Raw genomic sequence first — 57,165 nt, 5'->3', positions numbered from 1 at the left:
CTGGATTGCAGCCCGTGCTTTGATCGTACCTGCCGTTTCGGTCACTACAACTGCATGCGCCAATTGCTGCCGCAACCAGTGAACGAAGCCTTGCAGCGGTTGCAGGGCTCTGCGGTCGAGGTCCGATAGTTTGCGCGTACTGGTAATCAAGACCTCATCCCTGGGCGACGTGATCCACGCCTTGCCGGCGCTGACCGATGCCGCGCGAGCGATCCCCGGCATTCAGTTCGACTGGGTGGTGGAAGAAGGCTTTGCCGAGATTCCCACCTGGCACCCGGCGGTGGACAAAGTGATTCCGGTGGCGATTCGCCGCTGGCGCAAAAACCTCTGGCAAACCCTCAAGAGTGGCGAATGGCGGCGTTTCAAGCAGCGCATCCAGTCGACCAAATACGACTTGGTGATCGACGCCCAGGGCCTGCTCAAAAGCGCTTGGCTGACCCGCTATGTGCGGGCTCCCGTCGCCGGCTTCGACAAAAACTCTGCCCGTGAACCGTTCGCGGCGCGCTTCTACTCTCGGCGCCTGGCCGTGGCCCGTGGGCAACACGCGGTGGAGCGTCTGCGCCAGTTGTTCGCCGTGGCGCTCGGCTATGACCTGCCCAAGGGGCTGGGCGACTACGGGTTGAGCGTCGACAAGTTGCTCGGCCTACCGCCGAAAAAGCCTTTTGTATTGCTGCTGCACGGTACCACCTGGGACACCAAGCACTGGCCCGAAGCCTATTGGCGTGAGCTGGCCGAACGCATGGGGCGACTGGGCGTGGACGTGAAGCTGCCCTGGGGCAATGCCGATGAAAAGGCTCGCGCCGAACGCCTGGCCCAGGGTCTGCAAAACGCCGAGGTGCTGCCCAAATTGAACCTGGCCGGTGTCGCCCGTGTATTGGCCGGCGCCCGTGCCTGTGTGGCGGTGGACACCGGCCTCGGTCACCTGGCCGCCGCGCTGGATGTGCCGACCATTTCTCTGTTCGGGCCGACCAACCCCGGCCTGACCGGCGCCTACGGCAAGGGTCAGATTCACCTGGCCAGTGATTTCCCCTGCGCGCCGTGCCTGCAAAAGCAATGTACCTATCAACCGACGGCCGACGACCTGCGTCGGTTCGACATCAAGCGCGAGTCGCCCCTGTGCTTCACGCGCCTGAACCCTGAGCGTGTGGCCAGCCGACTGAGCACGTTGTTATTGGCTGAGGAGCTGCACTGATGCAACTGGCTTTTGTTCTGTACAAGTACTTCCCCTTCGGTGGCCTGCAGCGCGACTTCATGCGCATCGCCCTGGAGTGCCAGCAGCGCGGCCATCAGATTCGTGTCTATACGCTGATCTGGGAAGGCGACATCCCGCCCGGCTTCGAAGTGCTGGTGGCACCGGTCAAGGCGTTCTTCAACCATCGGCGCAACGAGAAGCTCAGCGCCTGGATGGCCGCCGACCTGGCCAAGCGCCCGGTGGACCGCCTGGTCGGGTTCAACAAAATGCCCGACCTGGATGTGTACTACGCCGCCGACGGCTGCTTTGAAGACAAGGCGCAAAACCTGCGCCACTCGCTGTACCGCTACTTCGGTCGCTATAAGCATTTTGCCGAGTACGAGCGCGCCGTGTTCGCCAAGGATGCCAAGACCGAAGTCCTGATGATTTCCGAAGTGCAGCAGCCGCTGTTCATCAAGCATTACGACACGCCGCTGGAACGCTTCCATCTGCTGCCGCCGGGCATCGCCCAGGACCGTCGTGCGCCGCCGAATGCCGCCGAAATTCGCGAGGGCTTCCGCAAGGAATTCAACCTGGGCGACGACGACCTGTTGCTGGTGCAAATCGGCTCGGGCTTCAAGACCAAAGGCGTCGACCGCAGCCTCAAGGCCGTGGCTGCCCTGCCGTCTGAGCTGAGAAAACGCACACGGCTGTTTGTAATCGGCCAGGACGACCCCAAAGTATTCCAACTGCAAAGCGCGACGCTGGGGCTGGGGGACAACGTGCAGTTCCTCAAGGGCCGCAGCGATATCCCGCGTTTCCTGTTGGGCGCCGACGTGTTGATCCACCCGGCGTACAACGAAAACACTGGCACCGTCTTGCTCGAAGCCCTGGTGGCCGGGTTGCCGGTGCTGGTCTCGGCCGTGTGTGGGTATGCCCACTACATCGCTGAAGCCGACAGTGGCCTGGTGCTGGATGAGCCGTTCGAGCAGAGCCAGCTCAACCAGTACCTGACGCACATGCTCACCGACACTGCACAGCGCGCGGCCTGGAGCCGCAATGGGTTGGTCTTTGCCGAGACGGCCGACCTCTACAGCATGCCGCAGCACGCGGCGGATGTGATTCTGGCGGAGCCAAAACGATGAAGTTGATTCTTGCCGAACCGTTCAAGACGTTGTGGGCCGGGCTTGATGCCTTCGCCGAAGTCGAGAAACTGCAAGGTGAAGTATTCCGTGAACTGGCGGCACGTCGCACTCTGCGCACAGAGGTCGATGGCCGTCCGTATTTCGTGAAGATCCACCGTGGTATCGGTTGGGGCGAAATCTTCAAGAACCTGATCACCGCCAAGTTGCCAGTGCTGGGCGCCGGCCTTGAGTGGTCGGCGATTCATCGTTTGCAGGAACTCGGTGTGCCGACCATGACCGGTGTGGCCTTTGGCGAAAAAGGCAGCAACCCGGCGGACCAGCACTCGTTCATCATCACCGAAGAACTGGCGCCGACCCTCAGCCTTGAAGACGTCACCCTAAACTGGGTCGCCGAGCCGCCCGCCCCTGCATTGCGTCACGCCCTCACGGCCGAGTTGGCGCGCATGGTCGGCGACATGCACCGCGGTGGCGTCAATCATCGCGATTGCTACCTGTGCCACTTCTTGCTGGACACCTCGAAACCCATCGACGCGAACAGCATCAAGCTGTCGGTGATCGACCTGCACCGCGCCCAACTGCGTGCCCATCTGCCGCTGCGCTGGCGCGACAAGGACCTGTCTGCGCTGTACTACTCGGCACTGGACATCGGCCTGACCCGTCGCGACAAGCTGCGCTTCCTCAAGGGCTATTTCCGCCAGCCGTTGCGCCAGATCCTGGCCGAGCAATCGGCGTCGTTGAGCCTCATGCAGCGCAAGGCCGACAAGCTGTATGCGCGCAAGCTGCGTTACGGGGATGCGATCTGATGGCGGGTTGGAACCTGGAACCTGCCTACGCCCACCTGGCGGATGATTTTGGAAGCCTCGAAGCGGTATTCGCCCTGCAAGGCGAGCGGCTGACCCGCGACCCGTTGTCGGAAGTGATCCGGGTGGAGCGGGGCGGGGTCAATTACTACGTCAAGCGCTACACCGGTGCCGGCAAGGGGCTGCGGCGTTACCTGGGCAAGCCGCGGGTCAAGTCCGAATGGCAGAACCTCAAGCGTTTCGCCAAGTGGGGCATTCCCACCGCTGACGTCGTGGCCTGGGGCCTGGAGCGCAAGGGCCTGGCCTACGAGCGAGGGGCGATGATCACCCGCGAGTTGCCGAAAACCGAAGACCTTTCGGTGCTGGCCGAGCGTAACGATGCGCGCCTGCGCGATCCCAAGTGGGTTGACGCGGTGAGCCGCCAGCTCGCCGAATACACGCGCACGATGCACGATCACCGCTTTACCCATAACGATTTGAAGTGGCGCAACCTGCTGATCGACGACCAGTCCACGCTGTACCTGATCGACTGCCCGAACGGTGATTTCTGGCGCGGGTTCTGGCTCAAGTACCGTATCACCAAGGACCTGGCCTGCCTGGACAAGGTGGCCAAGTATCATCTGTCCGCCACCCAGCGCCTGCGCTTCTACATGCAATACCGTCAGCGCCGGCACCTGAGTGCATCGGACAAACAGCGTATTCGCCACGTGGTGAAGTTTTTCGAGGGGCGCGAATGAGTGATTTCCTGGCGGCTGAAGACCGTGCGCTGCTGGAGCGCAACGGCCTGGCGACGTTCGACGCCCTGTGGGCCAAGCAGTTGGACGCGGTGGATGAGCCCAATACCAGCCGTGGTGGCTGGAGCAGTGTGTTTCGCCTGGAGCTCGACGGCCACGGCTACTACCTCAAGCGCCAGAGCAACTACCTGACGCGCAGCTTGCACCGCCCTTTTGGCGAGCCGAGCTTTTCCCGTGAATTTCGCAATATCAGCCGTTATCGCACGCTTGGCATCCCCGCGTTGCAGGCGGCGTTCTACGGCGAGCGCAAAGTCGGTGGTGAACACCGTGCGATGCTGCTCACCCGCGCGCTGGACGGCTGGAATGACCTGGACTCCTTGCTGGAGCACTGGCCTCAACTGAGCGAAGCCCAGCACCGTGCGATCCTGCTGGCCTGCGGCCAACTTGCACGCCGACTGCACAGTGTTGGCCAGGTGCATGGCTGTTTTTATCCCAAGCATATTTTCTTGCAGGCGACCGGTGACGGTTATGCCGCGCAGTTGATCGACCTGGAGAAAACCCGCCCGTTGTTGTTCGGTTGGCGTGACCGGGTCAAGGACCTCGAACCCCTGTTGCGCCGTGCGCCGCAGTGGACGGACGCCCAGGTGCGTCAGCTGTTGGCTGCTTACCTCGATCAGCCTGAAGACAGCACGCTGGTCGGCAGTTGGCTGCAGCGCCTGACGGCCCGGCGTAGCCACAAGGAGAAACGCTGATGCGCCTGTCCGAGCTGAAAAGCGCCGGCCGTACGCCGAGCCTGCCCATTACCCTCGACCTGGCGGATGCCGCCGGCCCTGGTCAACTGCAGCTGTTGAGTTTGCTGCGGGTGTTGCCGGGCGAGCGCTATGTTGGCGCGGCCGTATGGCGCGGGCGTCCGGTACTCGCCAAGTTGTTGGTGGGCAGCAAGGCGGCGCGGCACTTTCAGCGTGAACTCAGCGGCGTGCGCCTGCTGGCCGAGCAAGGCCTGACCACACCGTTGTTGCTGGCCGATGGCTTGCAGGAAGGCGAGGGCGGTTGGCTGCTGTTCGAATTTATCGAGGGCGCCGAAAGCCTGGCGGATGCCTGGCAGGCTGTCGAAGGTTTGCCGCCGTTGGCTGACGAGCAAACCGCCGTACTCGCCGAAGCGCTGGGTGCGATCGCCCAGATGCACACCAAGGGGCTGTGGCAGGAAGACCTGCACCTGGACAACCTGCTGCGCCAGGACGGCAAACTGTACCTGATCGACGGTGCCGGGATTCGCGCCGAAGAGGCCGGCAAGCCGCTGTCGCGCAACCGTGTACTGGAGAACCTCGGCGTGTTTTTCGCCCAGTTGCCAAAAAATCTCGAGCCGTTTACCGAAGAACTGCTGGTGTACTACCTGCTCAGCAACAGCGAGCACGCACTGCCGCTGGAAGCCTTGGAGAAACAGGTGCGCAAGGTCAGCGCCTGGCGCCTCAAGGATTTCCTGAGCAAGGTCGGCCGCGACTGCACGCTGTTTAGCGTGGTGCGCGGCGCGTTTGCCTTGCGCGCGATCCGTCGCGAAGAGGAGCCGGCGATGCTGCCGGTGCTGGAGCAGGCCGATACGCTGCTGGACCAAGGGCATTTGTACAAGACCGGTGGCGCCGCCAGCGTCGCCAAGGTCGAAGTGGCCGGTCGGCAGTTGGTGATCAAACGCTACAACATCAAGGGTTTCGCCCATTGGCTCAAGCGTTTCTGGCGCCCGAGCCGAGCCTGGCATTCCTGGCGCGAAGGCAACCGCCTGGCGTTCCTCGGCATCGCCACCCCCAAGCCGCTAGCCGTACTGGAAACGCGTTTTTTCTGGTTGCGCAGCCGCGCCTACCTGATCACCGAATACCTGCCGGGACCGGACATCATCGAACGCTTCGCGCCGTACGTTGAAAGCGGCGATGCACCGGAAAACGAACTGCAGGCGCTGGATCACCTGTTCGCCGAACTGATCCGCGAGCGCATCAGCCATGGCGACTTCAAGGGGCATAATCTGTTCTGGGACGAGAACCGCTGGTCCCTGATCGACCTTGATGCGATGTGCCAACACACCTCCGCCGCCAGCTTCGCCACGGCATACGCCAAGGACCGCGCACGTTTCATGCGTAACTGGCCTGAAGGCAGCGCGCTCTACCAACTGATCGATCAGCGGCTGCCCAAATTGTAGGCGCCGGCTTGTCGGCGATGGCGTTTCTCCTGGCGCTGCAAGGCTCAAGGGCCTCATCGCTGGCAAGTCAGCGCCTACAGGTGTTGCGTGGGCAACACTGATTGGGCAGTTGTGTTCAAGAACGACAGCACGCTTTCGCCGTGGATTTTTATCTCACTGATTTAACTCACTAAAAATCCTGGCACGGGCTCTGCAATGCCATCGAGTGAACCCTTTCACCGGTGGCTCAGGAGCCGTGTATGCCTTCCCGTCTTTCCTCGCTTTCCCGTTTGATCTGCCTGGGTGCCGCCCTGTTGCTGAGCGGCGTGGCCCATGCCGCTGATGGTGACGATGCCGTGCCGTCCCTGGCCGGCAAGCGCATCGCTGTGAGCATGACCGGCACCAGTCACTATTTCGATATCAAGGCGTTCCAGGCGCAGGTCGATGAGATCAAGCGACTGGGCGGTACGCCGATCACCCTCGATGCCGGGCGCAATGACAAGAACCTGGTGACCCAGCTGCAAACCGTGGTCACCCAGAAGCCTGACGCGGTGATCCAGACCCTCGGCACCCTCAGCGTGATCGACCCCTGGCTCAAGCGCATCAGCAAGGCCGGCATCCCGTTGTTCACCATCGATGCGCCATCGCAATACAGCCTCAACAACACCACCTCCGACAACGTCGCCACCGGCAAGGCCCTCGCCGATCAGTTGATCAAGGACGCCGGTGGCAAAGGCAAGATCCTGGTGTTCAACGGCTTCTATGGCGTGCCGGTGTGTGCGATCCGCTATGACCAGCTGAAGCTGGCGCTCAAGGACTACCCGCAGCTGGAAATCATCCAGCCCGAGCTGCGCGACGTGATCCCCAACACCGTACAGGACGCCTATTCCCAGGTATCGGCGTTGCTCAACAAGTACCCGGCGGGCAGTGTCTCGGCGATATGGTCGGCGTGGGATATTCCGCAACTGGGCGCGAGCAAGGCGTTGATCGATGCCAAGCGCACCGAAATCAAGACCTACGGCGTCGACGGCACACCCGAAGTGCTGGCGCTGCTCGGCCAGGCGAACTCGCCGGTCGGTGCCGTGGTGGCGCAACAACCGGCGCTGATCGGCAAGACCGCCGTGCAAAACGTGGCGCGCTACCTGGCGGGGCAGCGTGACTTGCCCAAGGAAACCCATGTGGCGACCTTGCTGACCACCGCCGGCAACCTGGCGCAGGTCCAGCAACTGCGAGGTGATTGATGGCGGCGTTGCACCTGCAGAACCTGCGCAAGCGCTTTGGTGCCACGCTGGCGCTGGACGATGCGAGCCTCAAGGTAGCGCGCGGCACCATCCACGGCCTGGTGGGCGAGAACGGTGCCGGCAAATCGACTTTGATCAAGGTGCTGGCCGGTATCCACAAGGCCGATGCCGGGCAGGTGAGTATCGACGGTCAAGCGTATGCCGCGTTGTCGCCGCGCCAGGTGGATGCGTTGGGTGTGCAGTTCATCCATCAGGAGCGCCTGTTGCCCACGAGTTTTACCGTGGGCGAGGCGCTGTTTTTCGGTCATGAACTGCGCCGTGGTCCGTTTGTGGATCGGCGTCGACAGCAGCGTGAAGCGCAGCGGTTGCTCGCCGAGTATTTTGATCTGCAACTGCCGGCCGGCGCGCTGGTGGGCGAGCTGAACAGCGCCGAGCGCCAAGTGTTGCAGATCACCCGGGCGTTGATTCGCCAGCCCAAGATCCTGGTGTTCGACGAGCCCAGCGTAGCGCTGGTCAAGCGCGAGGTCGACCAGTTGCTGCGCATCGTCAAGCGCCTGCGCGACCAGGGCCTGTCGATCTTGTACATCTCCCATTACCTGCAGGAAATCGACAGTCTGTGTGACGAGGTCACCGTGCTGCGTAATGGTCGGGATGTGGCGGTGGTGGAGCCTCGGCATACGTCCAGCGCAGAGATTGCGCGGCTGATGGTCAACCGCGAGGTGCAGGAGATGTACCCCAAGGCCAAAGTCGAGCTGGGCGAGCCGTTGTTGCAAGTGCGCGGGTTGAGCCTGGCGCGGCGCTACCGGCAGATTGACCTTGAGGTGCGACGCGGTGAAATCGTCGGGCTGACAGGGCTGGTGGGCTCGGGCGCCAAAGAACTGTTCAAGACCCTGTTCGGCGTCGAGCAGGCCGACAGTGGCAGCATTCATCTGCAAGGGCGTTTGCTGCGCCTGCGCACGCCGGGCCAGGCGATTGCCGCGGGCATTGCACTGGTGCCCGAAGAACGCCGTAGCCAGGGGATTGCGCCGGTCCTGTCGGTGTTGGAGAACCTCACGCTGGCGGGGCTTGGCCGGTTCAGTCGCTGGGGTTTGTTGAGCCGCGCGAGGGAGCAGGCGGAAAGTGTGCGGCTGATCGATGAGCTGGCGATCAAGGCGCCGGGACCGCAGGCGGCTGTCAGCCAGCTCAGTGGCGGCAACCAGCAGAAGGTTGCGTTGGGTAAATGGTTGAGCCGTCGCTCGGCGGTGTACCTGCTGGATGAGCCCTGTGTGGGGGTGGACGTGGGAGCCAAGGTCGAAATCTATCGCCTGATCGGCCGGCTGGTGGAGCAGGGGGCGGCGGTGGTGGTGTTGTCCTCGGATCTGCCTGAGTTGCTGGGGATCAGCGATCGGATCCTGGTGCTGCATCGCGGTGAGATTGCCGGTGAGTTCAGTGCGGGAGAGGCCGATAGTGATCAGTTGCTGGCATGTGCCACTGGCGCTGTGTCGGCCGTTGCCGCGCCGGTACGTGAGGTCGAGCATGCTTGAGGTCATATTGCGGCGAGGTTCGGTGGGCGTGTTTCTGGCGATTTTGCTGGGGTTTGCCGTGGCGGCGCCGAACTTCTTGTCGGTGGGCAACCTGGCCAATGTGTTCAGTCAGTCGGCGATTCTTGGTGTACTGGCGTTCGGGCTGACCTGCGTGATTATCGGCGGAGGTTCGAATGTGGTCTCCGGTGGGCTCGACCTGTCGCTGGCGGCCAACCTGGGGTTGTGCGCGGCGGTGTTCAGCCGCCTCAACAATGCTGGCCTGGAGCTTTGGCTGACGGTGCTGCTGACCCTGGGCTGCGGCCTGGCGGTCGGCCTGCTCAATGGGCTGGCCGTGGTGGTGCTGCGTTTGCCGCCGTTGTTGGCGACGCTGGCGAGCATGAACGTGCTGGCCGGGCTGGAACTGGTGCTGACCGAAAACACGGTGGTGTCCACCGACTCTCCGCTGCTGGATCTGCTCAGTGGCGGCACGTGGCTGGGGGTGCCAGCCCTGGCGTGGGTGCTGTTGGTAATGGCGGCGCTGCTGACCTTGCTGATCCAGCATTCGCCCTACGGCTTGCGCCTGCACGCCGTCGGCGAATACCCCCAGGCGGCCGAGGCGGCGGGTATTCGCGTGCCGGGCTATGTGTTGTCGAGTTACCTGTTGTCGGGCCTGTCTGCCGCGGTGGCGGCGTTGTGTTCCGCGGCGTTTTTCAGCGGCAGTACCACCGGCTCGGGCGACATGCTGTTGTCGGTGGTCGCGATTGCCTTTCTCGGCGTGGTGTTTTCCCGCCGGCTGGTGGCGAGCATTCCGGGTACGTTGCTGGCGGCGCTGTTGATCGGGTTCCTGATCAATGGCTTTCAGTTGCTTAACGTGTCGAGCTTCTGGGTCAATGGTGTGCAGGGTGTGCTGATCTTGCTGGTGGTCGCGGCGTCGAGTGCGCTAAACAAAGGCGCGACGGCATGAACCTGCGCACATTGTTACCACTGACATTACCCCTGGTATTCGCACTGATCGTCGTGGTGTTTGCGCTGCAGGCACCGGGCTTTCTCAGCGCCGGCAACCTGCAGAGCCTGGTGTTGAACAACTTCGTGTTACTGGCGATTGTCGCTGTCGGCATGACTTACGCCGTGGCGGCCGGCGGTATCGACCTGTCGGTGGGCACGGCGCTGGACTTCGCCAGTTTCAGCTTCGTGGTGCTGCTCAATGGTGGGCATGGCTGGGCGTTTGCCGCGACGGGCGCGTTGCTCGCTGCACTGCTGGTGGGGCTGGTGAATGCCGGGTTGATCGCCGGGCTGCGGATCAGCCCGTTCCTTGCAACGCTGGGCACGTTGTTCATCGGCACCAGCGCCCAGCAATTGCTCTCGGACGGCGGCCAGCCCATCTATATCGCCCAGGGTTTGAAGCCTGAACTGACAGGCCTGACGCCGTTGCTGATCGTGTTGGGGCTGGCGTTGTTCTACGGTTTGGCGCTGGCGCGCGGTCGCCTGGGGCGAGAACTGCTCGCTCAGGGCTCTCAGCCGTTGCTGGCATATTACTCGGGGCTGTCGGTACGGCGCATTGTCACCGTCGTGGCGCTGGCGACCGCGTTGGCGTGTGGCGTGGCCGGGGTGCTGCTCAGTTCGACGGTCAGTGCTTATGTGCCGCTGTCCGGCAACGCGTTTTTGCTCAACGCGATTGGTGCGGTGTTCATTGGCACCACGTTGAGCCGGCAGGGCCGGGCGAATATTCCCGGGACCCTGCTGGGCGTGCTGTTCATCAACGTGATCGCCAACGGCCTGCTGTTGATCGGCTGGAACTTCTACTGGCAGCAGGTGGCGACGGGCGTGCTGATTTTTGTGGTGTTGACGTTCAGCTTCGCCAGTCGGCGGATCCAGGAAACCCGCTGATCAGAACTGATACTCGGCACCGGCGCCCGCATACCACGAGCGGCCTGGCGCCGCTTCGTAATAGCGGCCATTGCCGTCGCCGACGATTACCGAGCCGACATACTGGCGGTCGAGCAGGTTATCCAGGCGCAAGGTCTGGTGGAACGTCCGGTGCTCGACCTTCTGCTCGAAGCGGGCGCGCCAGTTGAACACGCTGTAGCCCGGCGCGGCGGGTTGGCTGTTGGTGTCTTCGACATAGACCTTGCTGCGGTACATGCCTTCGATGGCGGTGCTGACCCAGTCCCTTGGCTTCCAGTTCAGTTCGGCGAACAGCGTGGTCTGCGGCACGCCGGGCAGGTAGTTGCCTTTGTCGACGGCAGTGCTGCCGCCGCTGATGAAGTCGCTGTCGTAGGTGGCTTGCAAGCGGGTGTAGGCGAGGTGGGTGCTCCACTGTTCGCTGAGTTGGCTTTCGATGCCCAGCTCGAAGCCGCGGCGCAGGGTGCGGCCGGCATTCTGGTAACTGGTGCGGCCACCCAGGGATTGAGACACCACCAATTCATCCTCGGTGGTGATCTGGAAGACGGCGGCGTTGATCCGCGTGTTGTTGAGCTGGGCCTTCAATCCCACCTCGTACTGGGTGCTTTGCGACGGTTTCAGACCGAAGTTGAACCCTTCGACGCTGCCCGGCGCATAGGCCAATTCGGCCTGGGTCGGCGTTTCGAAGCCTTTGCCGGCGCTGACGTAACCGTGCAACTGCGGGGTGAAGGCGTACATCACGCTCATCGACGGGGTGTTTTTTTGATAGGTCTTGTTGCCGCTGGAATCGCCGTTGCCGAGGAATTGGTCGTCAACGTCCAGCTCCATGGTGCTGTGCCGGACGCCGGCTTGCAGGGTCCAGCGGTCGAGGGCCCAGTTGGCCTGAATGTAGGGATCCAGGCTGCGGGCGGTGTCGATTTCATCGCGACGCAGCTCACCCTTTACCCCCAGGGTGCTGCCACTGTAGTTCTGGTATCCGTGGCGACTGTCCTCGCTCTGGTCGAAGTCCAGGCCAGTGATGATCATCAAATCGCCCGGTGCACTGTCGATGGGCTGCATCCAGCGCACGCTGCCGCCGTAGAACTTGCGGTCGAATTGCACCACGCCGCCGCCGCGTTCGTTGGGGGGCGTGCCTTTGGGAATCGACAAGTACTGAATCACACTCCGCCGCCCCGTATACGCATTCACCTGCAGCGTTGCATCGCCGATGTAGCGCTCGTAATTCATCCCCAGTTGCTGATGATCGATACTTTTTCGCGTGTTGTACGTCAGCGCGTTGGCGCTCACCGAGCGCGGATCGGCCTTGTACGCCGCCCATGTCTGCCCCAGCGGGTCCTGTGTACCGTTCTGCTCCAGGCTGCTGTAGATCAGCGCCAGTTTGCTGTCGTCATCGGGCTCGACGTTGAGCTTGGCAAACGTCTGGTCGCGGCGGGCGCTGCTGTGGTCGCGGTAGCCGTTGGTGTCCATGCGCGAGGCATCCAGCACGAAGCCTGCGCCGTTGGCCGCGCCTTCGGCGCTCAGGTGGTTTTTGTTCAGGCCGTCGCTGCCCACCAGGGTCTCTGCACCGATGCGCGGCGGGCCTTCGCCGTCGCGGGAGAACATCTGGATCACGCCGCCGGCGTTGCTGCCATACAGGGTGGCGGCAGGACCGCGCAGCACTTCGATGCGTTCGGCGGTGTCGAGGTTGAAGGTGGCTGCCTGGCCCTGGCCGTCCGGAGTGCTGGCGGGAATGCCATCGGCAATCAGCTTGATGCCGCGCACGCCAAAGGTCGAGCGGGCGCCGAAGCCGCGGGAGGAAATCTGCAGGTCCTGTGCATAGTTCTGACGGTTCTGCACCACCAGGCCCGGCACGCGGGACAGGGCCTCGGAGGCGTTGATGCCCAATTGGCCGTCGCTGATCTGTTCACGGCTGATGCCGTCCACCGAGTACGGCAAGTCGAAGGTTGGGCTGGCGCTGCGTGAGCCGGTCACCACGCTCGGGTCGAGCACCAGCGGCGCGTCGTCGGCGTGGGCAGTATTGCTCAAGGCGAGCAGGCCGGGTAGCAGCAGGGTGAAGCGAGTGATGATCTTCATGGGGTCAGCCGAAATCTATGGCGCTTAGGACGTAAACGCGCAAAGGGGCGCGAGTTTAGTGGTTCGGATAGATTTTTCCATTTCGGATGTTTCCCACATGACACGTCGGTGTACCTGTGCTGAACCGACGAACGGGCGGGTGCTAGCGTGGTGAACCTTCCTGAGGACTTGCCATGGACATTAAAAAACTTGCCTCGCTGGGTGTCATTGCGTTAGCCATCAGTGGTTGTGGCACGCTCAACACGGTGCTTCGCGAGGACGTCGCCGCTACGCGTGAACTGCGCAAGCAAAAGACCTATTGCCAGTCCATTCCGCGTGTCTACAGCGGGCTGGCGTTTGATTTCTGTTTGTTGAATGCGCCGCCCGATTACACCGGTGTGCTGGTGCCGTTGGTGCTGGTGGACCTCGCCATGTCCGGCGCGGCCGACACCGTGGTGCTGCCCTATACCCTTTACCGCCAGGGCAAAGACGGCAATCTTGGTGTCTATTGGCGGCCCGGTCGCTCATGAGTCTGCACGAGTATCGCCTGTCATGCCGTGCCTGAGGCTCACCCTTTTGGGGCTTCGCGCCTTATTCAACGGTCTTTAGGTAAAATGTCCTGCTGGCAGCTCGTCATCATTTTCACTAGATCATCCCTACGCTTGTTTACGCTATAATCCCGCCCTTTAGCTGTTTCCTGCCCAGGCGGGAGGCACACTTTTTTCAGGCGCAACCCGCCTGCATGCAGACTAAAAGAGGCTAGACCCCTGTGGCATTGACGATTCTTGGCCTGTCCGGCGCCCTTAGCCATGATCCTTCCGCAGCCTTGTATATCGACGGCAAGCTGATCGCGGCCGCCGAAGAAGAGCGCTTCGTACGCGACAAACATGCAAAGAACCGCATGCCTTACGAGTCGGCGAAGTTCTGCCTGGAGCAGGCTGGCATCAAGCCTTCCGACGTTGACGTGGTCGCGATCCCGTTCGCCCCGATCAGCCTGTTCGGCGAGGCGCGCTGGCACTACGCCAAGCGTTACTGGTACGCCCCGGACCGCGCGCTCGACGCGATCCTGATGGGCAACCGTCGCTACAAGCGCTATCGCAACAAGATCGTCTGGTGCCTGGAGCAACTGGGCTTCGATCCAAAGAAAATCAAGATCGAGCCGGTTGAACACCACCTGGCCCACGCCTCCAGCGCCTACCACTGCTCAGGCTTCCAGGAAAAAACCGCGATCCTCGGTATCGACGGTAAAGGTGAATACGCCACCACGTTCTTCGGCTACGGCGAAAACGGCAAGATCCACAAGATCAAGGAATTTTTTGACCCGGACTCCCTCGGCGGCCTGTACGGCGCGATCACCGAGTTCCTCGGTTTCGAGATGCTCGACGGTGAGTTCAAGGTCATGGGCATGGCGCCGTACGGCGACGCCAGCAAGTACGATTTCTCGCGTCTGGCCTCGTTTGAAAACGGCGAACTGGTGATCAACACCGACTACGCCAACGTCATCGGCCTGCGCCGTTATAAAGAGAAGGGCAAGGGTTTCTACTTTTCGCCAAAACTGATCGAGTGGCTGGGTCCCAAGCGCGAAGGCGATATCGCCGACGAGCCGTATATCCACTACGCGGCCAGCATGCAGGCGCTGTTCGAGAAACTGGCCCTGCAGATGATCGACCACTACCTGGGCGATATCCTGAAAGACACCGGCAAGCTGGCTTTCGCCGGCGGCTGTGCGCTGAACGTCAAGCTGAACCAGAAGATCATCGCCCGTGACGACGTGAAAGAGCTGTTCGTACAGCCAGCGTCCGGCGATGCCGGCACGGCGGTGGGCGCGGCAGCCTATGTGTCCCACGCCCGTGGTGTCCCGGTCGAGAAGATGGAACACGTCTACCTCGGCCCGTCCTACAGCAACGAAGACGTGATTGCCGCGTGCGCCAAGCACGAGAGCAAGCCGAACTGGCGCAAGATCGAAAACATGCCTCAGCGCATCGCCAGGATCATGGTCGACGGCAACCCGGTGGCCTGGTTCCAGGGCCGCATGGAGTTCGGCCCGCGCGCCCTGGGCGGTCGTTCGATCATCGGTTGCCCAAGTGCGACCGGCGTGGCTGATCGCATCAACCACCAGATCAAGTTCCGCGAGCGCTGGAGGCCTTTCTGCCCGTCGATGCTCGACACCGTGGCCCCGCAGATGATCAAGGTCGACCACCCGGCGCCGTTCATGACCTTCACCTTTGAAGTGGCCGAAGAGTGGAAAACCCGCGTGCCGGAAGTGGTCCATGAGGACGGCACCTCCCGTGCCCAGGTGCTCAAGCGCGAGTACAACCCGCGCTACTACGACATGATGAAAGAGCTGGAAGTGCTGACCGGCAACGGCGTGTCGCTGAACACCTCGCTCAACCGTCGTGGCGAAGCGATGATCTGCTCGCCGACCGACGCGCTGAACATGTTCTTCGGCTCCGACCTGCAGTACCTGATCATGGAAGACATCCTGGTCGTCAAGGACGGCGTGGACCCTTATGACGCTGTGGTCTAAATGCTGAACCGCTTCCAGGCTTGGCGTGAGCGTGGCTGGACGCCTGTCGAGGCCGAGGTTTACGCCCAGGCCTGGCAGCGGTTTGGCGGCAGCGTGGCGACCCATCCGCAGGTTATCGAGCGGCTGGCGGGCCTGGCGCAGATTCCCGTGCGTTACCTGGGCTGGGAACAGGACGGCGAACTCAAAGGGGCGATTGCCACCTGGGGGCGCGACCTGGCCTTGTCCAAGGACGTGCTCAAGCGCCGCGGCAAGAAAGGCCTGTTTGACCTGGGCAATGCCGAGATCATCCTGCCGATCGCTGCCGATGCGCAGTTGCCGGTGCGCCATCGCGGGCGCTACCTGTCAGCGCTGAACGAGGGCCGCGTCAGCACCCTAAAGCCCCAGGCCGAGCAACTGGCCATGGCGCGTACCCCCGAAGACCTGTCGAAGAAGTTTCGCTACAACCAGCGCCGCGAACTGCGCCTGCTGGAAGAGGCGGGCGGCGTGGTGCGGGCGGTGAGCGAGTTTTCCAGCAACGAACTGGCGGCGGTCTACTGCGATCTGTTCCAGCGCCGATGGGGCTTTCCAGCCACGGGCGCCGAACGCCTGGCCGAGGTGCTGGCGCTGCTCAAGGAGTTCCTGATCGGCTCGGTGCTGTTTCTCAATGATGCGCCGATTGCCGTACAGCTTGTGTACCGCGTCGAGGCGCCGCAGTGGATCAGCATTGAGTACGTCAATGGCGGTGTCGATCCTGAAACCCGCGCGTTCAGCCCCGGCAGTGTGCTGAGCTTCCTCAACACCCAAAGCGCCTGGGAACAGGCACGTGCCGTGGATAAACCGCTGCGCTTTTCCTTCGGGCGTGCCGACCGCGAGTACAAGGAACGCTGGTGCAACCCGGTGCCGGTGTTCAGCGTATGAGCCGCAAACAGCAACTGCTCAAGCGCCACCGGCGCAATAAACGCATTGCGCTGCTGATCGGGCTGCTGCTGTTGATCGCGGCCGGAGTATTGGTGGCCTGGTGGCTGCCGCTGATCCTCGCGGTCGTGCTGTGGGTGGCCCATGAAGCCTGGTTTGCCGACCACCTGTTTTATTCGCCCAAGGATGACTACCAGTACCGCTTTGCGCCGAGTGGCCAACAGGTCGGGTTGCGTCTGGACGGCGACAGGTTGCTGGCAGAGACGCCGCTTGAGCTGGTTGGCGATGAAACGCTGATCGTCGAAGTACAGCTCAAAAGCAACCTGTGGGGTCGTTTCCTGGATCCTGCGGTTGAGTTTCTGGACGACCGCCAGGCGTTCGAGCGCGGTGTGGCCGGCAAGCGTTACCTGAACCTCACTGGCTCGGCGACGGCATTGGCCGCGGGTGAGCTGCGCCTGCGCGGGCGTTTTTGCCGAGTGATCGGCCAGCCTGTCTTGTGGGTATTTCGTCAGCCCGACGCTGCGCGCCAGCGCGTGATGGTGATCGCGCCCCATGCCGACGATGCCGAATTGGCCGCCTTCGGCCTGTACGGCCAGGCGGATGAAAGCTGGGTCGTGACCCTGACCGCGGGTGAGATCGAGGCCGAGCACTATCAGCAGATGGGCCTGCCCAAGGCCGAAGCGGCGCGGATCAAAGGGCGCCTGCGCGCCTGGGACAGTATTGCCGTGCCGCGCTGGGCCGGCGTGCCCGAGGCGCGCTGCGTGCAGTTGGGGTATTTCTGCCTGCAACTGCCGGCCATGCTTGACGCCCCCGATCAGCCCCAGGCATCGCGCGAAGCGCAGTTGGACGATACGCGGCTGTTTCGCCAGTTCAATGCCTTGGCGTTGCCGGGGGATGTGGACGGTGCGCCGACCTGGAGCAACCTGATCGCCGACCTGCGGGCGGTGTTGCTCAAGGCGCGTCCCGAAGTGATTGTGTTGCCGACGCCAGTGCTCGACCCCCACCCTGACCATATCTGCGCCCACACCGCGGTGGTGCAGGCTTTGCAGGGACTGGAGTGGCAACCGACCACGTTGCTTGGCTATGCCAACCATCTGCATGATAACGACCGGTGGCCCATGGGTGATTCAGGTGCCGGCATCGCTTTGCCGCCGCAGTTCGATGCCACCCAGGTACTTGAGCCCTATTGCCGGGTGCTGAGCCTGAGCCAGCAGCGGGACAAGGCCATGGCGCTGGGCATGATGCATGACCTGCAGCCCCGCGCACCGTTCAAGCGCCGGGTGCGTCGCCTGTTGCAGCAATGGCTGGCTGGTCGTAGCCCATCGCCGTATGGCGAGAACGAATTTTTCCGCAAGGCCGTGCGCCGTCACGAGCTGCTTTGGGTGCTGAAGCAGGACTGAAATTGACTTTTTTCGTCGGGCTGCCCGCGTGTAGCAGCCCGATTGCCTCATGGAGTGATATGAAGCCTCGTTTCAAGGTTTTGCAGTTGCAGCCTGACTACAACGTCAAGCTCAATGATTTCGCCGATCTCGGCGAGCAGATCGTCAAGGCGTTGCCGACGGAGCGATTCGAGGTGACGTCCGCCTTCCTGAGCGGTCGACCGCAGCCGGGCCAGCCGTTGAGCGTGGCGGATCATTCCAAGTATTTCGAGTTTCCCGAGAAGGCCCTCAAAGGCATCCGCCTGGGCGCCATGTGGGAAATCTACAAGTACTGCCGTGCGCAGAAATTCGATGTGGTCATCTGTAACCGCTTCAAGTCGGTGAACATGATGCTGTCGCTCAACCGTTGGTTGAAGATCCCGCTGTGCATCGGTATCTCCCACGGTTTCGGCGAGTACGAGCGCGCCTATCGCCGACGCCAGGCGCGCCGCCTGGTCAGCCCGGCCTGGCGCTTTGTCGGGGTATCGGAGGCAGTCAGGGATTACCTGATCGGCCTCAACTGCGGCTTTACCCGCGAGAACACCACCTTTGTCACCAACGCCATCGATATTCCCCAGGCCGAGGCCTTGCAACTGCCGCGCGAGCATGCGCGCCAGGCGCTGGGGCTGTCGCTTGACGCGCGGATCATCGGCGCACTGGGGCGACTGGTGCCGATCAAGGGCCATACACATCTGCTGCAAGCGTTTGCCCGCCTCAAGGACAAATACCCCAACGCCCAGGTCGGCATCATTGGCTCCGGCCGGGCCGAAGCCGACTTGCGCGCGGACATCGAGCGCCTCGGCCTCACCGGCCGTGCGCACCTGCTGGGCTTTCGCGAGGATGGCCTCAAATATGTACGCGCCTTCGATATCTGGACCATGCCTTCCTTGCTTGAGGGCCTGGGCCTGGCCCTGCTCGAAGGCATGAGTGGACGCCTGCCGGTGATTGCCTCCAACGGGCCGGCCATGCTGCCGCTGGTGGAAGGCGCAGGCGGCTTGTCCCACGAGCCGGGCAATGTCGAGCAACTGACAGCGGCCTTGGACACTTATCTGGCCATGAGCGACGAACAATTGCGTGCCAAGGGTGAACAGGTATTTCGTTACCTCGAAGAAAACCACGCCTTGGCCGAGTTCCAGCAGAAGTACCTGAACCTCATCGAAACCGGTTTGAAAGAAGTAGGTAGAGCATGACAGCGCAACAACCCCTGGTCTCGGTAATTATCGCGTCCTACAACCACGGCCGGTATATCGAAGAGAGCATCCTCAGCGTGCTCGGCCAGACGTACCCGAATATCGAACTGCTGGTGGTGGATGACGGCTCCAAGGATGACAGCGTCGAGCGCATCCGGCGCCTGCAGGCCGAGCACGGCTTTGATTTCCAGGTACAGCAGAACCAGGGCCTGACCGCCACGCTCAACGGTGCCATCGCCCGCGCCAAGGGCAGCCTGATCGCCCCGTTCGGCTCCGATGACATCATGCTGCCGGACCGTATCGCCACCCAGGTGGCCTATATGGCGGACAAGCCGAAGGTGGGCATGTGCGCTGGCAACATCGAGCTGATCGATGGCGACGGCAACCTGCACCCGGAGAAAAAGCAACGCCGCGACGTACCGTTTCGCAGCCTGGATTTCGACGACATGTTCATGGACCGCAAGCCCTTCCCGCCGGCGCCGACCATGTTGATTCGCCGCGAAGTGCTGGAAGAAGTCGGTGGCTTCGACCCACTGATCCCTCTGGAAGACCTGCTGATCCAATTGAAGATCACCGCCGCGGGCTACACCATTGACGCACTTGGCGTGGTGATGGCGCAGTATCGGCAGCACGCAAGCAATACCTACAAGAACCACCGCTACATGATCCAGAACATTCTCAAGACCTATGCCCATTTCAGCGAGCACCCGGCCTATGACGCGGTGCGCTACAACTTCCTGAACTCGATGTTCCTGAAGACGGCCGATCGTGACCGGCCACTGGCGCGAGAGATCCTCAAGCAGATCCCGCTGAAGTTCTGGGGGCGCAAGACGTTGCGTGGCTTGGTGCGGTTGTACCTGGCGCCCCTCAGGAAGTGAGGCGGCGGGGGATATGAAAAAGGCGACTATCAGCAGTGATAGTCGCCTTTTTTATCAGGTGGCGGGGCTGGCCAGCGCCAGCACTTGCTCGCGGATTTTCGCCGTGGCGCCTTGGCTGGCAATGGACGCATAACCTTTTGCCAACTGTTCGAAGTGTGTCTCGAACAGCCAGGCGCGGTCCTGCGGGTAACGCTGCATATGGCGCAGGTTGCGCTGGCGCAATGCGTTGCGCAGCGGCGACGGGAAGATGCGCAGGTCGGCGATATCGATCAGGCCAAACTCACCGTCATCCATCAACAGCACATTACCCAGGTGCAGCGAACGGAAGTACACACCACGCTCATGCAGCTTGGCCAGGAACTGGCCGAAACGTTCGATCAGCGATTCACGCAGGCTGTTATCCAGGCTTTGCAGGGCTTGGCGCAGGGTCAGGCCGGACAGTGGCGCGTAGCTGACGGCACTGCTGGCGTCGCGCAGGCCATAGAGGCCTAGAATCTGCGGCGTGGGGATGCCCAGGGTGCGCAATTGCTCGGCGTTGCTGGCAAACCGCTCGGAGTAGGGGTTGAAGCTGCCCGAGGTGTACCAGCGGCGCGGACGGAAGATCTTCAGGAAGCGGCTGTCGGCCAGGCGCAGGACCTTTGGTCCCAGGCCGTCGGCTTCGATCACATGGGCATTGCTGCACAGTTGGTCGAAAGCCTCGGGCTTGAGTGCTTGCACCGGAATGCGCAACACACTGCGACGGCGTTGGGCGATGCTCAGGCCGGCAATGATCGCCAGCGGGATCCACAGCAGGAACCAGTGCTCCTTGGGGCGCGACAGGATGCCACCGCCTTCGGTCAGCCCGGCGCCGATGCCATAGGCCAGCAGCGACGAAGCCAGGATGAAGAGTGGCTGGGCGCGTTCTTTCAGGCCCTTGTACAGCCCCCAGCCGATCATGAAGATCCACGGGATAAAGCCGATGATGCCGACGTAATACAGCACGCCCAGCGCAAAGCTGTGCGGCTCGCGCAGTTCGTAGCCGTCGGCCAGGGTCAGGTACAGCTCGGAATCGTAGCTGTGGCCGATCCAGGGGTGTTCGGCGATGCGTTGCAGCGACATGCCCCACAGCTCGAAACGGAACGAGCTGCCACGGTTGGTGATCAGTTCGGGGTAGAGCAGCAGGAGCCCCGCGGCACCCACGACCATGCCCGCTATCAGCAGGGCCGAACGGCGGTTGCGGCTGACGAAGGTCATCCAGAGGATGGTCAGGGTCAACGCTACCAGTGGCGTGCGCGAACCGGTGGCCAGCACGGTCAAGGTCATGATTGCCAGGGCTGGAATGCTGAACCACAGCACCTGCAGGCGCTGGGTGGTCATGCAGATGTACAGCCAGTAGACGCAGAAAAAGCCGAAGACGTGGGAGCTCAGCAGCGGGTTGTCGAGGGCGCCACGGCCGCCGATCATGCGCATGCCGGGTTCGAAACCCTTGGCGAATGCCACGAGGTTGCACACGCACACCACCAGGGCAATCACCGCTGCACTGAAGAAGATCGGCTTGAACAGCTCATTGCGGTAATGCAGCAACAACCCGCAGCCAGCAAACAGCATGAAGGTGTGCAGGGGGCGTTTGAACAGGTCGGTGTCCGGGTGATGCTCCGGGCTCCAGAGCAGGCTCGTCAGCGCCCAGGCGGAAAACACCAGGAACGCGATCGCCAGCGGCTCACGCAGCAGTTCCTTGAGTTCCCTGGGGCGCAGGCACAACAGCAATAAGGTGGGGGCGCTGAACAGGGCGTAGTAGAACTTGTGCAGCACATTGCGATTGGTGACGAAGAACAGCGAGCTCAACAGCAACAACAAGCCAATGGGCAGAATCCACAGAACCAGAAAGTCGAAAACGCGATTTGAGCCATAGATCAGGCGCTTGGAGTGCATACAGGAAAGCCATTCCGTGTTGAGAAGCCGACCATCTTAAAGTAGTGGCTATATAATGTCGCCGGTTGGATCCAACCAGGTTGAGGGTCATGCAGGGTGCAAGTACAACAGAGAAGCTGTGCTAAAGTCAGCCTCCTTTTTCAAAACGCCGCGTGATATGACCGACTCCAGTCCGAGCGCAAGCCCTTCGAGCTTGAAAATATACTTCCGCCTGCTCAGTTACGTTAAGCCCTACGCCGGCTTGTTCGCGCTGAGTATCGTCGGATTTCTGATTTTCGCGTCGACCCAGCCGATGCTGGGGTACATCCTCAAGTACTTCGTCGATGGCCTTTCCAACCCTGAAGCCGTGCTGTTCCCCACCGTGCCGTTCCTTCGGGACCTGCAGTTGCTCCAAGCCGTGCCGCTGCTGATCATCCTGATCGCCGCCTGGCAGGGCCTGGGTTCGTTCCTGGGCAACTACCTGCTGGCCAAGGTTTCCCTGGGCCTGGTCCATGACCTGCGCGTGCAGTTGTTCAACAACTTGCTGACGCTGCCCAACCGCTACTTCGACAATCACAACTCCGGGCACCTGATTTCACGCATCACCTTCAACGTGACCATGGTCACGGGGGCGGCGACCGACGCGATCAAGGTGGTGATTCGCGAAGGCATGACGGTGATCTTCCTGTTCGCCTCGCTGCTGTACATGAACTGGCGCCTGACGCTGGTGATGATTGCCATCCTGCCGTTGATCGCCGTGATGGTGAGCACGGCCAGCAAGAAATTCCGCAAGCAGAGCAAGAAGATCCAGGTGGCCATGGGCGACGTGACCCACGTGGCCTCGGAAACCATCCAGGGCTATCGCGTGGTGCGCAGTTTCGGTGGTGAGGTCTACGAGGAAAAACGCTTCCTCAAGGCCAGCCAGAGCAACACCAACAAGCAACTGCGCATGACCCGCACCGGGGCGATCTACACACCGGCGCTGCAACTGGTGATCTACACCGCCATGGCGGTGCTGATGTTTCTGGTCCTCTATCTTCGCGGTGACGCATCGGCCGGTGACATGGTGGCCTACATCACCCTGGCCGGCCTGCTGCCCAAGCCGATTCGCCAGCTCTCGGAAGTCAGCTCGACGATCCAGAAGGGTGTGGCGGGTGCCGAAAGCATTTTCGAACAGCTGGACGAAGAGGTCGAAGTCGACAACGGTACAATCGAGCGCGACAAGGTCAGCGGTCGGCTCGACGTACGCAACCTGAACTTCACCTACCCGGGCACCGAACGCCATGTGCTCAAGGACATCAGCTTCACCGCCGAACCTGGGCAGATGATCGCCCTGGTCGGGCGCTCGGGCAGCGGCAAGTCGACCCTGGCCAGCCTGATCCCGCGTTTCTACCATCACGCAAGCGGCGAAATCCTGCTGGATGGCGTCGAGATCGAAGACTACAAGCTGCTCAACCTGCGCAAGCACATTGCCCAGGTGACCCAGCATGTAACCCTGTTCAGCGACACCGTGACCAACAACATCGCCTACGGCGACCTGGCGGGCGCACCTCGGGCGGACGTTGAAGCGGCCGCGGCGGACGCCAATGCCAAGGACTTCATCGACCAGTTGCCCAAGGGCTTCGACACCCAGGTCGGCGAAAACGGTGTGTTGCTGTCGGGTGGCCAGCGCCAGCGCCTGGCGATTGCCCGTGCGCTGCTGAAGAACGCGCCTTTGTTGATTCTCGACGAGGCCACCTCGGCCCTCGACACCGAATCCGAGCGCCACATTCAGGCAGCGCTGGACAAGGTCATGCAAGGTCGCACCACCCTGGTGATCGCGCACCGTTTATCCACCATCGAGAAGGCTGACCTGATCCTGGTGATGGACGACGGTCGGATTGTCGAGCGTGGCACGCACAGCGAACTGCTGGCACAGAACGGCTATTACGCCCGCCTGCATGCCATGGGCCTGGATGCACCGATTTCCGCCGACATCACCTGAACCTCCCTGTAGGAGCCGGCAAGCCGGCTCCTACATTGCAAAACCCTCCCGCAAACCTCCCGTAACCCTGTGCTAATATCGCGCCCCTGTTCATTTTGTATGTGGGTTGCTCCATGAAGTTGTCCATGCCGCGATTCGATCAAGCCCCTGTCTTGGTGGTCGGCGATGTCATGCTCGACCGTTACTGGCATGGCGGTACCTCACGGATTTCCCCTGAGGCACCGGTACCGGTAGTCAAGGTCGAGCAAATCGAAGACCGTCCAGGTGGCGCTGCCAACGTTGCCCTGAATATTGCCGCCCTCGGCGCCCCGGCCTCCCTGGTGGGTGTGACCGGCGACGACGAAGCCGCCGACAGCCTGGCCAACAGCCTGCGCGGTGCCGGCGTGCGTGCGCTGTTCCAGCGCATTGCCCACCAGCCGACCATCGTCAAGCTGCGGGTGATGAGCCGTCACCAGCAATTGCTGCGTATCGATTTCGAAGAACCCTTCGCCACCGACGCCCTGGCCCTGAGTGGCCAGGTCGACGGGTTGCTCGAAGGCATCAAGGTGCTGGTGTTGTCCGACTACGGCAAAGGCGCCTTGAAGAACCACCAGGCATTGATCCAGGCCGCCAAGGCCAAGGGCATCCCGGTGCTGGCCGATCCCAAGGGCAAGGACTTCTCGATTTATCGCGGAGCCAGCCTGATCACGCCTAATCTCAGCGAGTTCGAAGCCATCGTCGGCGGTTGCGCCGATGAGCACGACCTGGTGACCAAGGGCGCGGCACTGATGGCCGACCTCGACCTGGGCGCCTTGCTGGTGACCCGTGGCGAACACGGCATGACCCTGCTGCGCCCCGGCCACCCGGCGATGCACCTGCCGGCCCGGGCCCGTGAAGTGTTCGACGTCACCGGCGCCGGTGACACCGTGATTTCCACCCTGGCCGCCTCGATTGCGGCGGGCGAAGAGCTGCCTCACGCCGTGGCGCTGGCCAACCTGGCGGCGGGCATCGTGGTGGGCAAGTTGGGTACTGCCGCCATCAGCGCGCCTGAATTGCGCCGTGCGATCCAGCGCTCCGAGGGTTCGGAGCGTGGTGTGCTGACCATCGAGCAACTGCTGCTGGCCATTGACGACGCCCGTGCCCACAACGAAAGCATTGTGTTCACCAACGGTTGCTTCGACATCCTGCACGCCGGTCACGTGACCTACCTGGAGCAGGCGCGAGCCCAAGGCGATCGCCTGATCGTTGCGGTCAACGACGATGCTTCGGTGAGCCGCCTGAAAGGCCCTGGTCGTCCGATCAACAGCGTCGACCGTCGCATGGCGGTGCTGGCTGGCCTGGGCGCGGTGGACTGGGTGATCAGCTTCCCTGAGGCCACCCCGGAAAACCTGCTGGCCCAGGTCAAGCCGGATGTGCTGGTCAAGGGCGGCGACTACTCCGTCGACCAGGTCGTAGGGGCGGATATCGTCAGCGCCTACGGCGGCAAGGTCAAAGTGCTGGGCCTGGTCGAGAACAGCTCGACCACCGCCATTGTCGAGAAGATCCGCAACAATGAGTAACGCTGATAAGTGGGTCCTGATCACCGGCGGCGCCGGTTTTATCGGTTCGCACCTGGTCGATGCGCTGCTTGCCAAAGGCTACGGCGTACGGGTGCTGGATAACCTGTCCACCGGCAAACCCAGCAACTTGCCATTGGACAATCCGCGCGTCGAACTGCTGGAAGCTGATGTGGCCGATGCCGACTTGGTAGCCAGTGCTGCCGTCGGTGCAACGGCGGTGGTGCACCTGGCGGCAGTGGCCTCGGTGCAGGCGTCGGTGGATGACCCGGTCAGCACGCACCAGAGCAATTTCGTCGGCACCTTGAATGTCTGCGAAGCCATGCGCAAGGCCGGTGTCAAGCGTGTGGTGTATGCCTCCAGCGCCGCGGTATACGGCAACAATGGCGAGGGTGCTTCGATTGACGAGGAAACCACCAAGGCGCCGTTGACGCCCTATGCGTCCGACAAGTTGGCCAGTGAGTACTACTTCGACTTCTACCGTCGCCAGCATGGCCTGGAGCCGGTGATTTTCCGCTTCTTCAATATCTTCGGGCCGCGCCAGGATCCGTCATCGCCGTATTCCGGCGTGATCAGTATCTTCAGCGAGCGCGCGCAGCAGGGGGGGCCGATTGCCGTGTTTGGCGATGGCGAGCAAACCCGTGACTTCATGTACGTGGAAGATCTGGTGGACGTGCTGGTGCAGGCCATTGAAGCGCCGGCTGCGCCGCTGGGCGCAATCAATGTCGGCTGGAACCGCACCACGACGCTCAAGGATGTGCTGCAAGCCCTGGAAGAAATCGTCGGCAAGTTGCCGGCCGTGACTTACGGGCCCGCACGCTCTGGGGATATCCGGCATTCGCGGGCGAATAACCAGCGCTTGTTGGCGAGCTTCAAGTTGCCCGAGCCCACACCCCTGAAGGTTGGCCTCGCACGCCTGCTCAACATCTGACCCTGTAGGCGCCGGCTTGCCGGCGATAGCGGCCTGAAGACAGAGGTGATCTTCAGGGCCTCATCGCCGGCAAGCCGGCTCCTACAGGTTGGCCCTTCAAATCAGCGGCTGGCTTTTTTCTTCGGCACGATCTTGCGCAGCACCCGCTGTGCCAGGCGCTTGAGTTTCGACTCTTTCTCAGGCTCTGCCAGGCCTTGCTGGCGTAGCCAATCCTTCCAGCGAATCCGCTCCTCACGCACCAGCCAGCCTTCCTGCTGGGCGAAGCTTTCCGCCAGGTACAAGCCCCGTGTGCTCGCCGGGTACAGCTGGTCTTTCTTGACGGTGTACAGCTCGGCCAGGGGCTGGCCGTCTTTCAGCGGCATCAGGTACAGGTCCGGGCGCTGGCGGTCGAGGCGGGCGACCAGTTGGTCGCCCTCCAGGCGCTCGTCCACATGGAACAGGCTCAGGGATTTGGCTTCCTTGGGCACTTCCAGGCGCAGGTCGTAAATCAATTGCAGCGAGGCGGTGGGCAGGTGCACATAGGCGCGCGGGCGTTCGATCAACTGGGTGGTGGCGCAACGTACCGGGCGGGCGGCGCCGGACAGCGGGCTGAGGCGAAAGGGCAAGGCTTCGCGGTAATGCAGCGCGGCCGAATAGGGCGCCGGCAACCACGTGTCGTTGAAGCGCCCGCCGAGCCAGCCTTCCGGCGTCTCCAGCAGGCATTCTTCGGCAATTTCCTGGATGGCGGTGTGCAGCGGCAGGTTCAGTTCATGGGCGGGCACGTAGCCGGAAATCAGCTTGAGCACCACGTCGCCCCGGTCCTGGCGGCGCTGGCGCACCAGCACCCAGTAATCCTTGTTTTGCCAATGCAGGGTCAGCCGCACAGACACGCCGAGGTTGGCCAGCTCCAGGGCGAAGCGCTCGGGATCGGCCACCTCCACCGGCTTGCGCCGTTGCAGGGTCTGGGCGAAGTTGAGCGGCATGCCGACGCTCTGGTAGCTCAGGCCTTCGGGGGTGGCTTCGACGTGCAGCGGCAGTGTTTTGAAGTTGCTGGGGTTTTTTCTTATGAGCGTTCGCGGCATGTCGGCTCCTTCTTGCGACGGGGTCGGCCGCGTCGGCGGCATCAGAGTTGACGAATGACTTGGGCAGCGGTCGCCACGTTATGGGCCAGGTGCAGCGGATTAATGGTCCCGACAATAGCACTGGCGACGCCCGTTTGCGCAAACAACAACATGAAACTGGCGCGAATTGGATCCACTCCCGGCTCCAGGCATACGTGGCCGCTGGCCAGCGCCTTCTTCACCAGGATGCCCTTGCCGTGGGCCGCCGCATAATCAATGACGGCTTTCTCGGCCTGTTCGTTCAGATTGTAGGTGACCATGGCGCAATCGCCTTGTTCCAGAGCCTTCACGCCGCCTTCGACGGTTTTCCCGGAGAAGCCGAAACCGCGGATCTTGCCTTCCTTTTTCAGTTCCTCCAGGGTCTGGTAGACCTCGCAGTCATTGAGGATATGCAGGTCGTTGCCGTCGGAGTGCACCAGCACCAAGTCGATAAAATCAGTTTCAAGTCTTTTCAAGCTGCGCTCGATAGACATCCGCGTGTGAGCCGCGCTGAAGTCGTGGCTGGACGTGCCATTCTCGAACTCTTCACCGACCTTGCTGACAATCACCCAGTCCTTGCGCTGGTCACGCAACAGCGGCCCCAGGCGTTCCTCGCTCATGCCATAGGCCGGCGCGGTATCGATCAGGTTGATGCCCAGTTCGCGGGCCTGGCGCAACAGCATGCGGGCCTCGTCGTCACCGGGGATCTGGAAGCCGCTGGGGTATTTCACCCCTTGGTCGCGACCCAGCTTGACGGTGCCCAGGCCCAGCGGTGACACCAACAGGCCGGTGCTGCCCAGTGGGCGATGCAGGTCGTGCAGGGTGGGCAGGCTCATGGCAACAGTTGCTCCCAGGCAGGTACGCCGATGGCGGGTTTTGGCAGAGCGGGGAGGGGCTCGCTGGCGCTTGGGCGGATGCCGTCGCGTTCAAGGCTGCTGATGACGCGATCGGCGAAGTCCGGCGCCAGCGCCAGTTTGGTCGGCCAGCCCACCAGCAGGCGGCCGTCTTCGGCGAGGAAGGCATTGTCGGGACGGCTCAGGCCTGATTGCAGTGGCTCGGCACGGTCGACGCGCAGGGTGGTCCATTGGGTCTGGTGCATGTCGATCCACGGCAGCAATTGCGCCAGTTCTTTCTGGGCCGTGGCGATCTGTTCCTGGGGTGTGCGCGCCACGCCATCGGCCTCGGCAATGTCGCCGCCCATGTACCACACCCAGTTGCCATCGGCCGCCGGGTGGGTGGTGACGGTGATGCGCGGCTTGGTGCCGCCGCCCAGGCAGTGCGCATACAGCGGCTTAAGGCCGGGGCCCTTGGCGATGATCATGTGCAATGGACGTTTTTGCATGGCCGGCTGGCTCAGGCCCAGCGCGCTCAGCAGGTCAGCCGTGCCTGCGCCCGCACTCAGCACGATGCGCTGGGCACGGATCTCGCGACCGTCCACCTTCAGGCCCACCAGAGTGTCGCCTTCGCGCAAGGGTTCGATGTGTTGGCCGGCGAGCAACCCGTCGCCGGCCAGTTGCGCCAGGCGAGCGATCAGGCTCGGCACATCGATGACCAACTCGGCCAGGCGATAGACCTTGCCCTTGAAGCGGCGGTCTTGCAGCGCCGGGGGCAGGTCATCGCCCTTGACCTGGTCGACACGCCCGCGCACGGCCTTGCTGGCGAAGAAGCTGGTGAGGTTGCCGGCGATAGTGCCGGGGGACCACAGGTAATGCGCCTCGGACAGCAGGCGCACGCTGGACAGGTCCAGCTCGCCGTTGCCCGCCAGCGCTTCACGCCAGCGGCGCGGCATGTCGGCAATGGCTTCGGAGGCGCCGGTGAGGGCGCCGTGCAGGGCGTATTTCGCACCGCCGTGGATGATCCCCTGGGACTTCACGCTTTGCCCGCCACCCAAGGTGGCGCTTTCCACCACCACCGTGGAAAACCCCTGGCGGCGCAGGCGCGCGTTCAGCCAGAGGCCGGCAACCCCGGCGCCGACAATCAGAACGTCGGTGGAAATAACGGATGGCATGGGCGACCTCAGTGTTCAAGACAAGAGGCGCAGTATACAGGGATCACTATTGGTAGGCGTCCGGCTTGCCGGCGATGGCGCTCGAGAGACCGCCATCGCCGGCAAGCCGGACTCCTGCAGGTGAGGGTGTCAGTGGCCGGCGGTTTTCGAGAACAGCTGAATCACGACGACGCCCAGCACGATCAGGCCCATCCCCAGCATCGCCGGAATATCCAGCTTCTGCCCGTAGATAAACAGCGCCGCGATGCTCACCATCACAATGCCCATCCCGGCCCACACCGCGTAGGCCACGCCCACCGGTACCGTGCGCACTACCAGCGTCAGCATCCAGAAAGCCACGCCGTAGCCGACGATCACCAGCAGCAGTGGGATGGGTGTGCTCCAGCCCTTGATGGCTTTCATGGAAACAGTGGCGATCACTTCCGAGCAGATGGCAATGGCCAGGTAGCAGTAAGCGGCGTTCATGGGTCAATCCTCGGGGTATAGCAATCAGATGAGGCTGGCATTCTAGCGTTCAGTCAGATGGGGTAAAGTCATTACCTATCCGAATTAAAGATGGGTCAAGCCATGAGCGTGCAATGGGATCTGGAACAGATGCGGCTGTTTGTCAGCGTCGCCGAGCAGCGTTCGTTTTCGGCGGTGGCGCGCCAGCAGCGCAAGGCCCAATCGGCAGTCAGCAATGGGATTGCCATGCTGGAGGCGGACCTGGGCGTGAGCCTGTTCGAACGTAGCAGTGGCCGCCAACCGCGCCTCACCGAAGCCGGCAGCGTGTTGCTGGAGGAAGCGCGCGAAGTGCTGCGCCAGTGTGAGCGGCTCAATGGCCGGGCGCTGTCATTGACACGCGGCGAGGAGGCTCGCCTGCGCCTGGCCCAGGACGAGGCGATGTTGTTCCAGCCGGTACTCGATAGCCTTGAGGCGCTGGCCGGGCAATACCCGTTGCTGGAGGTGCAGTTGTCCAGCGCGGCCCAGGGCGATGTGGCGCGTAAGCTGGTGGAGCGCAAGGCTGATCTGGGCCTGCTGTTCTATCACGACCAGATCCCTGAAGCGCTGGAGCGCAGGGTGGTCGGCAGCGTGGAGATGGTCACCGTGTGCGGCGTGAACCACCCGCTGGCCAAGGAGCAATACGTGACGTGCCAGCACTTGGCGCAGTTTCGCCAGTTGCTGATGTCGACCCAGACCAGCGTCTACCCCGGCAGCGAAGCCGCCAGCCCGCTGGTGTGGCGCGCCGACAGTTTCTACGTGTTGGCCGAGTGGTTGATGAGTGGCCTGGGCTGGGCCTGGCTGCCCCGGCATATCGTGCAGTACCCGACGTATCAGCAACAGATGGTGGAACTGGACAGCGAATGGACGCCGCCGGCCCTGGTGGTGGAGCTGGTGTGGCGGCGCGACGAGCATCTGGGGCCGGCCGCACGCTTCCTGGCCAAACGATTTGCCGAGTGCTTGCAGGCGATCGACTGAAAAAGCCGATAAACTCCGCCGCCATGAATAGAACTCTCTACAGCTGTCTGTTTTACCTGGCGCTGCCCTTGGTGGCTTTACGTCTGTGGCTGCGCGCACGCAAGGTGCCGGCCTACGCCAAGCGCGTCAGCGAGCGCTTCTCCTATGGCCTGCCCGTGATGCAGCCGGGCGGGATATGGGTGCATGCCGTGTCGGTGGGCGAGAGCATTGCCGCCGCGCCGATGGTGCGCGGGCTGCTGGCGCGTTATCCGGCGTTGCCGATCACCGTCACCTGCATGACGCCGACCGGTTCCGAGCGCATCCAGGCACTGTTCGCCAATGAGCCGCGTGTGCAGCACTGCTACCTGCCGTATGACTTGCCGTGTGCGGCCAAGCGTTTCCTTGATCGCGTGCAGCCGAAACTGGCGGTGATCATGGAAACCGAGCTGTGGCCCAACCATATCCACGCCTGCGCCCAGCGCGGTATTCCGGTGGCGTTGGCGAATGCGCGGTTGTCGGCGCGCTCGGCCAGGGGCTACGCGCGCTTTGCCAAGCTGACGGCGCCGATGCTGTCGCAAATGAACCTGTTCGCCGTACAGACGCACACCGAAGCCCAGCGCTTCCTGAGCCTCGGTGCTCGGCCGGAAACCGTCGAAGTCACCGGCTCGATCAAGTTCGACCTGACCATCGACCCTCAGTTACCGGTGCGCGCTGCTGCGTTGCGCGAGCAATGGGGCGCCAGCGAGCGTCCGGTGTGGATCGCCGCCAGCACCCATGAAGGTGAAGATGAGGTGGTGCTGGCGGCCCATCGCCGACTGCTCGAAAGCTATCCCAACGCACTGCTGATCCTGGTGCCGCGTCATCAGGAGCGCTTCGGCCCGATGTTCGAACTGTGTGAGCAGCAAGGCTTTGCCACGGTGCGTCGCTCCAGCGGCGAGCCTGTCACCGCGAACACGTCGGTATTGCTCGGCGACACCATGGGCGAGTTGCTGTTTCTCTATGCGCTGGCCGACAGTGCCTTCGTGGGCGGCAGCCTGGTGGCGACCGGTGGGCATAATCCGCTGGAGCCGGCAGCGTTGGCCCTGCCGGTGATCATGGGGCCGCACGTGTTCAACTTTCTCGAAATCACCGCGATGATGCGCGAAGCGGGTGCGTTGCGGGAGGTGGATGACGCTGAAGGCTTGGCCGAAGCCGTGCGGCAGTTGTTCGAACTGCCCCAGGATGCCCGCAAGATGGCGCAGGCAGGGCTCAAGGTGATGCAGGCCAACCAGGGCGCGTTGAAGCGTTTGCTGGACGGCCTCGATCGGCTCATCACCTTGTAGGAGCCGGCTTGCCGGCGATCCAGGCACCGCGGTACATCAGATTCACCGAGGTGATGCAATCGCTGGCAAGCCAGCTCCTACAAGGGGTGTGTCAGTAGCCGGGGCGGGCCTTGAGCTGCTCGGCCGCAGCCTTGGCCAGGTCCGGCGGCAGGAAGTCGCGGTCCGGGTTGTAGTCAGCCTTGAGGTAGCGCGCCAGGTCCTGCAGATCGCCTGGGTTCAGGGTGCCTGCCGCTTGCTTCAAGCGCAGGTTGTCGAGGATGTAGTCGTAGCGGCTGTTGTTGTAGTTGCGCACCGACGCGTAGAGCTGGCGCTGTGAGTCGAGCACGTCGACGATGTTGCGCGTCCCCACCTGGTAACCGATTTCCGTGGCTTCCACCGCGCTCTGGTTGGAGATGATCGACTGGCGGCGCGCCTGCACCTGTTCCACATCGGTATTCACTGCGCGGTGCAGGTTACGGGTGTTTTCCACCACCTGGCGGCGCAGGCCTTCGCGTTGCTGTTCGGTCTGGCCCAGGCGCGAGTAGGATTCACGCACTTGTGAGCTGGTCAGCCCACCGCTGTAGATCGGGATGTTCAGGCGCAGGCCGATGGTGCGTTGTTCTACATCGCCGCGATAGGGCGTGCCAAAGGCATTCGGGTTGCTGAAACCGAGGGCGTCGTTATCGCCTTTCTCATATTGCGCCACAGCGTCGAGCGTCGGAGCATGCCCGGCCTTGCGCTGCTTGAGGGTTTCTTCGGCGGCGGTGACCGCGTAGTTGCTGGCGAGCAGGTTCAGGTTCTGGCGGCCGGCGGTTTCAACCCAGGCCTTGGCGTCGTTCGGCAGCGGCGGTAACACCGGCAGCGTGTGGACAATGCCCTGGATCGAGTTGTACTGGCGGTTGGTCAGGGTGATCAGCGCTTCGAAGGCATCTTCGACCTGGCGCTGGGCCAGGATCCGGTTGGCGCGGGCAGTGTCGTAGCTGGCCTGGGATTGCAGCACGTCGGTCTTGTCCGACAGGCCCACGTCGAAGCGTTCGTTGGACTGGTCCAACTGGCGCTTGAAGGCGTTTTCTTCGGCCTTGGTCGAGGCCAGGTTGTCCTGGGCGCGCAGCACGGCGAAGTAGCTTTCGGCGCTTTGCAGGATCAGGTTCTGTTCGGTGGCCGACAGTTGCAGCGCGGCCTGTTCGTTGGTGGCCTCGGCCGCCTGCAACTGGAACCAGCGATCGGCGCGGAACAGCGGTTGGCTCAGGGTTGCGCGCCAGGAGTGCGCATCGCGGTTGGCGGTGGCGGCCGGCGTATCGATCTGGGTGCGCACGTTGTTGATATCGGCACCCCCCGACAGGTTGGGCAGCAAGCCGGCACGCGCCTGGGGCACCACTTCCTTTTGCGCGCCGTACTGGGCGCGGGCGGCGGCCAGGTCGGCGTTGTTGTCCACCGCTTCCTGGTAGACGCTGACCAAGTCAGTTTTGGCGGACAAGGGCGCTTCAGCTGCCCAGACCATTCCGTTGGTCGCACAAGACACGGCGAGAGCCAGTGAAAGTTTGCGCAGCATGAGGCGATCCCTAGTTTGAATATTACGGTGATAATTTAGCGCCCAAGGCTAAGGCTGGCCATTCCTGGCGTCAAGCATTGTGGCGGCAATCGAGTGTAGTGGTGCTGACTCGGCGCAACAATCCCGCAATCACGCCATTCATCACGCTGAATGCACCGGTATTGGCAATTTGCCCACGGCATGGTCTAGACTGGCCGCGTTCTTGTCGGGGTGCCTTGTTGGAAGGCTGAGATCGGTAAATACCGGATCCCGTTGAACCTGATCAGGTTAGCGCCTGCGTAGGGAACAAGATTTCTCGTCACCCGGCGAGTCCTCTTGTGCTTCGTCCGGGATGTTGTTCGACAATCGAACAGCCCTCGTGCGCCAAGCACAGCACTGGTTTCAGTGCGTCCGTCCGTCACAGGTTCGCTCCGACAAAAATCCACCGCCTGGATAGTTGGAGAGCCCGTGATGAGCACAGAAATAAAAAGTACAAAACTGAAAAACACCGTGCACCTGAGTGAATCGGCCAAGGTCGACTCCGGCTCCGTACAGCCGTTTACCCGTTCGCAGAAGATCTACGTACAAGGCAGCCGTCCGGACATTCGTGTACCGATGCGACAAATCAGCCTGGACGTCACGCCTACCGAATTCGGCGGTGAAATCAACGCTCCAGTGGTGGTGTACGACACCTCCGGTCCCTACACCGACCCCAATGTCATTATCGACGTGCGCAAAGGCCTGGCCGACGTGCGCTCGCCGTGGATTGAAGAGCGCGGTGACACCGAACGCCTGGCCTGCCTGAGCTCCAGCTACGGCCAGGAACGTCTCGACAACCCGGATCTCGCCTACCTGCGCTTTGCGCACTTGCAAAATCCGCGTCGCGCCAAGGCCGGGCGCAATGTCAGCCAGATGCACTATGCGCGCCAAGGCATCATCACGCCCGAGATGGAATACGTCGCCATCCGCGAAAACATGAAGCTGGAAGAGGCCCGCGCCACCGGCTTGCTCAAACAGCAACACCCGGGGCACAGCTTTGGCGCGAGCATCCCGAAGATCATCACCCCTGAATTCGTGCGCGAAGAAATCGCCCGTGGTCGCGCAATCATCCCGGCCAACATCAACCACACCGAATTGGAGCCGATGATCATCGGCCGTAACTTCCTGGTGAAGATCAACGGCAACATCGGCAACAGCGCCCTGGGTTCGTCCATTGAAGAAGAAGTGGCGAAGATGACCTGGGGGATTCGCTGGGGTTCGGACAACATCATGGATCTGTCCACCGGCAAGCATATCCACGAAACCCGCGAGTGGATCATCCGCAACTCCCCGGTGCCGATTGGTACCGTGCCGATCTACCAGGCACTGGAAAAAGTTGACGGCGTGGCCGAGGACCTGACGTGGGAGCTGTTCCGCGACACTCTGATCGAGCAGGCCGAGCAGGGCGTCGACTACTTCACCATCCACGCCGGCGTGTTGTTGCGCTACGTACCACTGACCGCCAATCGTGTCACAGGCATCGTCAGCCGTGGCGGTGCGATCATGGCCAAGTGGTGCCTGGCCCATCACAAGGAAAACTTCGCCTACACGCATTTCGAGGAAATCTGCGAAATCATGAAGGCCTACGACGTCAGCTTCTCCCTCGGCGACGGCCTGCGCCCGGGTTCGATTGCCGACGCCAACGACGCCGCGCAATTCGGTGAGCTGGAAACCCTTGGCGAGCTGACCAAGATCGCCTGGAAGCACGATGTGCAGACCATGATCGAAGGCCCCGGCCACGTGCCGATGCAGTTGATCAAGGAGAACATGGACAAGCAACTGGAGTGCTGTGACGAGGCGCCGTTCTACACCCTCGGCCCGCTGACCACCGACATCGCACCGGGCTACGACCACATTACTTCCGGTATCGGTGCGGCGATGATCGGCTGGTTCGGTTGCGCCATGCTCTGCTACGTCACGCCCAAGGAACACCTGGGCTTGCCGAACAAGGATGACGTGAAGACCGGGATCATTACCTACAAGATCGCCGCGCACGCAGCCGACCTCGCCAAAGGTCATCCGGGGGCGCAGATCCGCGACAACGCCTTGAGCAAGGCACGCTTCGAATTCCGTTGGGAGGACCAATTCAACCTGGGGCTGGACCCGGATACCGCACGAGCCTTCCATGATGAGACCCTGCCCAAGGAGTCGGCGAAGGTCGCGCACTTCTGCTCGATGTGCGGGCCGAAATTCTGCTCGATGAAGGTGACCCACGAAGTGCGTGAGTACGCGGCCAACCAGCGCATTGAAGCGGTGGACGTGGACGTGGCCAAGGGCTTGGCCGAGCAGGCGGAGCGGTTCAAGCAGGAAGGCAGCCAGCTCTACAAGAAAGTCTGATTCAAGATCGTAGGCGTCTGTACCGGCCTTATCGAGGGCAAGCCCCCTCCCACATGACTCAAACTGTGGGAGGGGGCTTGCCCCCGATAGCGATCCAACAAACAACAAATGCCCCTCAGAGATACCACCCTTGAGCATTCAACCGAGTACCTACTCCCCCGATATCGCAGTGCCGAGCGACAAAAGAGTCTTCGGTGCCCGCGACCTGTTCTCCCTATGGTTTTCCCTCGGCATCGGCCTGATGGTCCTGCAAACCGGCGCATTGCTCGCGCCGGGCCTGGGTCTGTCCGGTTCCTTGCTGGCGATTTTCCTCGGTACCCTGGTGGGCGTCCTGCTGCTGGCTGCCGTCGGTGTGATCGGTAGCGACACCGGCCTGTCCGCCATGGCCGCGCTCAAGCTCAGCCTGGGCGCCAAGGGCGCGAGTCTGCCGGCGCTGTTGAACCTGCTGCAGCTGATCGGCTGGGGCTCTTTCGAAATCATCGTGATGCGCGACGCCGCGAGCCTGTTGGGCGCGCGGGCGTTCAGTGACGGCAGCCTGTTGGCCAGCCCGTTGCTGTGGACCCTGTTCTTCGGCGGTCTGGCGACCCTGTTGGCGGTCAGCGGCCCGCTGACCTTCGTGCGCCAGATCCTGCGCAAATGGGGCATCTGGCTGCTGCTCGCCGCCTGCCTGTGGCTGACCTGGAATCTATTCGCCAAGGCCGACCTCGGCGCACTCTGGGCGCAGGCCGGTGATGGCTCGATGCCGTTTGCGGTGGGCTTTGACATTGCTATCGCCATGCCGCTGTCGTGGCTGCCGCTGATTGCCGATTACTCGCGCTTCGGCAAGCGCGCCAAGAGCGTGTTCGGCGGCACCGCCCTGGGCTTCTTCATTGGTAATTTCTGGCTGATGAGCCTGGGTGTGGCTTACACCCTGGCGTTCGCACCGAGCGGTGAGGTGAATGCGCTGTTGCTGGCCTTGGCCGGTGCGGGCCTGGGCATTCCACTGTTGCTGATCCTGTTGGACGAGTCGGAAAACGCCTTCGCCGATATTCACTCGGCGGCAGTGTCCAGTGGGATTCTGTTGCGCTTGAAGGTCGAGCACCTGGCCCTGGCCATCGGCGTGATCTGCACCCTGATCGCCTGTTTTGCGCCGCTGGCCCAGTACCAGAACTTCCTGCTGCTGATCGGTTCGGTGTTTGCACCGCTGTTCGGCGTGGTGCTGGTGGATCACTTCATCCTGCGTCGCCGCGGCCAGGGCGTGATCGCCAGCCTGCGTTGGCCGGCGTTATTGGCCTGGCTGGGTGGCATCGCGACTTACCACCTGCTCGCCAACCTGTATCCGGACATCGGCGCTACCCTGCCGGCACTGGTGCTGGCAGGCCTGCTGCAGTTCATCCTGGGCCGAGCCTTCAGCGGCGCGCCGGCACCAACTCAGGCTTGAGGATGCCGTCCAGGCGTGAGTAGGGGATCTGCAACTCGACGTGGCCCAGGGCGTATGGCGCGATGGTGCTGGTGGGGTACTTGAGGAGCACGCCACCATAGGTCAGCGCCACGTTCGGGGTTTTCTGGAAAGGGTAGGTCTTCACATACTCCGGTTCCAGGCTCAGGCGGGTGCTGATCAGCCAGCTGTTGTGCGCCACCTGGGCGGCTTTCCAGAACGCGTCTTCCTTGCCGGGCAACAGCATGTCGGTCAGGGTCAGGGCTTTTTGCTGCTGGCGGGAATAGTTGATGAAGGCGCGGCCCGGCTCGCCGTGGGTGGCGCCCTGGTCCAGGTAACTGGACAACTCGATGATCACCAAGCCGTCATGCTGCTCGCGTACCTTGGCCTGCAAGTACATGCTGTTGCGCGGGGCGGCGGTTTGCAGGAACTGCTCGCGATACGTCTCCAGGCTGGTCGGCAGCGGGGCGCTCGGCGCGGTGCGGGTCATTTCCAGCAGGCGCTGCTCGATCAACGCGTCCAGCTTGGGCTCTTTGGCAAAGTGCACGGTGTCGATATTCACCAGCGGGCAGTCGGCGCTGGCGCAGTCGGGCTTGCTTTGTTCGGTGGCGTCGCGAGTGGCTTCCAGCGGGGTCTTGAAGCTCGGTTGGAACAGGCTCTGGCAAGCGCCGAGGGTCAATGCGATGCAGGCCACGGAGGCGATTTTTAAAAGCGACATGTAAGTCCTTCGTCTATCGATAAGAGCGAAATTTGTGCAGCTTCGACTGCCAGCACGGCAGTCAGTTCGCCACTAAGCTGATTAGAGTGTGTTTGACGCCCGCCGTCTATCCCGGCAACTGGAAAGGGGCTGCATCCAGAGGCACGAGCGCGTTAGGATGGCGCCCATTGCGCAGGCTTAACGAGGATGGGACATGACGGACTTAGCAAAATCGACGCCGAGCACAATCGAGATTGTTCAGCGCGACAATGCCTACCAGGGCTTCTACAAGCTTGATCGCGTGCAACTGCGCCACGAGAAATTCGATGGCGGCATGAGCCGGGTGATCAATCGTGAAGTCTTCGTTCGTCACGATGCCGTGTGCGTGCTGCCTTACGACCCGCAGCGTGATGAAGTGGTGTTGATCGAGCAGTTTCGCGTGGGCGCCATGGGCCGTACCGACAACCCATGGCTGGTGGAAATGGTCGCCGGCCTGATCGACAAGGATGAGGAGCCGGAGGAGGTTGCACACCGCGAGGCCGAGGAGGAAGCTGGGCTGACATTCTCCGCGCTGTGGCCGATCACCAAGTATTTCCCGTCGCCCGGTGGCAGTACTGAATTCGTGCACTTGTACCTGGGCCGTTGCGACAGCTCGCAGGCGGGTGGCGTCCATGGATTGGAAGAAGAAGCTGAAGATATCCGCGTCACCGCATGGGCTTTCGAAGACGCCCTGCAAGCGGTGCGTGACGGCAAAATTTCCAACGCAGCCAGCATCATCGCCCTGCAATGGCTTGCGCTTAATCGCGCGGAAGTGAGGGGGTTATGGCAGTAAAGGCACGGGAACGTTATCGAGTCGACCTGATCGGGCTGCAAGCGGCTTGCGAGGCGAATTACGCGCGGTTGATGCGTCTGCTTCCCGACATGCGCCATGCCCCCGAGGCGCGGCGCATCGGCGTGACACACGGCGACCAGATGCTCGGCGTGCTGGCCCTGGAAGTCATCGTCAACTGCCCCTACACCACCACCCTGCGCGTGCGCCAGGAGCACAGCCTGCCGTGGCTGCCGGTGCCGCAGTTGGAAGTGCAGGTGTACCACGATGCGCGAATGGCCGAAGTGATCAGCGCCGAACATGCGCGACGCTTTCGCAGCATCTATCCTTACCCCAACGTGTTCATGCACCAGCCCGATGAGAAAGCACAGCTGAATGTGTTCCTCGGTGAATGGTTGAGCCACTGCCTGGCCCTGGGCCATGAGTTCGAAGCTGTGCGGTAGATGTGAACTGCGTCCGCTTCCTGGGTTTCCTCTTTGTGTCCTGCCCCAGCATAATCACGCCAAACGTCCATTTCCTGTGATTGCCTTGGGAGAGCGCCTTGCCGAGCGTATCCACCGTGAGCCCCGATGCGCCGGCATTGCTGGTGCAACTGTCCGACAGCCACCTGTTTGCAGAAGCCGAAGGCACGCTGCTGGGCATGAACACCCGTGAAAGCCTGCAACGCGTCATCGAGCTGGTGCGCGCGCAGCAGCCGCGCATCGACCTGGTGTTGGCCACCGGGGATCTGTCCCAGGACGGCACGCTGGAGTCTTATCAGCAATTTCGCGACATGACCGCGCCCATCGGCGCCCCGGCGCGCTGGATTCCCGGTAATCACGACGAACCGCAGGTCATGGCCCACGCCGCCGTGCACAGTGACCTGCTGGAACCGGTGGTCGATATCGGCCACTGGCGCGTCACCCTGCTGGACTCCGCCGTACCCGGCTCCGTGCCGGGCTACCTGCAGGATCAACAACTGCAACTGCTCGCCCAGGCCCTGAGCGAAGCGCCGAACCGGCATCATCTGGTGTGCTTCCATCATCACCCGGTGCCGATCGGCTGCGCCTGGCTGGAGCCCATTGGCCTGCGCAATCCCGATGCCTTGTTTGCCGTGCTCGACCGTTTTCCACAGGTGAGGGCGGTACTCTGGGGCCACGTACACCAGGAAATCGACCGCGAGCGCAATGGCGTGCGCCTGCTGGCGTCGCCGTCCACCTGCATCCAGTTCGCGCCGGGCAGCGAGGATTTCAAGGTCAGCGAACAGGCGCCGGGCTACCGCTGGCTGCGCTTGCATGCCGACGGACGGTTGGAGACTGGGGTGGAGCGGGTCCAGGGTTTCACCTTTACCGTGGACTACGGCAGCAACGGCTATTAAAACCTGTAAACGCTGATCAAATTGTGGGAGCTGGCTTGCCTGCGATGGCAGTGTGCCAGTCTATAAATGTGTGATGGATACACCGCCATCGCCGGCAAGCCAGCTCCCACAGTGGGTCTTCTGTGTCCTTTGGATTGAGGGCATCACACACGGCTTCGATCCCTGTAAACTGCGCCTTTTTTGGCGCAAGCATGGAGAGCCCGGCATGTCCGCTTCGATCCTGTATATCCACGGTTTCAACAGCGCGCCCGCGTCCAACAAGGCCTGCCAGCTGATCACCGTAATGGACAGCCTGGGCCTGGCCGACCAACTGCGCGTACCGGCCTTGCATCACCATCCCCGCCAGGCAATTGCGCAATTGGAGGCGGCCATTGCCGAACTGGGACGGCCACTGCTGGTCGGCAGCTCACTCGGCGGCTACTATGCAACCCATCTTGCCGAGCGCCATGGCCTCAAGGCGCTGCTGGTGAACCCGGCGGTCAGCCCCCATCGGATGTTCGACGGTTACCTGGGCACCCAGAAGAACCTCTACACCGATGAAACCTGGGAACTGACCCACGACCACGTCGCGGCGCTGGCCGAGCTGGAAGTACCGGCGCCCCAGGATGCCGCGCGGTATCAGGTGTGGTTGCAGACCGGGGATGAAACCCTGGATTATCGCCTCGCCCAGCAGTATTACCGGGCCTGTGCCTTGCGCATCCAGGCCGGTGGCGACCATGGTTACCAGGGGTTCGCCCAGCAATTGCCGGCGCTGTTGAGCTTTGCCGGTATTGGCGCAGATCAGTATCAATCCTTCGATTTCTGTTCATTGTAAGAATCGCAGGTCACTTTTTAATCGAACGACTCACGACGAGACCCCATGGCCACTCCCAGCGCTAGCTCTTATAACGCCGACGCCATCGAAGTCCTCTCGGGCCTCGACCCGGTGCGCAAACGCCCCGGCATGTACACCGACACCAGTCGGCCGAACCACCTTGCCCAGGAAGTCATCGACAACAGCGTCGACGAAGCCTTGGCCGGGCACGCCAAGTCGGTGCATGTCATTCTTCACGCAGACCACTCCCTGGAAGTGTCCGACGATGGTCGCGGCATGCCGGTGGACATCCACCCGGAAGAAGGTGTGCCGGGCGTCGAGCTGATCCTCACCAAGCTGCACGCCGGCGGCAAGTTCTCCAACAAGAACTACCAGTTTTCCGGTGGCTTGCACGGTGTGGGGATTTCCGTGGTCAACGCCCTGTCCACGCTGGTACGGGTGAAGGTCAAGCGCGACGGCAACGAGTATCAGATGACCTTCGCCGATGGCTACAAGGCCACCGACCTGGAAGTGATCGGCACCGTCGGCAAGCGCAATACCGGCACCAGCGTTTACTTCGCGCCAGACCCGAAATACTTCGATTCACCCAAATTCTCCATCAGCCGCCTCAAGCACGTGCTCAAGGCCAAGGCTGTACTGTGCCCCGGCCTGTTGGTGACCTTTGAAGACAAAGGCACCGGCGAAAAGGTCGAGTGGCACTACGAAGACGGCCTGCGCTCGTACCTGGAAGACTCCGTCAGCGAGTTCGAGCGCCTGCCCAACGAGCCGTTCTGCGGCAGCTTGGCCGGTAATAAAGAAGCCGTGGACTGGGCACTGCTGTGGTTGCCCGAAGGCGGCGACAGCGTGCAGGAAAGCTACGTCAACCTGATCCCGACGGCCCAGGGCGGCACCCACGTCAACGGTTTGCGCCAAGGCCTGCTGGACGCCATGCGCGAATTCTGCGAATACCGCAGCCTGCTGCCGCGTGGCGTGAAGCTGGCGCCGGAAGACGTGTGGGAGCGCATCGCGTTCGTGCTGTCCATGAAGATGCAGGAACCGCAGTTCTCCGGCCAGACCAAGGAGCGCCTGTCTTCCCGCGAGGCGGCGGCGTTTGTCTCCGGCGTGGTCAAGGATGCCTTCAGCCTGTGGCTCAACGAGCACCCCGAACTGGGCCTGGCCCTGGCGGAACTGGCGATCAACAACGCCGGCCGTCGCCTCAAGGCCAGCAAGAAGGTCGAGCGCAAGCGCATCACCCAGGGCCCGGCGCTGCCTGGCAAACTGGCCGATTGCGCCGGGCAGGACCCGATGCGCTCCGAGCTGTTCCTGGTAGAAGGTGACTCCGCCGGCGGTTCCGCCAAGCAAGCACGGGACAAGGAGTTCCAGGCGATCCTGCCGTTGCGCGGCAAGATCCTCAACACCTGGGAAGTCGACGGCAGCGAAGTCCTGGCCAGCCAGGAAGTGCACAACATCGCCGTGGCCATTGGCGTTGACCCAGGCGCGGCGGACATGAGCCAGCTGCGCTACGGCAAGATCTGCATCCTCGCCGACGCCGACTCCGACGGCCTGCACATCGCCACGCTGTTGTGCGCGCTGTTCGTCCAGCACTTCCGCCCGCTGGTGGATGCCGGCCACGTCTACGTCGCCATGCCGCCGCTGTACCGTATCGACTTGGGCAAAGAGATTTTCTACGCCCTGGACGAAGCCGAGCGCGATGGCATTCTCGACCGCCTGGTGGCCGAGAAGAAACGTGGCAAGCCGCAGGTCACGCGATTCAAAGGCCTGGGTGAAATGAACCCGCCGCAACTGCGCGAAACCACCATGGACCCGAACACGCGGCGCCTGGTGCAGTTGACGCTGGGCGAAGACTTCGCCGAAACCTCGGAGATGATGGACATGCTGCTGGCGAAGAAACGCGCGCCGGACCGCAAGTCCTGGCTGGAATCCAAAGGCAACCTGGCCGAGGTTCTGGGCTGATGCGTACAGGTTTCGCCCTGGCGATCCTGATGTTGAGCGGGTGGGTGACCACCGAAGTGGTCGCTGCACCCGTGGCTGAGCTAAAACTGGTGTCCGAGCACCCGGTAGACGGCATGCGCGGCGGTAACCTGTCGGGCCTGGCGTTGTGCGGTAAGGAATTGTGGACGGTCTCCGACCGTGATGACGACCAGATCTACCGCCTGGATATCAGTGCGCCGACCTGGCAAGCCGAAGCGGTGCAGATCGAGGTACCGCCGGTGCCTGAGTCGGGGCTGCCATGGGGGTTGCGTTCGCGCACCAAGGCGGCCTCGTTCATTCGCGGTGGCGACCTGGATTTTGAAGGTATCACCTGCGATGCCGCTGGTAATCGCTACATTGTCAGCGAAGCCCACGCGGCGGTGCTGCAAGTGCCGGTCACGGGCGCGCCTGAGTGGCTGAAGATCGCGCCGGGCATGGTGCGTGAAGCGCGGGCCAGCGGCATGCTGCTGCACTTCAATGCTTTATTTGAAGGCTTGGCGATCAACCCGGAAGGCAATCAGATCTGGCTCGCGGCCGAGCGTGAACGACGCGGGCTGATTTCGATCAAGCGTCCGCAAAGCCTGTGGGACTGTGACGGCCCCTGCGTGTTGCTGAGTGAAGCGGGCCAGGAAATGCAGCCGGCCAAGTTCACCAGTGCCAAGGCCGTGTCCAAGGATTTCGCCGACCTGGCGCTGTTCAACGGCAAGCTGTTCACCCTGGAGCGCAACGCGTTCCAGATTTGCCGGCGTGATGCGGTCACCGCCAAGGTCGAGCTGTGCTGGTCGTTTGCCGATGAGACGCTGACGCCCGAACGGCGGTACCCCCAGCCGTATGGCCTGGCTGAAGCCCTGGTGGTGGACGCCGACGGGGCCTGGCTGGGCATCGACAACAATTTCGGCCCGCGTGCCGATGGTGAAAAGCGTCCGGTGGTCTATCGTTTCGCCGCCCCGGCCGGTGGCTGGAGCGCCCAGCCATGAGCCACCCCTTTTTTGAATTGACCCGGTGCAACGGCAGTTCCGTTGCGCCTTACCCGACAATGATGAGGCCCGCATGAGTGACATCCTCGCAGACAGCTTAGATGGCGTAGAACGCCGGTCGCTGGCTGACTTCACCGAAAATGCCTACCTCAACTACTCCATGTACGTGATCATGGACCGTGCCTTGCCGCATATCGGCGACGGCCTGAAGCCCGTACAACGGCGCATCATCTACGCCATGAGTGAGTTGGGCCTGGACGCCGATTCCAAGCACAAGAAGTCGGCGCGTACCGTCGGTGACGTGCTCGGTAAATTCCACCCCCACGGCGACTCGGCGTGCTACGAAGCCATGGTGCTGATGGCCCAGCCGTTCAGCTACCGCTACACGCTGGTGGATGGCCAGGGTAACTGGGGTGCGCCGGATGATCCCAAGTCTTTCGCCGCCATGCGTTACACCGAAGCCCGCCTGTCGCGGTATTCGGAAGTGCTGCTCAGCGAACTGGGCCAAGGCACCGCGAACTGGGGGCCGAACTTTGACGGCACCCTCGACGAGCCCCTGGTGTTGCCGGCACGTTTGCCGAATATCCTGCTCAATGGCACCACCGGTATCGCGGTCGGCATGGCCACCGACGTACCGCCGCACAACCTGCGGGAAGTGGCGAGCGCCTGCGTACGCTTGCTGGATGAGCCAAAAGCCACGGTCGAACAGCTTTGCGAGCATATCCAGGGCCCGGATTACCCGACCGAAGCGGAAATCATCACGCCGCGTGCCGACCTGCTGAAGATGTACGAAACCGGCAAGGGCTCGGTGCGCATGCGTGCCGTGTACCACATCGAAGACGGCGACATTATTGTCACCGCGCTGCCGCACCAGGTGTCCGGCGCCAAAGTGCTGGAGCAGATCGCTGCACTGATGCAGGCCAAACCGTCGAAACTGCCGCAGGTCGCCGACCTGCGTGACGAGTCCGATCACGAAAACCCATGCCGCATCGTGATCATCCCGACCAACAGCCGGGTCGACCACGAAGTGCTGATGCAGCATCTGTTTGCCAGCACCGATCTGGAGTCCAGCTACCGGGTCAACGTCAACATCATCGGCCTGGATGGCAAGCCGCAACTGAAAAACCTGCGCAACCTGCTGGTGGAGTGGCTGGAGTTCCGCGTGCAGACCGTGCGTCGCCGCCTGCAATTCCGCCTCGACAAGGTCGAGCGCCGCCTGCACCTGTTGGACGGCTTGCTGATCGCCTACCTCAACCTGGATGAAGTGATCCACATCATCCGTACCGCCGAGCACCCGAAAGCCGAGCTGATCGCGCGTTTCGAGCTGAGCGAGATCCAGGCCGATTACATCCTCGACACCCGCTTGCGCCAGTTGGCACGACTGGAAGAAATGAAGCTGCGCGACGAACAGGACGCGCTGCTCAAGGAACAAGCCAAGCTGCAAGCCCTGCTGGGCAGCGAAGCCAAGCTCAAGAAGCTGGTGCGCAGCGAACTGATCAAAGATGCCGAAACGTATGGCGACGACCGCCGTTCGCCTATCGTCGAGCGTGCCGAAGCTAAAGCGCTGACAGAAACAGAGCTGCTGCCTAACGAGAAAATTACCGTCGTTCTGTCGGAAAAGGGTTGGGTTCGCTCCGCCAAAGGGCATGATATTGACGCCACTGGTTTGTCATACAAGGCTGGCGATGGGTTCAAGACCGCCGCGGCCGGGCGTTCCAACCAGTTTGCGGTGTTCATCGACTCCACCGGGCGCAGCTATTCGGTACCAGCCCACACCTTGCCCTCCGCGCGAGGGCAGGGCGAGCCGTTGACCGGGCGCCTGACACCGCCGCCAGGGGCGAATTTCGAGTGCGTGCTGCTGCCGGACGACGATGCGCTGTACGTGATTGCGTCCGACGCGGGTTACGGTTTCGTGGTCAAGGGTGAAGACCTGCAGGCCAAGAACAAGGCGGGCAAGGCCCTGCTGAGCTTGCCGAACAACGCCAAGGTGATCCTGCCGCGGCCGGTGGACGACCGTGAGAGCAACTGGCTGGCGTCGGTGACCACCGAAGGGCGTCTGCTGGTATTCAAGATCAGCGACCTGCCGCAGTTGGGCAAAGGTAAAGGCAACAAGATCATCGGTATTCCCGGCGAGCGCGTGGCCAGTCGCGAAGAGTACGTGACCGACATCGCGGTGATCCCGGAAGGTGCGACGTTAGTGCTGCAAGCCGGTAAGCGCACCCTGTCGTTGCGCCCTGACGACCTTGAACATTACAAGGGCGAACGTGGCCGGCGTGGTAACAAACTGCCTCGAGGCTTCCAGCGTGTGGACGCTTTGCTGGTTGAAACGCCTGTTTAAGGCGAATTAGAGCCCTCGATCTACGATTTAACCCGTAGATCGACGCTTTGGCGCTGGAGTCATGGCGCATATTCACGGATGATATGGCCTTTCCAGCGCCGGCGTGGCCGAGCGTGTTTAGGTTATTTTTAAGTATTACATTGTGGTTCGCCTTGTGGCAGCCACCTGGATGGGATGATGACTGCTCCACGCCTTCCTTTTATTTTCATGCTCGCTGGCCTTTTGGGGCTGGCGGGTTGCAGCACACATCAACCGGTGTCGCTGTATCAGCTGGACAGCGGAAGTCCGGCTCAGCCAGCACAGACCGCCGGCATGGCCGTCTTGTTGGGCCCGGTGGTCGTCGCTGACTACCTGCAACGCGAAACGCTGCTGCAACGTCAGAACGACGGCAGCCTGCAAGGTTCCACCGATGGTCGCTGGGCGGGCAGCTTGTCCTCGGACATCAACCAGTTGATGCTGCGCCAGGTCGCGGGTCAGTTGGACAGCCAGCGTGTGGTGCTCGCGCCCGCACCTACGGGGTTCACCCCGGATGTGCAGGTGTTGCTGACCATTACCCGGCTCGACTCCGGTACCTCGCAACCGGCGATCCTCGATGCGCAATGGCGCTTGATCGATCGTCGTGGCCAGGTGCGCGATAACCGTATCGTACACCTGCAGGAAGAACATACCGGTACCACCGCGTCCCAGGTCCAGGCCCAGGGCGTGTTGTTGCAGCATCTGGCGCAGCAGTTGTCGGTGGCGCTCAAGCCATTGGCCAACCAGCCGCCGATTGCCGAAGTGCCGCGCAAGCAAAGTGCCCCGGCACAGGCCAAGCCCGCAGAGCCGCAGAAACCGAAGATGCCGATGGCCACGCCGATCCGCACGGATATGGAAGTGTTCAGGTTCTGACCTGAATCGCAGATACAAAAAAGGCCCGCTGACTCAGCGGGCCTTTTTGTTGGCTGTAAACCCGATCCCTGTGTAGGAGCCGGCTTGCCGGCGATGAGGTCGTCGAGGCCGGTGGTGATGGTGAGATGGCCATCGCCGGCAAGCCGGCTCCTACATAAGATCAGGGCTTGCGGGTCTCGTGCATCCGCGCCAACTGCCGTTCCAGCATCGACGGATACGGCTCCATCAACCGCTCTACGCAACTGGCGCCTTCAGGGCTGGCAATCGGGCGGATACGCGCGCGTTGGCGGATCAGCGTGTCTTCGCTGATCTTGCGCTCCACCAGCAGCAGGTTGCGGCTATGTTGGGACAAGGCCAGGGCATCCTGGGCGATCTCGGTGAGCAGCAGGTCGATCTGGCTCATGCCGAACAGGTCGTCGCCGACTGTCAGGCCCAGCTGCAATTGCAGGGTGATGCCGCTGTCCGCCACTTCGATCTGCAACTCATGACCCAGGGCGCGCAGCAGTTCGCCGCAACAGATCGCGTTGGTCAGGTAGTCTTCGCCGCTGTCTTCGCTGTGGAACAGCATCAGCGTGCTGCCGTCGTTCAGCGTGTGCAGTTCGCTCTGGTACAGCGAGGCGGCCTGGTCGAGGCAGTCACGATAGCGTTCCAGTAACTCGGTCAGGCGTGCGCGCGGCAGGCGGCGCAGTTGTTCCTGGGCGCCCAGTTGTACGGCCAGTACGGCGCTGAACTGGGGTTCGGCGTTCTTCACCGGCACCGGCTTCGGTGCGACGGCCGGGGCGCTGGCCGAGGTGTCGCGCAGGTCGGCGAACGGGTCTTCGTCGTCCAGTTCGTCCTCATCGGCTTTGAACGCCTGGCGAGTGGCAGGCTTCAGGCCCGCCACCGGAGCGTCCCGCACTTCAAACTCGGGCTCGTCGTCGTAGTCGGTTTCGTCGAACTCGGGCTCGGGTTCCACTTCGCGCACAACGGGTTCAGGGGCGAAACTGGCGTGAAGCTGGCGCGCGAGGTCGCCGATCTCATCCTGGCGGTCGGTGGCCGGGGTGTGCTCGTCAATGTCCCGCAGCCAGATGCGCAGTTGCATCAAGGGCGTGGAGATATGCCGGCCCAGGCGCAAGCTCAGGGCCAGGGCCAAGGCCAGCAGGATCGCGCTGAGGATGCCCATGCTTTGCAGGCTGATGGTCATCGGCTGCTGGAACTGCTGCATGTCCAGGCTGATGCGCAGTTGGCCGGCCTTCACATCCTGAAACGTAATGTTGCTCTGATAGAGGCCTTCGGCTTCACCCAACAGGCCGTTTTTCGGGCGCTGCCCGGCCTCGGCCATGATCCGGTTGTCCACGCTGTAGATGGCGGCGTGGGCCACCAGCGGGTTCTTGGTCAGGTTGTTGAGCAGCACGTTGAGGCTGAGGATGTCGTTGGACACCAGCAGCTCAGTCGCCGAGGTGGCAGTCTGAGTGGTCAAGCTCTCGCCCAGGGCGTCGGCTTGCTCGTGCATGGCCTGCTTGAACTGCAAACCCATCACGCAGGCGTAGATCACCAGGGCCAGGGCGACCAGGATCACGTTATGGCTGGCGATGCGTAATGCGATCGGTACACGGCGGTGGCGCAGTGCCCGGAAGATCAGCAGGAAGAAGTTATCGGTTTTTACTGGCGTGGGCCGGTTCACTTGCGCTCGGCTCTTGGTCCGTGAAGTTGACGCGCAGTATAGCGACAGCCCTAGGACCGGCAAAGCGCTGGCTGTGCCCGATGGTCACTGAAAGTGGGTAGAATGCGGTTTTTTTCCAGCCTGGGGGTGCGCCTTGCGCGAAATTGTCCTGATTAACATCACTGGGGAAGACCGCCCAGGTCTTACCGCTGCCATTACCGGTGTGCTGGCCCAGGGTGGTGTGAACATTCTCGACATCGGCCAGGCGGTGATCCACGACACCCTGTCGTTCGGCATCCTGGTCGAGATCCCGAGCACTGAACAGGCGTCTTCGGTACTCAAGGACATCCTGTTTACGGCGTACAAGCTGGATCAGCAGGTGCGTTTCACGCCCGTGTCCGAAGAGGACTACCAGCAATGGGTCGCCGGCCAGGGCAAGAAGCGCCACATCGTGACGCTGCTGACCCGCAAGGTCACCGCCGAGCAGTTGCAGCGCGTCAGCTCGATCACCGCTCAATATGGCCTGAATATCGACCATATCGACCGCCTGTCGGGTCGCATGCCACTGGACACCCCGGCCGACAAGGGCAAGGGCTGCATCGAGTTTTCCGTGCGCGGTGAGCCGGCCGACCCGCAAGCCTTGCGCGCCGAGTTCCTCAGCGTGGCCCAGGAGTTGAACGTCGATATCGCCTTCCAAGAGGATTCGCTGTTCCGTCGCAACCGTCGCCTGGCGGTGTTCGATATGGATTCGACGCTGATCGAAGCCGAAGTCATCGATGAACTGGCCAAGGCCGCCGGCGTGGGCGAGCAGGTTTCCGCGATCACTGAGCGCGCCATGGCGGGTGAACTGGATTTTCGCGCGAGCTTCAAAGAGCGCCTGGCGCTGCTCAAGGGCCTGGACGTGAGCGTGCTGGACGCCATCGGTGCCTCCCTGCGCCTGACCGAAGGCGCCGAAACCCTGTTCGCCGAACTCAAGCGCCTGGGCTACAAGACCGCCATCCTGTCGGGCGGCTTCACTTACTTCGCCAAGCAATTGCAGGCCAAGCTGGGCATCGACTATGTATTCGCCAACGAACTGGAAGTGGTGGATGGCAAGGTGACCGGCGTGGCCGTGGAGCCGATTGTCGACGCACAGCGCAAGGCGGACCTGCTGAAGGAATTGGCCCACAAGGAAGGGTTGCGCCTGGAGCAGACCATTGCGGTCGGCGACGGTGCGAATGACTTGCCGATGCTGGCGATTGCCGGGTTGGGTGTGGCGTTCCGTGCCAAGCCGTTGGTGAAGCAGTCGGCCAAGCAGGCGATTTCGACGTTGGGGCTGGATGGCGTGTTGTATTTGCTGGGCTTTCGCGACCGCGACGGTCAGCTCTAACGGCCTGCAACACCCCTGTAGGAGCCGGCTTGCCGGCGATGGCGATTTCAAGATCGCCATCGCCGGCAAGCCGGCTCCTACAGGGACTTGTGTCAGGCTTTAGGAGTGGCGATACCCTGGCCCATCTGTACTGGCGAACCTGCTACCAATTCTTCTGCCCATTTCACCTGGCCCGACCCGAACAGCACGATGGCCGTGGAACCCAGCTTGAAGCGACCCAGCTCCGCACCTTTCTCCAGGTGAATCGGCGCACGTGCGGCCTCGTCGTAGCGGAAGGTTTTCAGCTCGCGCTTCGGCGGCGTCACCAACCCGGCCCATACGGTTTCAATCGACGCCACGATCATCGCGCCCACCAATACTACAGCCATCGGGCCGCGTTCGGTGTCGAACAGGCAGACAACACGCTCGTTACGCGCAAACAGTTCCGGCACGTTTTCAGCCGTGGTCTGGTTGACCGAGAAGATGCGGCCCGGCACGTAGACCATCTCGCGCAGGGTGCCGGCCAACGGCATATGCACGCGGTGGTAGTCCTTGGGCGACAAGTAAATGGTGGCGAAATCGCCGCCCATGAACGGCGCAGCGACGGCCGCATCACCACCCAGCAGTTCCAGCACGCTGAAGCTGTGGCCCTTGGCCTGGAACACCCGACCATGTTCGATCGGGCCAAGCTGGCTGACCGCGCCATCGGCAGGGCTGAGCACCGCGCCTGGGGTTTGATCCAGCGGGCGGGCACCGTCTTTCAGCGCACGGGTGAAGAAGGCGTTGAAATGCTCGTACGCGGTCACGTCCTCAACCAGGGCCTGGGACATGTCCACTTGATAGCGCTTGGCGAACCACGTGGTGAAGGCATTCTTGAACCAGCGCACGCGGCACTCGGCAATGCAACCGGCCAGGCGCGACAGCAAATGGTGCGGCAGCACGTACTGGCTGAGGATAAACAACTGCTTTTTCATAACTGTCCTTAAACCTTAAATCTCGACGGGGGTGTCGGGGTGGTTGCCCCATTCGCCCCAGGAACCGGCATAACCTTTGACTCGCGGATAACCGAGCGCCTTGGCCACCAGGTAGGTGAAGCCAGAGCGGTGGTGAGTCTGGCAGTGGGTGATGATTTCTTTGTCTTTGGTCAACCCGAGGTCTTCGAGGATCTGTGGCATGTCGCGACGGATGCGCAGGTTGCGCGCCTTGTCCATGCCCGCAGTCCATTCGAAGTTCACTGCGCCGGGGATGTGCCCGCCTTTGGCCGCGAGCACCTTTTCGCCGGAATACTCCAGCGGGCCGCGTGCGTCCCAGATGCCCAGGTCGGCCGCGCCGAGACGGCTTTGCAGGTATTCACGGGTGGCGGTGGGGCCGTCGTGCAGCGTGAGGCTGACCGGGCCGCCGACTGGCGCGGGCACGTCGGTGGAGACTGGGTGTTTTTCTTCCAGCCAGACCAGCAGGCCGCCGTCGAGGTAGTGGTATTTCTGGTGGCCGATCACGTCGAGCATCCAGATGAAGCGCCCGGCCCAGCCGCCACCTTCATCGTCGTAGACCACGTAGGTGGCATCTGGGGTGTGGCCCAGTTCGCCGAACAGTTTTTCCAGGTCAGCCTTGCCGGGCAGCAGGCCGGGAGCCGGCGGCTGGCCCAGTTGGGTGCGCTTGGGGTCAACGAAATGCGCGCCGGGGATATGCCCTTCGGCGTAGCGGGCGGCGCTGGTGAGGTCCACCAGAATCAGGTGTTCGGCATCAAGGCGACCGAGCAGGTCGCTGGATTCGATCACCAGCGGCAAGCCAGAGAAGTCAGGCATGTGAGGTCTCCTGGGCACAAATGTTGGCGATAAAAGAGGGCGATTGTAGCGCAAGCATCAGGCGCTGCGGTTGGTAAAGCTGTGCAGGGCTTTCTCGATGCATTGGGCGGTTTTGCCGAAGGCCTGCACGGTGGTTTCCGAGAACGGCCCGCCGCCCTGGTCGGCCACCATCAGCATCACCACCTTGCCGTTACAACTCAGGGAACGCAGCAGCAGGTGTTCGCCGGTGAACAGGCGGCGCAGGATCGGCGGCAGCAGCGCCGAGAATTGGGCGTGGTTGTCCGGCGTGAGGCGTACCTGGGCGGATTTCTCCAGCAGGCGCTGCAGCAATGTGCTGTTGACCACGTCCAGGCTCAGGTTGGCGGCGTCCTTCGGCAGGCCATCGACCTGATGCACACGCAAGGTGCTCAGTGCGCGATCGGCCATCAACAGCATGACCCGCTGCATGCCGCTGGCGACCAAGGCTTCCTTGGCGCAGGTGGTCAGGTGCATGGCGTTGGCAAAGCGGCTCGGCTCCACCAGCAGTTCGGTGCAGCGCTTGCGCCACACCGCCAGGGCTTCGGCGGTGGGCGGCGGCGCGGGCAACAGGCCGCGATGAATCTTCTGCACATGCCATGGCCAGATCAGTGACAACGCCGGGTGCCAGAGGTCGGGCATCAAGGTGGTACGGGCGCTGGTGACGGCTTGTTGGTGGACCTGTTGCTGCACCTCGCCCAAGGGCTGTTGCAGGTACAGCGCAGTCAGCAATTGCCAGCGTTCGGTGTGCGGGCAGGTCCACGACTCTTGCGCCGACATCGCCAGGCCGTTGGCCAGCAACACGGTATTGGCCGGCTGGTTGAGCCAGCGGCGCAGATTGGGTTCGGCATCGAGCAATTGCTGGTGGCGCAGCGGGTCGTCTTCACGGGCGATATGCAGCGCCTTGACCAGCAGGCGCTGCTCGCTCATCAGCAGCTTATAGCCCTGGGATACCCAGATCGGCAGGTGCCAGGCTTCCGTCAGGCCGACGCACAGGTCCAGCAGGCGCACACCGAACAGTTCCTGCTCGACCTCGCGGGCCGATTGACCTTTGTGGATAACCCTCAGCTCCCATTCTTCCAGGAGCTTGGGGTAGGCGACCGCCATTGGCCACAGCGGTGACAGAAACAGCAGGCTGCCCCAGTGGATGTCCTGCCACAGCCGCGCCAGGCGGCTGCCGAACAAGCCGTTGGCTTGCTGCGAAGCGTGCTGGCTGACCAGCAACAGTTGGCGCAACGCCACCGGGATTTCATTGGCCGGCACCGAGGGCAAGCGCGCCAGCAGTTCCTCGGCGCGCTTGAGGCCCAGGCGGTTGAGCGCCACTTCGAGGTTTTCCGCCGGTTCCGCCAGGCTGCCATGGGTGTGGCTGTTGGCCTCGCGCATCACGCTGAGCACGAGGGCTGGGCTGTTTTGCATCAGCTCGGCAATATCTCGCAACGAACTGCGGTTGTCGCGGATGCCTTTGCACACACGGTCGTGACTGGCCTGGGGCACAGGCAGCAGCACATCGTCCAGGCGCTTGATCCAAGCGGCGAGAGAGTTGGGTTTTGCAGTTGGGACTGTCGTTTCATTAGCCATGATTGGGGCGCGATCATCACTTGCGGTCTACACGCCCGGAGCGGGCCGAACTGGCTTTTCGCCTTAACGGCCTATAGTCTGGCGCAGTTTTGCCGATAAGTAGAACAAGAGTTTTCTGCTACACCCAATATGTCCATGAACCCGACGGCGCAAGTACTCATCTCCTATGGCTAAAATTATCGGCATCATCGTCGTCATCGCAAGCGTGCTCGGCGGGTACGTCCTCTCCCACGGTAAGATTGCCGCGCTGATCCAGCCTTTCGAAGTGCTGATTATCGGCGGTGCCGCGTTTGGCGCATTCTTGCAGGCCAACCCCGGCTACATGACCCTGCACGTGGTCAAGAAGTCGCTGGGCATGTTCGGTTCGCGCTTCACCCACACCTTCTATCTTGAGGTGCTGGGCCTGGTCTACGAGATCCTCAACAAGAGCCGCCGCGAAGGCATGATGGCCATCGAGGCCGACATCGAAGACGCCGCCGCCAGCCCGATCTTCGCCAAATACCCGGCCGTGCTCAAAGACGAGCGCATGACCGCCTACATCTGCGATTACCTGCGCATCATGTCCTCCGGCAACATGGCGCCCCATGAGCTGGAAGGCCTGTTCGACATGGAGCTGTTCAGCCTTAAAGAAGAGCTGGAGCACCCATCCCATGCCGTGACCGGTATCGCTGACGGCATGCCCGGTTTCGGTATTGTTGCTGCGGTACTCGGTATCGTGGTGACCATGGCGTCCCTGGGCGAAGGTGACCAGAAGGCTATCGGCATGCACGTTGGCGCGGCCCTGGTCGGTACGTTCTTCGGTATTCTCGCGGCCTACGGTTTCTTCGGCCCACTGGCGACCTCCCTGGCCCACGATGCCAAGGAAGAGGTCAACCTCTACGAAGCGATCAAGGCGTGCCTGGTGGCTTCGGCGTCGGGCATGCCGCCGTCGCTGGCCGTGGAGTTCGGTCGCAAGGTGCTGTACCCGAAGCATCGCCCAAGTTTCGCCGAGCTGGAACAAGCGGTTCGCGGTCGCTAAGCCATGGAAAACAACCAGCCGATAATCATCAAGCGCGTCAAGCGCTTCGCTGCGGGGCACCATGGCGGCGCCTGGAAAATCGCCTTCGCCGACTTTGCGACGGCGATGATGGCGTTCTTTCTGGTGCTGTGGTTGATGTCCACCGCCACGCCCGAACAGAAGATCGCCATTGCCGGTTACTTCAAGGACCCGATCGGGTTTTCCGAGAGCGGTACGCCCTTTGTGATCGACCTGGGTGGCTCGCCGCAACTGGCGCCTGAGCGCACCATCAACCCGGAAATCAAGACCGATTCGCCTCAGGAGAAAATCCCGATCGAGCGCGATACCGTCGAGGCCATGGCCGAGCAGGTCGAGCAAGAGCGTCTTGAACTGTTGCTGCAAGAACTGCAGACCAAGGTTGAAGAAAACCCGCAACTGCTGAAGTTCAAGGACCAGATTTCGTTCGAGATCACCCCGGACGGCTTGCGCATCCAGATCACCGATGCGGCCAACCGACCGATGTTCGACTCGGGCAGTGCGCGCTTGAAGCCGTACTTCGAAGACATCCTGCTGGCCATGGCCGACACCATCAAGGCGGTGCCGAACAAGATCAGCATCAGCGGCCACACTGACGCCAAGCCGTATGCGGGGCAGGGCGACTTCGGCAACTGGGAACTCTCGGCCAACCGTGCCAACGCTGCACGTCGTGCGCTGGTGGCCGGCAGCTACCCGGACCCGCAGGTGGCGCGCGTGGTGGGTTTTGCGTCTTCGCAGTTGTTTGATTCCAAGGATCCGTTCAACCCGGTCAACCGCCGCATCGATATCGTGGTGCTGACCAAAAAGGCCCAGCGTGCGATCGAAGGTGACCAGCCGCCAGCACCGCAACCTACCCAAGGTGCAGGTGCGCCGGGTGAAGTGCCGGCTGATCCGAACGCTATTCCGCCAGGGCAGGAACCGTTGCCGGCGCATGAACTGCGTCAGAAGCTGAACCTGTTTGATGATGGTGGGGTGAAGGATCCTACGGCGCCTGCGACAGGTTCCTAAGTACGCGTGCCCTTTGTGGTGTTAGCAGTTCAGTAACTGCTCTCCGGCAAGCTCGCAATAATCGACCGGTAGCTGTTCATCCGCTGCTGCTGCACGCGGCCATCTTCCAGTGCCTTGAGCAATGCACAGCCAGGTTCGCGGTCGTGCTTGCAGTCGCGGAAGCGGCAGGTGCCGATCAGGTCGTTGAATTCGATGAAGCCCGCTTCCACGTCGCTGCGGCTGACGTGGCCGAGGCCGAACTCGCGGATACCCGGGGAGTCGATCAGCTCACCGCCGCCGGGGAAGTGGAACAGCCGCGCGGTCGTCGTAGTGTGAGTGCCCTGGCCGGACAGTTCTGACAGCGGGCCCACGCGGGTGTCGACTTCCGGCAACAGGCTGTTGACCAGCGAGGATTTACCCACGCCCGACTGGCCGACAAACACGCTGATGCGTCCGTCCAACTGCTGTTGCAGCTGTTCCATGCCATTGCCGTGATGCGCCGAGACTTCCAGCACCGGGTAACCCAGGGTTCGGTACACCGCCAGCAACGCGTTGAGCGCCGGGGCGTTCTGTTCGTCAATCAGGTCGAATTTGTTCAGCAGCAACAGCGGGCGGATGCCGGCATGCTCGGCCGCCACCAGGTAGCGGTCGATGAGGTTGGCATGGGGTTCAGGCAACGGCGCGAAGACGATGACGATCATGTCGACGTTGGCCGCCACGGGCTTGAGCTGGCCACGGCTATCGGGGCGACGCAGTTCGGTGGTGCGCGGCAACTGGGCGACGATCACGCCGATGCCTTGGTTGCCGGCACGCCACACCACCTGGTCGCCGGTGACCAGCGCAGGCAGGTTGGCGCGCAAGTGGCAACGGAACACTTGGCCGGCGAGTTCGCCTTCCAGCGCCTCGACTTCGACCTGCACACCAAAGTGTGCGATCACCAGGCCCGTTTGTTCAGGGCCCAGGTCGCCGCCTTCGAGGGCTTCCACGGCGGAGGATTCACGTTTGGCGGCGCGAGCGGCGCGTTCACCCTGAATCTTTTCGATGCGCCAGTTTTGGCGACGGTTGAGCTGGCGTTTGGCCATTGGTGTTCCGTGTCGATAATGCAAAGGTTAGGTAAAACGGTCGCGAGTCTAGCACGCCCCTGCCTGCTAAACTGCGCAGCTAAGCCAAGGTGCCAAGAGAATCAAGCCATGCAAAACCCACAGAACCTGATTTGGATCGATCTGGAAATGACCGGTCTGAATCCCGACACCGACGTCATCATCGAGATGGCGACCATTGTCACCGACAGCAACCTCAACACCTTGGCCGAAGGTCCGGTGATTGCCATCCACCACAGTGACGCCGTCCTCGCCACCATGGACGAGTGGAACACCCGCACCCACGGTAACTCCGGCCTGACTCAGCGCGTGCGCGACAGCCGCATCAGCATGGCCGAGGCCGAAGCCGAAACCATCGCTTTCCTGGAAAAATGGGTGCCCAAGGGCAAGTCGCCGATCTGCGGCAACAGCATCTGCCAGGATCGTCGCTTCCTTTATACGCACATGAAGGCGCTGGAAAGCTACTTCCACTACCGCAACCTGGATGTGTCCACCCTTAAAGAGCTGGCCGCGCGCTGGGCGCCGGAAGTCAAAGACAGCTTCCATAAAGGCAGCACGCACCTGGCGCTGGATGATATTCGCGAGTCGATCGCCGAGCTGCAGCATTACCGCAAGCACTTCATCAAGGCTTGATGACCTTCACCCTGTAGCCCGGCTTGCCGGCGATGGCGATCTT

At 62.3% G+C, this 57,165-nt stretch carries 49 protein-coding genes and 1 riboswitch (1 of these 50 only partly in view); of the genes, 36 read left to right on the top strand and 13 right to left on the bottom strand.

Annotation, left to right across the window (positions count from 1 at the left end; translation table 11 throughout):
• From waaF to BM70_RS0122515, 11 genes are all read left to right on the top strand, one after another.
• Positions 1–129, top strand: the end of a protein-coding gene (waaF, locus tag BM70_RS0122565; protein ID WP_025858122.1) for a lipopolysaccharide heptosyltransferase II. Its footprint begins 906 nt before the window's first position; 129 of the gene's 1,035 nt are visible here — the last part of the coding sequence; its start codon lies beyond the left edge, outside the window; the stop codon is at positions 127–129.
• A gap of 1 nt (position 130) precedes the next feature.
• Complete coding sequence (gene waaC, locus BM70_RS0122560; protein ID WP_025858121.1) at positions 131–1,192, top strand: lipopolysaccharide heptosyltransferase I; 1,062 nt, start codon at positions 131–133, stop codon at positions 1,190–1,192.
• The gene (locus BM70_RS0122555) at positions 1,192–2,316 is read left to right on the top strand and encodes a glycosyltransferase family 4 protein (protein WP_025858120.1); all 1,125 of its coding nucleotides are present in this window, start codon (positions 1,192–1,194) and stop codon (positions 2,314–2,316) included. Before waaC ends, BM70_RS0122555 begins: the two co-directional genes overlap by 1 nt.
• On the top strand, positions 2,313–3,119 hold the full coding sequence (gene rfaP / locus BM70_RS0122550; RefSeq protein ID WP_025858119.1) for a lipopolysaccharide core heptose(I) kinase RfaP: 807 nt from the start codon (positions 2,313–2,315) through the stop codon (positions 3,117–3,119). Before BM70_RS0122555 ends, rfaP begins: the two co-directional genes overlap by 4 nt.
• Positions 3,119–3,853, top strand: coding sequence for a lipopolysaccharide kinase InaA family protein (locus BM70_RS0122545; RefSeq protein WP_025858118.1), 735 nt, complete (start codon positions 3,119–3,121; stop codon positions 3,851–3,853). The genes rfaP and BM70_RS0122545 overlap by 1 nt, the downstream gene beginning before the upstream one ends.
• A complete protein-coding gene (locus BM70_RS0122540) occupies positions 3,850–4,602 on the top strand; it encodes a lipopolysaccharide kinase InaA family protein (RefSeq protein WP_025858117.1) in 753 nt (250 codons plus the stop codon). Before BM70_RS0122545 ends, BM70_RS0122540 begins: the two co-directional genes overlap by 4 nt.
• A complete protein-coding gene (locus BM70_RS0122535) occupies positions 4,602–6,038 on the top strand; it encodes a lipopolysaccharide kinase InaA family protein (RefSeq protein ID WP_025858116.1) in 1,437 nt (478 codons plus the stop codon). The genes BM70_RS0122540 and BM70_RS0122535 overlap by 1 nt, the downstream gene beginning before the upstream one ends.
• A 239-nt stretch (positions 6,039–6,277) precedes the next feature.
• Entirely contained in the window at positions 6,278–7,258 is a 981-nt protein-coding gene (locus BM70_RS0122530) for a sugar ABC transporter substrate-binding protein (RefSeq protein WP_025858115.1), read from the top strand.
• Entirely contained in the window at positions 7,258–8,781 is a 1,524-nt protein-coding gene (locus tag BM70_RS0122525; RefSeq protein ID WP_025858114.1) for a sugar ABC transporter ATP-binding protein, read from the top strand. The genes BM70_RS0122530 and BM70_RS0122525 overlap by 1 nt, the downstream gene beginning before the upstream one ends.
• Positions 8,774–9,724 (top strand): ABC transporter permease, encoded by a 951-nt coding sequence (locus tag BM70_RS0122520; protein ID WP_025858113.1) that lies wholly within the window; start codon positions 8,774–8,776, stop codon positions 9,722–9,724. The genes BM70_RS0122525 and BM70_RS0122520 overlap by 8 nt, the downstream gene beginning before the upstream one ends.
• Positions 9,721–10,647: an ABC transporter permease gene (locus BM70_RS0122515; protein WP_025858111.1), complete on the top strand. Its 927-nt coding sequence runs from the start codon at positions 9,721–9,723 to the stop codon at positions 10,645–10,647. The genes BM70_RS0122520 and BM70_RS0122515 overlap by 4 nt, the downstream gene beginning before the upstream one ends.
• On the opposite strand, the gene BM70_RS0122510 is transcribed toward BM70_RS0122515, so the two are convergent.
• The gene (locus BM70_RS0122510) at positions 10,648–12,735 is read right to left on the bottom strand and encodes a TonB-dependent receptor (protein WP_025858110.1); all 2,088 of its coding nucleotides are present in this window, start codon (positions 12,733–12,735) and stop codon (positions 10,648–10,650) included.
• 173 nt (positions 12,736–12,908) lie between these two features.
• Here BM70_RS0122510 and BM70_RS0122505 point away from each other — a divergent pair, with 173 nt between their 5' ends.
• The 6 genes from BM70_RS0122505 (at position 12,909) to BM70_RS0122480 (ending at position 19,621) form a co-directional block, all read left to right on the top strand.
• Positions 12,909–13,244, top strand: coding sequence for a YceK/YidQ family lipoprotein (locus BM70_RS0122505; protein ID WP_025858109.1), 336 nt, complete (start codon positions 12,909–12,911; stop codon positions 13,242–13,244).
• 239 nt (positions 13,245–13,483) lie between these two features.
• Positions 13,484–15,241, top strand: a complete 1,758-nt coding sequence (locus BM70_RS0122500) for a carbamoyltransferase (protein WP_025858107.1) — start codon at positions 13,484–13,486, stop codon at positions 15,239–15,241.
• Positions 15,242–16,138 (top strand): antimicrobial resistance protein Mig-14, encoded by an 897-nt coding sequence (locus BM70_RS0122495; protein WP_025858106.1) that lies wholly within the window; start codon positions 15,242–15,244, stop codon positions 16,136–16,138.
• A complete protein-coding gene (locus BM70_RS0122490) occupies positions 16,135–17,535 on the top strand; it encodes a PIG-L deacetylase family protein (protein ID WP_025858105.1) in 1,401 nt (466 codons plus the stop codon). Before BM70_RS0122495 ends, BM70_RS0122490 begins: the two co-directional genes overlap by 4 nt.
• A 59-nt stretch (positions 17,536–17,594) precedes the next feature.
• The gene (locus BM70_RS0122485; RefSeq protein WP_025858104.1) at positions 17,595–18,743 is read left to right on the top strand and encodes a glycosyltransferase; all 1,149 of its coding nucleotides are present in this window, start codon (positions 17,595–17,597) and stop codon (positions 18,741–18,743) included.
• Positions 18,740–19,621, top strand: coding sequence for a glycosyltransferase (locus tag BM70_RS0122480; RefSeq protein ID WP_025858103.1), 882 nt, complete (start codon positions 18,740–18,742; stop codon positions 19,619–19,621). Before BM70_RS0122485 ends, BM70_RS0122480 begins: the two co-directional genes overlap by 4 nt.
• A 54-nt stretch (positions 19,622–19,675) precedes the next feature.
• Here BM70_RS0122480 and BM70_RS0122475 read toward each other — a convergent pair whose 3' ends face one another.
• Positions 19,676–21,532, bottom strand: a complete 1,857-nt coding sequence (locus tag BM70_RS0122475) for a bifunctional O-antigen ligase/aminoglycoside phosphotransferase family protein (protein ID WP_025858102.1) — start codon at positions 21,530–21,532, stop codon at positions 19,676–19,678.
• 157 nt (positions 21,533–21,689) lie between these two features.
• Between BM70_RS0122475 and msbA the strand changes: the two genes are divergently transcribed.
• The 3 genes from msbA to BM70_RS0122460 all read left to right on the top strand — a co-directional run bounded on the left by msbA (position 21,690) and on the right by BM70_RS0122460 (position 25,961).
• Complete coding sequence (gene msbA, locus BM70_RS0122470; RefSeq protein WP_025858101.1) at positions 21,690–23,495, top strand: lipid A export permease/ATP-binding protein MsbA; 1,806 nt, start codon at positions 21,690–21,692, stop codon at positions 23,493–23,495.
• Between the two features lie 113 nt (positions 23,496–23,608).
• Positions 23,609–25,033 carry a bifunctional D-glycero-beta-D-manno-heptose-7-phosphate kinase/D-glycero-beta-D-manno-heptose 1-phosphate adenylyltransferase HldE gene (gene hldE, locus BM70_RS0122465; RefSeq protein ID WP_025858100.1) on the top strand — a complete coding sequence of 475 codons (1,425 nt, stop codon included), beginning with the start codon at positions 23,609–23,611 and terminating at the stop codon, positions 25,031–25,033.
• Positions 25,026–25,961 carry an NAD-dependent epimerase/dehydratase family protein gene (locus BM70_RS0122460; protein WP_025858099.1) on the top strand — a complete coding sequence of 312 codons (936 nt, stop codon included), beginning with the start codon at positions 25,026–25,028 and terminating at the stop codon, positions 25,959–25,961. Before hldE ends, BM70_RS0122460 begins: the two co-directional genes overlap by 8 nt.
• Positions 25,962–26,062: 101 nt before the next feature.
• Here BM70_RS0122460 and BM70_RS0122455 read toward each other — a convergent pair whose 3' ends face one another.
• The 4 genes from BM70_RS0122455 to BM70_RS0122440 all read right to left on the bottom strand — a co-directional run bounded on the left by BM70_RS0122455 (position 26,063) and on the right by BM70_RS0122440 (position 29,513).
• On the bottom strand, positions 26,063–27,022 hold the full coding sequence (locus tag BM70_RS0122455; protein ID WP_025858098.1) for a hypothetical protein: 960 nt from the start codon (positions 27,020–27,022) through the stop codon (positions 26,063–26,065).
• Between the two features lie 41 nt (positions 27,023–27,063).
• On the bottom strand, positions 27,064–27,876 hold the full coding sequence (locus BM70_RS0122450; RefSeq protein ID WP_025858097.1) for an aldo/keto reductase: 813 nt from the start codon (positions 27,874–27,876) through the stop codon (positions 27,064–27,066).
• Positions 27,873–29,048: an FAD-binding oxidoreductase gene (locus BM70_RS0122445; protein WP_025858096.1), complete on the bottom strand. Its 1,176-nt coding sequence runs from the start codon at positions 29,046–29,048 to the stop codon at positions 27,873–27,875. Before BM70_RS0122445 ends, BM70_RS0122450 begins: the two co-directional genes overlap by 4 nt.
• A gap of 129 nt (positions 29,049–29,177) precedes the next feature.
• A complete protein-coding gene (locus BM70_RS0122440; protein ID WP_012721885.1) occupies positions 29,178–29,513 on the bottom strand; it encodes a multidrug efflux SMR transporter in 336 nt (111 codons plus the stop codon).
• A gap of 102 nt (positions 29,514–29,615) precedes the next feature.
• On the opposite strand from BM70_RS0122440, the gene BM70_RS0122435 reads away from it, so the two are divergent.
• Positions 29,616–30,506, top strand: a complete 891-nt coding sequence (locus tag BM70_RS0122435) for a LysR family transcriptional regulator (RefSeq protein ID WP_025858095.1) — start codon at positions 29,616–29,618, stop codon at positions 30,504–30,506.
• A 23-nt stretch (positions 30,507–30,529) separates the two neighbouring features.
• On the top strand, positions 30,530–31,807 hold the full coding sequence (gene waaA / locus BM70_RS0122430; RefSeq protein ID WP_025858094.1) for a lipid IV(A) 3-deoxy-D-manno-octulosonic acid transferase: 1,278 nt from the start codon (positions 30,530–30,532) through the stop codon (positions 31,805–31,807).
• Positions 31,808–31,898: 91 nt separating this feature from the next.
• Here waaA and BM70_RS0122425 read toward each other — a convergent pair whose 3' ends face one another.
• Entirely contained in the window at positions 31,899–33,338 is a 1,440-nt protein-coding gene (locus BM70_RS0122425) for a TolC family outer membrane protein (RefSeq protein WP_025858092.1), read from the bottom strand.
• 196 nt (positions 33,339–33,534) lie between these two features.
• A riboswitch (TPP riboswitch) is annotated at positions 33,535–33,640 on the top strand.
• A 148-nt stretch (positions 33,641–33,788) separates the two neighbouring features.
• Between BM70_RS0122425 and thiC the strand changes: the two genes are divergently transcribed.
• Both thiC and cytX read left to right on the top strand, forming a co-directional pair.
• Positions 33,789–35,693 carry a phosphomethylpyrimidine synthase ThiC gene (gene thiC, locus BM70_RS0122420; RefSeq protein WP_043274337.1) on the top strand — a complete coding sequence of 635 codons (1,905 nt, stop codon included), beginning with the start codon at positions 33,789–33,791 and terminating at the stop codon, positions 35,691–35,693.
• A 130-nt stretch (positions 35,694–35,823) separates the two neighbouring features.
• Complete coding sequence (gene cytX / locus BM70_RS0122415; protein WP_025858090.1) at positions 35,824–37,113, top strand: putative hydroxymethylpyrimidine transporter CytX; 1,290 nt, start codon at positions 35,824–35,826, stop codon at positions 37,111–37,113.
• Here cytX and BM70_RS0122410 read toward each other — a convergent pair.
• Positions 37,082–37,828, bottom strand: a complete 747-nt coding sequence (locus BM70_RS0122410; protein WP_025858089.1) for an RsiV family protein — start codon at positions 37,826–37,828, stop codon at positions 37,082–37,084. The two genes, cytX and BM70_RS0122410, sit on opposite strands and share 32 nt — an antisense overlap.
• 193 nt (positions 37,829–38,021) lie before the next feature.
• On the opposite strand from BM70_RS0122410, the gene BM70_RS0122405 reads away from it, so the two are divergent.
• The 8 genes from BM70_RS0122405 to BM70_RS0122370 all read left to right on the top strand — a co-directional run bounded on the left by BM70_RS0122405 (position 38,022) and on the right by BM70_RS0122370 (position 46,981).
• Positions 38,022–38,639, top strand: coding sequence for an NUDIX domain-containing protein (locus BM70_RS0122405; protein WP_025858088.1), 618 nt, complete (start codon positions 38,022–38,024; stop codon positions 38,637–38,639).
• Complete coding sequence (locus tag BM70_RS0122400; protein WP_012721893.1) at positions 38,630–39,079, top strand: DUF1249 domain-containing protein; 450 nt, start codon at positions 38,630–38,632, stop codon at positions 39,077–39,079. Before BM70_RS0122405 ends, BM70_RS0122400 begins: the two co-directional genes overlap by 10 nt.
• Before the next feature lie 98 nt (positions 39,080–39,177).
• Positions 39,178–39,993: a 3',5'-cyclic-AMP phosphodiesterase gene (gene cpdA, locus BM70_RS0122395; RefSeq protein WP_025858087.1), complete on the top strand. Its 816-nt coding sequence runs from the start codon at positions 39,178–39,180 to the stop codon at positions 39,991–39,993.
• 205 nt (positions 39,994–40,198) lie between these two features.
• Complete coding sequence (locus BM70_RS0122390) at positions 40,199–40,807, top strand: YqiA/YcfP family alpha/beta fold hydrolase (protein ID WP_025858086.1); 609 nt, start codon at positions 40,199–40,201, stop codon at positions 40,805–40,807.
• Positions 40,808–40,852: 45 nt separating this feature from the next.
• Positions 40,853–42,760 (top strand): DNA topoisomerase IV subunit B, encoded by a 1,908-nt coding sequence (gene parE / locus BM70_RS0122385; protein ID WP_025858085.1) that lies wholly within the window; start codon positions 40,853–40,855, stop codon positions 42,758–42,760.
• A complete protein-coding gene (locus BM70_RS0122380) occupies positions 42,760–43,755 on the top strand; it encodes an esterase-like activity of phytase family protein (RefSeq protein WP_025858084.1) in 996 nt (331 codons plus the stop codon). Before parE ends, BM70_RS0122380 begins: the two co-directional genes overlap by 1 nt.
• 73 nt (positions 43,756–43,828) lie before the next feature.
• Positions 43,829–46,093 (top strand): DNA topoisomerase IV subunit A, encoded by a 2,265-nt coding sequence (gene parC, locus BM70_RS0122375; RefSeq protein ID WP_025858083.1) that lies wholly within the window; start codon positions 43,829–43,831, stop codon positions 46,091–46,093.
• A 177-nt stretch (positions 46,094–46,270) separates the two neighbouring features.
• A complete protein-coding gene (locus tag BM70_RS0122370) occupies positions 46,271–46,981 on the top strand; it encodes a membrane integrity-associated transporter subunit PqiC (RefSeq protein ID WP_025858082.1) in 711 nt (236 codons plus the stop codon).
• 160 nt (positions 46,982–47,141) lie between these two features.
• On the opposite strand, the gene BM70_RS0122365 is transcribed toward BM70_RS0122370, so the two are convergent.
• Entirely contained in the window at positions 47,142–48,644 is a 1,503-nt protein-coding gene (locus BM70_RS0122365; RefSeq protein WP_025858081.1) for an AhpA/YtjB family protein, read from the bottom strand.
• A gap of 133 nt (positions 48,645–48,777) precedes the next feature.
• Here BM70_RS0122365 and serB point away from each other — a divergent pair, with 133 nt between their 5' ends.
• A complete protein-coding gene (gene serB / locus BM70_RS0122360) occupies positions 48,778–49,992 on the top strand; it encodes a phosphoserine phosphatase SerB (protein ID WP_025858080.1) in 1,215 nt (404 codons plus the stop codon).
• A gap of 92 nt (positions 49,993–50,084) precedes the next feature.
• On the opposite strand, the gene asd is transcribed toward serB, so the two are convergent.
• The 3 genes from asd to BM70_RS0122345 are packed head-to-tail and all read right to left on the bottom strand — an operon-like array spanning position 50,085 to position 53,369.
• Entirely contained in the window at positions 50,085–50,945 is an 861-nt protein-coding gene (asd, locus tag BM70_RS0122355; protein ID WP_025858079.1) for an archaetidylserine decarboxylase, read from the bottom strand.
• A 15-nt stretch (positions 50,946–50,960) separates the two neighbouring features.
• The gene (locus tag BM70_RS0122350; RefSeq protein WP_025858078.1) at positions 50,961–51,776 is read right to left on the bottom strand and encodes a rhodanese-like domain-containing protein; all 816 of its coding nucleotides are present in this window, start codon (positions 51,774–51,776) and stop codon (positions 50,961–50,963) included.
• Positions 51,777–51,833: 57 nt separating this feature from the next.
• Positions 51,834–53,369: an HDOD domain-containing protein gene (locus tag BM70_RS0122345; protein WP_025858077.1), complete on the bottom strand. Its 1,536-nt coding sequence runs from the start codon at positions 53,367–53,369 to the stop codon at positions 51,834–51,836.
• A gap of 166 nt (positions 53,370–53,535) precedes the next feature.
• On the opposite strand from BM70_RS0122345, the gene motA reads away from it, so the two are divergent.
• Entirely contained in the window at positions 53,536–54,387 is an 852-nt protein-coding gene (gene motA / locus BM70_RS0122340) for a flagellar motor stator protein MotA (RefSeq protein WP_025858076.1), read from the top strand.
• 3 nt (positions 54,388–54,390) lie between these two features.
• Positions 54,391–55,410: a flagellar motor protein MotB gene (motB, locus tag BM70_RS0122335; RefSeq protein WP_025858075.1), complete on the top strand. Its 1,020-nt coding sequence runs from the start codon at positions 54,391–54,393 to the stop codon at positions 55,408–55,410.
• Between the two features lie 29 nt (positions 55,411–55,439).
• On the opposite strand, the gene rsgA is transcribed toward motB, so the two are convergent.
• Complete coding sequence (gene rsgA, locus BM70_RS0122330; RefSeq protein ID WP_025858074.1) at positions 55,440–56,471, bottom strand: small ribosomal subunit biogenesis GTPase RsgA; 1,032 nt, start codon at positions 56,469–56,471, stop codon at positions 55,440–55,442.
• 108 nt (positions 56,472–56,579) lie between these two features.
• On the opposite strand from rsgA, the gene orn reads away from it, so the two are divergent.
• The gene (gene orn / locus BM70_RS0122325; protein WP_010213620.1) at positions 56,580–57,122 is read left to right on the top strand and encodes an oligoribonuclease; all 543 of its coding nucleotides are present in this window, start codon (positions 56,580–56,582) and stop codon (positions 57,120–57,122) included.
• The last annotated feature ends 43 nt before the right edge of the window (positions 57,123–57,165 follow it).

Source organism: Pseudomonas sp. CHM02 (genome assembly GCF_000612585.1).
Taxonomy (GTDB): Bacteria; Pseudomonadota; Gammaproteobacteria; order Pseudomonadales; family Pseudomonadaceae; genus Aquipseudomonas.
The sequence above is the reverse complement of the archived record's forward strand: the minus strand, read 5'-3'. Positions and strand labels throughout refer to the sequence as shown.

What these genes read in the sequence shown, in the direction of transcription:
- BM70_RS0122555 (WP_025858120.1), top strand. Translation starts at nt 1,192, where the DNA reads ATGCAACTGGCTTTTGTTCTGTACAAGTACTTCCCCTTCGGTGGCCTG.
- rfaP (WP_025858119.1), top strand. Translation starts at nt 2,313, where the DNA reads ATGAAGTTGATTCTTGCCGAACCGTTCAAGACGTTGTGGGCCGGGCTT.
- BM70_RS0122545 (WP_025858118.1), top strand. Translation starts at nt 3,119, where the DNA reads ATGGCGGGTTGGAACCTGGAACCTGCCTACGCCCACCTGGCGGATGAT.
- BM70_RS0122540 (WP_025858117.1), top strand. Translation starts at nt 3,850, where the DNA reads ATGAGTGATTTCCTGGCGGCTGAAGACCGTGCGCTGCTGGAGCGCAAC.
- BM70_RS0122535 (WP_025858116.1), top strand. Translation starts at nt 4,602, where the DNA reads ATGCGCCTGTCCGAGCTGAAAAGCGCCGGCCGTACGCCGAGCCTGCCC.
- BM70_RS0122530 (WP_025858115.1), top strand. Translation starts at nt 6,278, where the DNA reads ATGCCTTCCCGTCTTTCCTCGCTTTCCCGTTTGATCTGCCTGGGTGCC.
- BM70_RS0122525 (WP_025858114.1), top strand. Translation starts at nt 7,258, where the DNA reads ATGGCGGCGTTGCACCTGCAGAACCTGCGCAAGCGCTTTGGTGCCACG.
- BM70_RS0122520 (WP_025858113.1), top strand. Translation starts at nt 8,774, where the DNA reads ATGCTTGAGGTCATATTGCGGCGAGGTTCGGTGGGCGTGTTTCTGGCG.
- BM70_RS0122515 (WP_025858111.1), top strand. Translation starts at nt 9,721, where the DNA reads ATGAACCTGCGCACATTGTTACCACTGACATTACCCCTGGTATTCGCA.
- BM70_RS0122510 (WP_025858110.1), bottom strand. Translation starts at nt 12,735, where the DNA reads ATGAAGATCATCACTCGCTTCACCCTGCTGCTACCCGGCCTGCTCGCC.
- BM70_RS0122505 (WP_025858109.1), top strand. Translation starts at nt 12,909, where the DNA reads ATGGACATTAAAAAACTTGCCTCGCTGGGTGTCATTGCGTTAGCCATC.
- BM70_RS0122495 (WP_025858106.1), top strand. Translation starts at nt 15,242, where the DNA reads ATGCTGAACCGCTTCCAGGCTTGGCGTGAGCGTGGCTGGACGCCTGTC.
- BM70_RS0122490 (WP_025858105.1), top strand. Translation starts at nt 16,135, where the DNA reads ATGAGCCGCAAACAGCAACTGCTCAAGCGCCACCGGCGCAATAAACGC.
- BM70_RS0122485 (WP_025858104.1), top strand. Translation starts at nt 17,595, where the DNA reads ATGAAGCCTCGTTTCAAGGTTTTGCAGTTGCAGCCTGACTACAACGTC.
- BM70_RS0122480 (WP_025858103.1), top strand. Translation starts at nt 18,740, where the DNA reads ATGACAGCGCAACAACCCCTGGTCTCGGTAATTATCGCGTCCTACAAC.
- BM70_RS0122475 (WP_025858102.1), bottom strand. Translation starts at nt 21,532, where the DNA reads ATGCACTCCAAGCGCCTGATCTATGGCTCAAATCGCGTTTTCGACTTT.
- msbA (WP_025858101.1), top strand. Translation starts at nt 21,690, where the DNA reads ATGACCGACTCCAGTCCGAGCGCAAGCCCTTCGAGCTTGAAAATATAC.
- hldE (WP_025858100.1), top strand. Translation starts at nt 23,609, where the DNA reads ATGAAGTTGTCCATGCCGCGATTCGATCAAGCCCCTGTCTTGGTGGTC.
- BM70_RS0122460 (WP_025858099.1), top strand. Translation starts at nt 25,026, where the DNA reads ATGAGTAACGCTGATAAGTGGGTCCTGATCACCGGCGGCGCCGGTTTT.
- BM70_RS0122455 (WP_025858098.1), bottom strand. Translation starts at nt 27,022, where the DNA reads ATGCCGCGAACGCTCATAAGAAAAAACCCCAGCAACTTCAAAACACTG.
- BM70_RS0122450 (WP_025858097.1), bottom strand. Translation starts at nt 27,876, where the DNA reads ATGAGCCTGCCCACCCTGCACGACCTGCATCGCCCACTGGGCAGCACC.
- BM70_RS0122445 (WP_025858096.1), bottom strand. Translation starts at nt 29,048, where the DNA reads ATGCCATCCGTTATTTCCACCGACGTTCTGATTGTCGGCGCCGGGGTT.
- BM70_RS0122440 (WP_012721885.1), bottom strand. Translation starts at nt 29,513, where the DNA reads ATGAACGCCGCTTACTGCTACCTGGCCATTGCCATCTGCTCGGAAGTG.
- BM70_RS0122435 (WP_025858095.1), top strand. Translation starts at nt 29,616, where the DNA reads ATGAGCGTGCAATGGGATCTGGAACAGATGCGGCTGTTTGTCAGCGTC.
- waaA (WP_025858094.1), top strand. Translation starts at nt 30,530, where the DNA reads ATGAATAGAACTCTCTACAGCTGTCTGTTTTACCTGGCGCTGCCCTTG.
- BM70_RS0122425 (WP_025858092.1), bottom strand. Translation starts at nt 33,338, where the DNA reads ATGCTGCGCAAACTTTCACTGGCTCTCGCCGTGTCTTGTGCGACCAAC.
- thiC (WP_043274337.1), top strand. Translation starts at nt 33,789, where the DNA reads ATGAGCACAGAAATAAAAAGTACAAAACTGAAAAACACCGTGCACCTG.
- BM70_RS0122410 (WP_025858089.1), bottom strand. Translation starts at nt 37,828, where the DNA reads ATGTCGCTTTTAAAAATCGCCTCCGTGGCCTGCATCGCATTGACCCTC.
- BM70_RS0122405 (WP_025858088.1), top strand. Translation starts at nt 38,022, where the DNA reads ATGACGGACTTAGCAAAATCGACGCCGAGCACAATCGAGATTGTTCAG.
- BM70_RS0122400 (WP_012721893.1), top strand. Translation starts at nt 38,630, where the DNA reads ATGGCAGTAAAGGCACGGGAACGTTATCGAGTCGACCTGATCGGGCTG.
- BM70_RS0122390 (WP_025858086.1), top strand. Translation starts at nt 40,199, where the DNA reads ATGTCCGCTTCGATCCTGTATATCCACGGTTTCAACAGCGCGCCCGCG.
- parE (WP_025858085.1), top strand. Translation starts at nt 40,853, where the DNA reads ATGGCCACTCCCAGCGCTAGCTCTTATAACGCCGACGCCATCGAAGTC.
- BM70_RS0122380 (WP_025858084.1), top strand. Translation starts at nt 42,760, where the DNA reads ATGCGTACAGGTTTCGCCCTGGCGATCCTGATGTTGAGCGGGTGGGTG.
- parC (WP_025858083.1), top strand. Translation starts at nt 43,829, where the DNA reads ATGAGTGACATCCTCGCAGACAGCTTAGATGGCGTAGAACGCCGGTCG.
- BM70_RS0122370 (WP_025858082.1), top strand. Translation starts at nt 46,271, where the DNA reads ATGACTGCTCCACGCCTTCCTTTTATTTTCATGCTCGCTGGCCTTTTG.
- asd (WP_025858079.1), bottom strand. Translation starts at nt 50,945, where the DNA reads ATGAAAAAGCAGTTGTTTATCCTCAGCCAGTACGTGCTGCCGCACCAT.
- BM70_RS0122350 (WP_025858078.1), bottom strand. Translation starts at nt 51,776, where the DNA reads ATGCCTGACTTCTCTGGCTTGCCGCTGGTGATCGAATCCAGCGACCTG.
- BM70_RS0122345 (WP_025858077.1), bottom strand. Translation starts at nt 53,369, where the DNA reads ATGGCTAATGAAACGACAGTCCCAACTGCAAAACCCAACTCTCTCGCC.
- motA (WP_025858076.1), top strand. Translation starts at nt 53,536, where the DNA reads ATGGCTAAAATTATCGGCATCATCGTCGTCATCGCAAGCGTGCTCGGC.
- motB (WP_025858075.1), top strand. Translation starts at nt 54,391, where the DNA reads ATGGAAAACAACCAGCCGATAATCATCAAGCGCGTCAAGCGCTTCGCT.
- rsgA (WP_025858074.1), bottom strand. Translation starts at nt 56,471, where the DNA reads ATGGCCAAACGCCAGCTCAACCGTCGCCAAAACTGGCGCATCGAAAAG.
- orn (WP_010213620.1), top strand. Translation starts at nt 56,580, where the DNA reads ATGCAAAACCCACAGAACCTGATTTGGATCGATCTGGAAATGACCGGT.